The sequence below is a fragment of the Streptomyces sp. NPDC040410 genome (assembly GCF_055595715.1).
In genome coordinates, this window is the sequence record NZ_JBVIVK010000019.1 from 59,740 (window position 1) to 116,311 (window position 56,572).

The window sequence follows — 56,572 nt, forward strand, 5'->3', positions numbered from 1 at the left end:
GGGAAGGAAAGAGAAAAAGCCAGCTGGGGTGCCCCCCCCCCCCTCCCCCCCCCCCCCCCCCCCCCCCCCCCCCCCCCCCCCCCCCCCCCCCCCCCCCCCCACGGCGGGGGAGCGCCGAACGCCTTCGCTGCGGAGCCGGACGTGAGTATGTGGTCATCGTTCTGGTCCTCGTCCGGTCGCGGCTTCGCTGAACTCCCACGCCGCAGGACAGCCTTCGGGGGACAGGCCGGGGAGGTCGTTGTCGCCGCTCGGCTGCCGCCAGGTGTTCGCGCTCATGTCACCCTCTCCTCGCTGTGCTCGGCGCCGATCTGCTTCACCGGTCACTGCCGCCAGTCTCCCCGTGCCCGTCGCCGGTCATCGCGGATCCGCTCCTGCCGGTCTCGGCGGCGGACGAAGTCGCCCGGTTCGAGATCACCTTCCATGAACCGCCCGGCCACGAGGCCGAGGGCGCCCAGCCCCAGCACCAGCAGAAAAGCCCAGAAGTCACCGAAATACGCGGCGAAACCCAGCGCCGTTCCGGCCCGCGGGTGACCACCCCCACCCCGCTCTGGCCTGGGCTACCCGAGTCGATCTGCCACACTGGACGGGTTATGCCTGCACCCGGAGAACTCACTTTCGTCGCCCCCCGCGGAGCCAAGAAGCCGCCGCGGCATCTTGCCGATCTCACGCCTGCCGAGCGCAAGGACGCCGTCGCCGCGGTCGGCGAGAAGGCGTTTCGTGCCAAGCAGCTCTCGCAGCACTACTTCGCGCGGTACGCGCACGACCCGGAGCAGTGGACCGACATCCCGGCCGGCTCCCGGGGCAAGCTGCGGGAGGCGCTGCTTCCGGAGCTGATGACCGTCGTCCGGCATCTGTCGACCGACCAGGAGACCACCCGCAAGACGCTGTGGCGGCTGTTCGACGGGACGCTCGTCGAGTCGGTGCTCATGCGCTATCCGGACCGGGTGACGATGTGCATCAGCTCCCAGGCCGGGTGCGGGATGAACTGCCCGTTCTGCGCGACCGGGCAGGCGGGGCTGGACCGGAACCTGTCCACCGCCGAGATCGTGCACCAGATCGTGGACGGAATGCGGGCGCTCAGGGACGGGGAGATTCCCGGTGGTTCCGCGCGGCTGTCCAACATCGTCTTCATGGGCATGGGCGAGCCCCTCGCCAACTACAACCGGGTGGTCGGCGCGATCCGCCGGCTCACCGACCCCGAGCCCGACGGCCTCGGGCTGTCCCAGCGCGGCATCACGGTGTCGACGGTCGGCCTCGTCCCGGCCATCCACCGCTTCTCCGACGAGGGCTTCAAGTGCCGGCTCGCCATCTCGCTGCACGCTCCGGACGACGAGCTGCGCGACACCCTCGTCCCGGTGAACACGCGGTGGAAGGTGCGCGAGGTGCTGGACGCCGGATGGGAGTACGCCGCCAAGTCGGGGCGCCGGCTGTCCATCGAGTACGCGCTGATCAGGGACATCAACGACCAGGCCTGGCGCGGTGACCGGCTCGGCCGGCTGCTCAAGGGCAAGCCGGTGCACGTCAACCTGATCCCGCTCAACCCGACGCCGGGCTCCAAATGGACCGCTTCCCGGCCCGAGGACGAGAAGGCTTTCGTGGCGGCGATCGCCGCCCACGGCGTGCCGGTGACCATCAGGGACACCCGCGGTCAGGAGATCGACGGGGCGTGTGGTCAGCTCGCCGCGACCGAGAGGTAGTCTGACCGGCGTAGGGACAACTTCATAGTCTCGACATCTTCATCATCCGACAGGGGAGCGCCACAGCGCTGAGAGTGCGGGAAAGACCGCAGACCCTCTGAACCTTGCCCAGGTCATTCTGGGTAGGAAGTTCGGTCACCACTCAAGCTGTTGCGCCCTGCCCGGGAACTGTCAGAGGTCCCGGGCAGGGCCGCGTCTCTTCCTGGTCAGCCAGGAGGAATTCAGTGAGCACCACCAAGAAGTTCGCGGCCGTGGCCGTCGGCCTGGGCCTGGTCACGCTGCCCGCGCTGTCCGCGTGCGGGTCGTCGTCCGACTCGGGCAGCGGCGGCTCCGACTCCAAGAGCGTGACGCTCGTCAGCCACGACTCGTGGGCCGTGTCCAAGAGTGTGCTCGCGGACTTCGAGAAGCAGTCCGGCTACGAGGTCAGGGTCCTGAAGGACGGCGACGCCGGGCAGGCCGTCAACAAGGCCATCCTCACCAAGGACAACCCGCAGGGCGACGTCTTCTTCGGCGTCGACAACACCCTGCTCTCGCGCGCGCTCGACAACGGGCTGTTCCAGTCGTACGAGCCGAAGGGCTCCGGCCTGGTCAAGGCGGAGTACCGCGCCGACGGGGACAAGCACCGGGTCACGCCGATCGACACCGGCGACATCTGCGTCAACTACGACAAGGCGTACTTCAGCGAGCACAAGCTGACCCCGCCGGCCTCCCTCGACGACCTGGTCAAGCCCGAGTACAAGAACCTTCTCGTCACCGAGAACGCCTCCACCTCCTCGCCCGGCCTCGGCTTCCTGCTCGGGACCGCGGCCCGGTACGGCGACGACGGCTGGCAGGACTACTGGACGAAGCTGAAGGCCAACGGCGTGAAGGTCGTCGACGGCTGGGAGCAGGCCTACAACGAGGAGTTCTCCGGCTCCGCGGGCGGCAAGAAGGCCAAGGCCGACCGGCCGCTCGTCGTCTCGTACGCCTCCTCGCCGCCCGCCGAGGTGATCTACGCCGACCCCAAGCCGACCACCGCGCCCACCGGCGTCGCGACCGGTACCTGCTTCCGCCAGGTCGAGTACGCGGGGCTGCTGAGCAACGCCAAGAACGCCAAGGGCGGCAAGGCGCTCCTCGACTTCCTGATCACCAAGGAGTTCCAGGAGGACATGCCGCTCAACATGTTCGTCTACCCGGTGCGCGAGGGCGCCCAGGTGCCGGCGGAGTTCACGAAGTACGGGCCGCAGGCCGAGGATCCCGAGACCATGGACCCGGCGAAGATCGCCGACAACCGTGACCAGTGGGTCAAGTCGTGGACCTCGCTCGTACTGAAGTAGCCCCCAGGAAGGGCGCAGGCGCCAAGCGGAGCGCGGCGGCGCGGCTCGGGCTCATCGCCGTGCCCGTCGCGTTCTTCGCGGTGTTCTTCGCCTACCCCGTCGCCGCGATCGTCGCGCGCGGTCTCAGGGCCGACGGGGTCTGGCAGCTCGGCCGGATCACGGACGTGCTCGGCCAGTCCGGCATCCGGCACGTCCTGTGGTTCACCACCTGGCAGGCGCTCGCCTCCACGGCGCTCACCCTTCTGATCGCGCTGCCCGGCGCCTATGTCTTCGCCCGCCTCGACTTCCCCGGCAAGCAGCTCCTGCGGGCCGTGGTGACCGTCCCCTTCGTGCTGCCGACGGTCGTCGTCGGCACGGCGTTCCTGGCACTCGTGGGGCGTGGCGGGCTGCTCGACGAGCTGTGGGGCGTGCGCCTTGACACCACGGTGTGGGCGATCCTGCTCGCACACGTCTTCTTCAACTACGCGGTCGTCGTACGGACGGTCGGCGGGCTCTGGTCGCAGCTCGACCCCCGTCAGGAGGAGGCCGCGCGGATGCTCGGCGCCTCGCGGTTCGCGGCCTGGCGGAAGGTCACGCTGGCCGCGCTCGGGCCCGCCGTGGCCGCCGCCGCGCTCATGGTGTTCCTGTTCACCTTCACGTCGTTCGGTGTGGTGCAGATCCTGGGCGGGCCGACCTTCTCGACGCTGGAGGTCGAGATCTACCGGCAGACCTCGGAGATCTTCGACCTGTCCACGGCCGCCGTGCTGACGCTGATCCAGTTCGCGGCGGTGGGCGCGGTCCTCGCCCTGCACGCCTGGACCGTACGGCGGCGGGAGACCGCCCTGCGCCTCGTCGACGCGTCCGTGACCGCGCGGCGGCCGCGGGGGGCCGCTCAGTGGGCGCTGCTCGCCGGTGTCCTCGCCTCGATCGTGGTGCTGCTCGTGCTGCCGCCGGCCGTGCTTGTGCAGCGTTCCTTCGACGCGCCGGACTTTGGCTACTACAGGGCCCTGACCAGCGACGACGGCGGTCTCTTCCTTGTCGCGCCGATCGAGGCGATCGGGAACTCGCTGGAGTACGCAGTCGTCGCCACCGTCATCGCCGTGGTGATCGGGGGTCTCGCCGCCGTCGCCCTGACCCGGCGGGACGCGGGTCGGCTGGTGCGGGGCTTCGACGCGCTGCTGATGCTGCCGCTCGGGGTGTCCGCGGTGACCGTCGGGTTCGGCTTCCTGATCGCGCTCGACGAGCCGCCGCTGGACCTGCGCAGCTCCTGGATCCTGGTGCCGCTGGCGCAGGCGCTGGTCGGCGTGCCCTTCGTCGTACGGACCATGCTGCCGGTGCTGCGGGCCGTGGATGCGCGCCTGCGGGAGGCGGCCGCCGTGCTCGGGGCGTCGCCGTGGCGGGTGTGGCGTGAGGTCGATCTGCCGATGGTGCGGCGGGCGCTGCTGATCGCGGCCGGGTTCGCCTTCGCGGTGTCGCTCGGGGAGTTCGGGGCGACGGTGTTCATCGCGCGGCCCGACAACCCGACGCTGCCGGTCGCGGTGGCGCGGCTGCTAGGGCGGGCGGGTGAGCTCAACTACGGCCAGGCGATGGCCCTTTCGACGATTCTCATGGTGGTGTGCGCCGTGGCGCTGCTGGTCCTCGAGCGGCTCCGTACCGACCGGACCGGGGAGTTCTGATGCTGCTGAGTCTGGAAGACGCGACCGTGCGGTTCGCCGGGCGGGCCGTGCTCGACACGGTCCGTCTGGACGTCGCCGAGCACGAGGTCGTGTGCGTGCTCGGACCCAGCGGCAGCGGCAAGTCGACGCTGTTGCGGGCGGTGGCCGGGCTGCAACCGCTGGACGGCGGGCGGGTGCTGCTCGACGGGCGCGACCAGGCGCGGGTGCCCGCGCACCGGCGCGGGGTCGGGCTCATGTTCCAGGACCATCAGCTGTTCCCGCAGCGGGACGTGGGCGGCAACGTCGCCTTCGGGCTGCGTATGCGCGGAGCGTCGAAGGAGCAGCAGGACGCCCGGGTACGCGAGTTGCTGGACCTGGTCGGACTGCCGGGTGCGGCGCGCCGGGCCGTCGCCGAGCTGTCCGGTGGTGAGCAGCAGCGGGTGGCGCTGGCCCGCGCGCTCGCCCCCCGGCCGCGGCTGCTGATGCTGGACGAGCCGCTCGGACAGCTCGACCGCTCGTTGCGTGAGCGGCTGGTGGTCGAACTGCGGGAGCTCTTCGGACGGTTGGGGACGACCGTGCTCGCCGTCACGCACGACCAGGGCGAGGCGTTCGCCCTCGCCGACAGGGTCGTGGTGATGCGGGACGGGCGGATCGCCCAGTCCGGCACGCCCCTGGAGGTCTGGCAGCGGCCGGCGGACGAGTTCGTGGCCCGCTTCCTCGGCTTCGACAACGTGGTCGAGGGGACCGTCGGCGGGGAGGCCGCGGTCACGCCGTGGGGCAAGCTGCCGGTCCCGTCGGGCGCGCCGGACGGCACGCGCACACTGCTCGTCCGGCCTGCCGGAGTTCGGCTCGTGCCGGCCGGCGAGGGCCTGCGCTGCACGGTCGCCGCACGCACGTTCAAGGGCACCCACGTCGCCGTACGTCTGCAGCCCGAGGACGGGCCGCGGCTCGAAGCGGCCTGCGCGCTGCGGGAGGCACCGGAGGTCGGGGACACGGTCGGGGTCGAGTTCGAGGCGGCGGACATCGTGGTGCTCGGGCAGGCGGCCGGCGCGTAGGGTGCGGGACAGGGCGCCGCTCTCGTACGACCGCTACGACAGCCCGGAGCCGGAGGTGCTCGGGGAGCGGGAGCTGCCGGAGTTCCGGCTGGAGCGGGCCACGTTCGGCTGACACGCGAACGGCCCGTCCCGGTGAGGGGACGGGCCGCGGACGCGTTCGGGCGGATCAGCGGGAGTTGTTCGTCCCACGACGGCGCAGGCCGAAGAAGACGGCGCCGCCGCCGACGGCGACGAGGGCGATCGCGATGCCGGCGATGATCCCGGTGTTGGAGCCGGCACCGGTCTCGGCGAGGTTCGAGTCACCGGCCGCGGCCGAGGGCGCGTTGCTCGACGAGATGTCCGCGGGCGCGGTGCTGCCGCTCTCCGAGGCCGATGGGGTCGGGGTCCCGGACTCCTCGTCGGCCGGGGCAGAGGCGGACTCCGAGGGCGACGGCGTGTCCGACGGCTTCCCGGTGTCCTCCTTCTTGCAGGCGACGGACGGGGTGGTCAGGTTCGGCTTGATGTCCTCGTCGACCTCGTCACCGGCCTTGACGTGGATGCGGTAGACGGCGTTCGGCTTCCAGTTCTCGGCGAAGGTGATCGTGACGCCTTCGGGTGAGCCCTTGACCTCCTGCTCGCCCACCTTCTTCACATCGGCGCCGTTGTTCTCGAGGAAGACGGAGACGGTCGCCGGGGTACCGGAGCGGTCCACGTCGGTGACGGTGATGACGCCCTTCTTGCCGTCGCACTTGGCTTCGGCGGAGAACTCGTTGATGTTGCAGGCCAGCGCGTTTCCGGCGGCACCGAGCGCGAGGGCGGCCGACGCGGAGGCGATACCGAGGACGCGCACGGAACGACGTGCGGTGCGGCGGGTTATGGACACGTTTGCCCTTCACGGGTTGTGCAACTGAGGGGGGTCCAGGGGGAGATGACGCGACAGTGAGGTGAGGCTTCACCACCCCCAGCAGTCTCACAGGTTTATAAGCGCTCCATAAGCACTGTCAATGCATATGCCTCTCAAGCACATCGGCTTTGCCCTCTCATTAACCGCCGAGACGTTTCAACGCCTCCGGAGCCTCCTCGATCCGGTCAACCAGGGCGATTCGATCCTCCATCGAACGCTCCCGGGCGAGCGCCCGCAGGAGCGGCCAGGCGGGCAGCCGCTCCGTCCAGTGCGCCCGGTTCACGAGAACCATTGGCGTAGGCTCGCCCCGCGACTCGTAGTAGTTCGGCGTCGCGTTGTCGAAGATCTCCTGTACGGTCCCGGCGGCGCCCGGCAGAAAGACGACACCCGCGTTGGAGCGGGCCAGCAGGCCGTCCTCGCGGGTGGCGTTGGCGAAGTACTTGGCGATGTGCGCGGCGAACGGGTTCGGTGGCTCGTGGCCGTAGAACCAGGTGGGGATGCCGACCGAGGCGCCACCCCCCGGCCAGGTGTCGCGCACCTCGAAGGCGGCGCTCGCCCAGTCGGTGACGGAGGGACTGAACGACGGTGCCTTGGCGAGGAGTTGCAGCGCCTGGGGCAGCATGCCGTCCTCGAACGGGGCCGCGTAGGCGCCGAGGTTCGCCGCCTCCATCGCGCCGGGGCCGCCGCCGGTGGCCACCGTGAAGCCGGATCGGGCCAGTTCACGGCCGAGGCGGGCGGCACCCGCGTACTCCTCCGTGCCGCGCGCCATCGCGTGGCCGCCCATGACACCCACGACCCGGGCGCCGACGAGGAGTTCGTCGAGCGCGTCCGAGATCGCGTCGTCGTGGACCGCGCGAAGCATGGACGAGAAGATGTCACCGTCCGCCTTGGTCCGCTGGAACCAGGCGTACGCCAGCGCGTCCGATGTCGCCTCGTAGCCCTTGTCGAGGGAAGCGAACAACTCGTCGGGAGAGTAGACGAAACCGCGGTACGGGTCGAAGGGGAGACCCGGCACGGGCGGGAAGACCAGGGCCCCGGCGCCCCGGACCTTCGCCTCCGCCTCGGGCGCCATCCGGCAGCCGAGGAACACGGAACCGGAGAAGTCAACGGACAGGAGTACGTCCGTACGGTCCGTCAGATCCACTGCCTGGACGCGGTGGTGGGCCAGTGTGCCGTGCGCGGAGACGAGCTCGTCGAACTCGGCGAGGGACTCGATGTCGCGGTCGTGGGAGCCGTCGTACGGCTGGGCGGGTATCGGGTGCACCCGCCCATGCTTGCACGCCCTTCGTCAGCTCTGGACGGCCGCCGGGTCCATCCACATGACCTCCCAGGTGTGGCCGTCCGGGTCGTCGAAGGCGCGGCCGTACATGAAGCCGTGGTCCTGCGTCTCGCCGCTGGCCGTGCCGCCGGCCGCGATCGCCTTGTCGACCAGCTCGTCGACCTTCTCGCGGCTCTCGGCGCTCAGACACAGCAGGACCTCGCTGGTCCTCGTGGAGTCCGCGATCTCCTTCTTCGTGAAGTCCGCGTAGCGCTGCTTGCTCAGCAGCATCGCGATGATGGTGTCGCTGATCACGACGCAGGCGCAGTCGTCGGTGGTGAACTGCGGATTGATCGTGTAGCCGAGCTGCGTGAAGAACTTCTTCGCGGCGTCGACGTCGTTCACGGCCAGGTTCACGAAGATCATCTGCTGGTACATGCGAGGTCTCCCATCGGTTTCGTGCGGTTCGCCGGGGTAGACCGGCGGCCGGTGCGGAACTCATCGGTGTCCGGGGAAATCGTTCGCGGGAGTCTGCAACGACGCGGGGTCTTCAGCGGGCCAGCGGAAGCGCCGCAAGCTGGGCGACGGCCAGGGTGAGCGGTGCGAACACGGTGAGCAGCGCGCCGGCCCGGAGGGCGGCGACACCGCGCAGCATCGCGGCCGGAGCGCCGAGCCGCAGCAGCGCGGCGGTGGTGTCGGCGCGGGCCTGCTTGGCTTCGAGGGCGGCGGTGAGCAGGGTGGCGACGGTGCAGCCGCTCACCAGGAGTGCGCCGAGTGTGGTCAGCGGACCGAACGTCGGGCCGGCGGCGTCGTACAGCGCGGTCACGGCGTACGCCGCGGACGCCACCGCGCAGACGACTCCGAGGGGGCGGCCGATGCGGGTGGCTTCCGCCATGAGGATGCGGCCGGCCAGCAGGCGCAGCGGGCCGGGGCGGGCGGCCTGGAGGAGGTGGCCGCAGAGGTGGGTGAGGCCGGGGCCGGCCAGGGCGAGGCCGAGGGCGGTGACAAGCCAGCCGACGAGGACGGCGGGGGCGGTGGCGGTGCCGCCGGGGAGGGTGAGGCCGGGGGCGGTTCCGGCTTGGATCGCGTAGGCCTCTACGGCCAGGCCTGCGGCGAGTACGGCGATGCCCCAGGGGAGGCCGTCCGGTGCGGTGCTCGGGGCTGGGGGGTGAGGGAAGCCGGGTGCGGGGGCGGCGCCGGCCGGGGCTGCCGCCGAGGTGTCGGCCGCGCCGCTCGGCGCTGACGGAGTGCCGCTCTTCTGTGGGACGGGGATGGGCGCCGCTCCTGCGGGACGATCGCCCGCAGCCTGACGGCCGGTTCTGTCCATGGCCGGACGGGCGCTGTCCCGCAGACGGGTTCCGAATCTCCCGGTCGCCCCGCGCGGCCGCAGTGTCACCGACACCGCCACCGACGCGATCGCCGGTACCAGGGACAGCAGGGTCAGGGCACCTGGCAGCGGCAGGGGCCTGTCCGCGGCCAGCGACCGCGCGGCCGCGCCGTCGAAGGGCAGGCCCGTCAGGTCGCCGCGCAGGTGGAGGAAGACGAGGAGGGCCACCATCGAGCCGAGGGTGCAGGACAGGGCGGTCGTCGTGGCCGAGAACGCCATCAGGCGGGCGGGGCCCAGGCCGATCGCCGCGAGGCCGGGGCGCGGCCTGGTGCCCGGATCGGTGCGGGCCACCGCGACGGCGAGGTACACCGTGGCGGCCAGCGGGGTCAGGCACCAGGCGAGGCGGAGGAGCGAGGCGGCGGGGTCGTCCGGGTGGCTGAGCGCGTGGCCGAGGGTGCACAGGAACAAAAAGCCCGTGCCCGCCGACGCGGCCGCCACCAGCAGGCGGCGCAGCTGTACGGCGGGGTGGGCGCCGCGGGTCAGACGGAGAGCGAGCACGCGGCCCGGCCTTCCGTCTCGGCGACGGGGGGCAGGTGCACTGTGTTCACGCACCGGCCGTCCAGCAGCGACACCGTGCGGTCGGCGAGGGCCGCGGTCTCCGCGTCGTGGGTGGCCAGCACCACGGTGATGCCGTGCGAGCGGGCCGCCGTGGTGAGGGTGCGCAGGACATGCGCGCGGTCCGCGCGATGAAGGGGCGCTGTCGGCTCGTCGGCGAACAGGATCGAGGGGGCGGGAGCGAGGGCCCGGGCGATGCAGACGCGCTGGCGCTCGGCCTGGTGCAGTTGGTGCGGGCGTTTGCGGGTGCTGTTGCCGATGTCGAGGCGCTCCAGCCACTCCAGCGCGGCCGTCTTGGCCCGGCGCCGGCTCGTGCCGCGCAGCATCAGGGGGAGGGCCGCGTTCTCCCAGACGTTGAGTTCGGGGACGAGCACGGGGGCCGGGTCGATCCAGCCGAAGCGGTCGCGGCGCAGCCGTTCACGGGTGAGCGTGCCCATCGTGTGCACGGGCACGCTGTTGAACCAGACCTCGCCGCGCTGCGCCGGCGTCAGGCCGGACAGGCACTGCAGCAGGGTGGTCTTGCCGCTGCCCCGGGGCCCGCTGACAGCGAGGATCTCGCCCTCCCGGACACCGAGCGAGACGCCGCTGAGCGCGGGGGAGCCGTCGTTGTGCTGGAAGTGCAGGGCTCGTGCCCAGAGCACGTCGTTGTCGGGCGGGGCCACCATGGGCGTCACCTCGGTTCGGATCAGATATGCCGTGCGCGAATTGCGAAATCCCCCGTGCGGGGGAACGAAGGCAGGGCCGATCGGTCACTCGGCACGCTAGGCAGTCCGCGAGGGGACGCCGGACAGCACGCGGCCCCGAGCCGCCCTTTCTCACTCGAATGGGCGGCACCGGGGCCGGAACTGATCACAGCGTCAGCTGATCACAGCTTCGTCCACGCCTCCGTCAGCGTCGCGCGCAGGATCTGCTCGATCTCGTCGAACGTCCCCTGATCGGAGATCAGCGGCGGGGCGAGCTGGACGACCGGGTCGCCGCGGTCGTCGGCACGGCAGTACAGGCCGTTCTCGAAGAGGGCCTTGGAGAGGAAGCCGTACAGGACGCGCTCGGTCTCCTCGTCGTCGAACGACTCCTTCGTCGCCTTGTCCTTGACAAGCTCGATGCCGTAGAAGAAGCCGTTGCCGCGCACGTCGCCGACGATCGGCAGGTCGTGCAGCTTCTCCAGGGTCGAGCGGAAGGCGCCCTCGTTGTCGAGCACGTGCTGGTTGAGGTTCTCGCGCTCGAACAGGTCGAGGTTGGCGAGGCCGACCGCGGCCGACACGGGGTGGCCGCCGAAGGTGTAGCCGTGCAGGAAGGTGTTGTCGCCCTTGTAGAACGGCTCGGCGAGGCGGTCGGAGATGATGCACGCGCCGATGGGGGAGTAGCCCGAGGTCATGCCCTTGGCGCAGGTGATCATGTCCGGGACGTAGTCGAACTTGTCGCAGGCGAACATCGTGCCCAGGCGGCCGAAGGCGCAGATGACCTCGTCCGAGACCAGCAGGACGTCGTACTTGTCGCAGATCTCGCGGACCCGCCGGAAGTAGCCGGGCGGCGGCGGGAAGCAGCCGCCGGCGTTCTGCACCGGCTCCAGGAAGACCGCGGCGACGGTGTCCGGTCCCTCGAAGAGGATCTGCTGCTCGATCTGGTCGGCGGCCCAGCGGCCGAAGGCCTCGGGGTCGTCGCCGAAGATCGGGGCACGGTAGATGTTGGTGTTCGGGACCTTGTGCGCGCCCGGCACCAGCGGCTCGAAGGGGGCCTTCAGGCCCGGCAGGCCGGTGATGGACAGGGCGCCCTGCGGGGTGCCGTGGTAGGCGACCGCGCGGGAGATGACCTTGTACTTGGTGGGCTTGCCGGTCAGCTTGAAGTACTGCTTGGCGAGCTTCCAGGCGGTCTCGACGGCCTCGCCGCCGCCGGTCGTGAAGAAGACCTTGTTCAGGTCGCCCGGCGCGTGGTCCGCGAGACGCTCCGCCAGCTCGACGGCCTTCGGGTGGGCGTAGGACCACACCGGGAAGAACGCCAGCTCCTGCGCCTGCTTGAAGGCGGTCTCGGCGAGCTCCGTGCGGCCGTGACCGGCCTGGACCACGAACAGACCCGCGAGACCGTCGAGGTAGCGCTTGCCCTTGTCGTCGTAGATGTAGGTGCCCTCACCCCGGACGATGGTCGGGACGGGGGAGTTCTCGTACGAGGACATGCGGGTGAAGTGCATCCACAGGTGGTCGTACGCGGTCTTGCTGAGGTCCTTGCTGCTCACGGCTATCGGGTTCCCCACATATAGGTCTGCTTCTTGAGCTTGAGGTAGACGAAGCTCTCGGTGGAGCGCACTCCGGGGATGGCCCGGATGCGTTTGTTGATGACGTCCAGGAGGTGGTCGTCGTCCTCGCAGACGATCTCCACCATCAGGTCGAAGGAGCCTGCGGTCATCACCACGTACTCGCATTCGGACATCGTGGTCAGCGCGTCGGCCACGGACTCCACGTCGCCCTCGACGTGTATGCCGACCATCGCCTGCCGGCGGAAGCCCACGGTGAGCGGGTCCGTGACGGCGACGATCTGCATCACGCCCTGGTCGAGCAGCTTCTGGACGCGCTGACGCACGGCCGCCTCGGACAGGCCGACGGCCTTGCCGATCGCGGCGTACGGCCGGCGGCCGTCCTCCTGGAGCTGCTCGATGATGGCGAGGGAGACGGCATCCAGCTGGGGAGTGCCGTTCCTGGACTCGCGGGAGTCCCTGGGGTCTGCGCTTCGACTGGCCACGGGGTCACTGTGCACGACGTCTTGACCGTTCCGCAAGGCCGCAGCGATGAAATCCGTTGTTTACGTGTCTGAGACCTACGGATTTCGCAGCCGTGTGGCGATCAGGGGTGTTGAAAACGTGGGCGCGGCGATTAGGGTGGGTGTCTCAGTGACTGGACAGTTCGAACCTGACAGGAGGCCGGCAGTGAGCACCGAGCTGCGTCGTCTGCGCAACTACATCGAGGGCGAGTTCCGGGACGCCGCCGACGGACGGACCACCGAGGTGGTCAACCCCGTGACGGGTGAGGCGTACGCGACCGCCCCGCTGTCCGGGCCGGCGGACGTGGACGCCGCCATGGCGGCCGCCGCCGCTGCCTTCCCCGGCTGGCGTGACACCACCCCTGCCGAGCGTCAGAAGGCTCTCCTGAAGATCGCGGACGCCTTCGAGGAGCGCGCCGAGGAACTCATCGCGGCCGAGGTGGAGAACACGGGCAAGCCGATCGGGCTGACCCGCTCCGAGGAGATCCCGCCGATGGTGGACCAGATCCGCTTCTTCGCGGGCGCGGCCCGGATGCTGGAGGGGCGGAGCGCCGGCGAGTACATGGAGGGGCTGACCTCCATCGTCCGCCGCGAGCCGGTCGGTGTCTGCGCGCAGGTCGCGCCCTGGAACTACCCGATGATGATGGCCGTATGGAAGTTCGCCCCGGCGATCGCGGCCGGCAACACGGTGGTGCTGAAGCCCTCGGACACCACGCCGGCCTCCACGGTCCTGATCGCGGAGATCGTCGGCTCGATCCTCCCCAAGGGCGTCTTCAACGTCATCACCGGCGACCGTGACACGGGCCGCCTGATGGTCGAGCACCCGACCCCGGCGATGGCCTCCATCACCGGCTCGGTCCGCGCGGGCATGTCGGTCGCCGAGTCCGCGTCCAAGGATGTCAAGCGCGTCCACCTGGAACTGGGCGGCAAGGCGCCGGTCGTCGTCTTCGACGACACCGACATCGCCAAGGCCGTCGAGGACATCTCGGTGGCGGGCTTCTTCAACGCCGGCCAGGACTGTACGGCCGCCACCCGTGTCCTCGTCCAGGAGGCCATCCACGACGAGTTCGTCGCCGCGCTGGCCAAGGCCGCCGCCGACACGAAGACCGGGCAGCCGGACGACGAGGACGTCCTGTACGGGCCGCTCAACAACCCCAACCAGCTCAAGCAGGTCTCCGGCTTCATCGAGCGCCTGCCGGCCCACGCCAAGGTCGAGGCGGGCGGCCACCAGGTCGGCGACAAGGGCTACTTCTACGCGCCGACCGTCGTCTCCGGCCTCAAGCAGGGCGACGAGATCATCCAGAAGGAGGTCTTCGGCCCGGTCATCACCGTCCAGTCCTTCTCGGACGAGGAGCAGGCCGTGGAGTGGGCCAACGGCGTCGAGTACGCCCTCGCCTCCTCGGTGTGGACAAAGGACCACGGCCGCGCGATGCGGATGTCCAAGAAGCTCGACTTCGGCTGCGTGTGGATCAACACCCATATCCCGCTGGTCGCCGAGATGCCGCACGGCGGCTTCAAGAAGTCCGGCTACGGCAAGGACCTGTCGGCGTACGGCTTCGACGACTACACCCGCATCAAGCATGTGATGACGTCGCTCGACTGATCGGCTCAGGCGCGTGGCCCCGGACGGCGGTTGACCGTCCGGGGCCGTGGTGTTTCTCCGCGTGGTGGTGATCGACGAGGTGTCGAGCCCGTGCGGGCCTGCTCGACGTGACACCGATCGTGCCACTGCCGGCACCGAGCCGTGGCCGGACTCGCTGATGATCCCGAACCGGGCCCGCGACAAGGCGAACGCCGGCGCCTGATCGACCACTACTACTACTACTTACGAGCCTCTCGTCCACGCCGGGCCGTCGCCCCTCATCCGCCCCATGAGCCGTCGCTTGCCTCTCACACTCCCGGGCAAGGGCCGGATAGACCTCGGCGATGGCCGCGCAGATCCGGCGCCGCAGCAGGGCGGCCGCTCCGCCCGGCCCGGATCGCGCTCGTCTCCCGGCAGTTCGTCCAGCAGCCGGTCGTATTCGCCGTCGAGGCGATGACGCAGGTAGCCGACCTTCCAAGGATCGAGTGAGTCGCGTCCGCCCCCGGCGCCGGACGGGGCGGCCGCGGAGCCGGCCGCCTGGGTGAAGAACTCCGTCTGCCTGGTGCCGGCCTCCCAGGACGTCCTCGCGGCCTCCGAGGGCGAGGAGACGGCGGCTCCCCTGGCCGAGAACCCGCCGATCTTCCCGGACGACGGATGCGGCGGCACCTCGCCGTCGCGCGGGACGTCACGTCCAGGGAACGGCCGGAGTTCGCCGAGCGGTGGAACAAGATCGTGGCGCTGCAGCAAGCCCGTTGACGGCTTCGCCATCTCCGCAACCCGGCCCGCCCCCGCGGTGCCGGCAGGGCCGTCGGGGATCGCACGCTGACGAGGCCCCGGGTTTTGAACGTGTTCAATTCCAGGCGTACGCTGCCTTCATGAGCGACAGAGCCGCCCTTCTGAAGGGCATCCGCGCATGGCTGGCCCTCTTCGTCGTCTGTCTGGTGCTCAGCGGCGCCACCGCCTTCCCTCTGGTGCACGAACTGCGCTGGACCGAGGACCTGCTCCGGACCCTGTCCGTCCCGGAGTACCTCCCCGCGCTCATGGACTGGATCGAGCACGTCGGGCGCGGCCTCGACGCCACCGACGCCGCATACCCCTTCGTGCTCTACGGCACCGACTGGCTGGCCTTCGCACACCTCGTCATCGCCGTCGCCTTCTACGGCCCCTACCGCGACCCCGTCCGCAACATCTGGGTCGTCGAGTTCGGGATGATCGCCTGCGCCGGGATCATCCCGCTCGCGCTGATCTGCGGGCCGATCCGCGAGATCCCCTTCTGGTGGAGCGTCATCGACATGTCGTTCGGGGTGTTCGGAGTGATCCCGCTGTACGTCGTCCGCAGGAAGATCAAGCGGCTGGAGGCGCTCACCCCGAACCCCGCGCCCGCTGTGGCTACTTGACGCACAACGGGGGCCGGCCGCCGTCGCGCAGCGCGCACAGGGCGTCGATGCGGTTCGTCGTGATCGAGTCGACGCCCATGCCGAGGAGGCGGCGCATGGAGCGGCGGGTGTCGGGGGTCCAGGCGGAGAGCAGGTAGCCGTCGCGGTGGACGCGGGCTGCGAGGTCGCGGTCCACCAGGCCGAAGCGGTAGTTGAGCCACCGCGGGCGCACCGCGTCCAGCAGCGCGGGCCGCGGCGGCGCCGGCGTCGTCCAGGTCAGCGCGATCTCGGCGCCCGGGGCGGCGGCACGCACGGCGAGCATGGCCGGGGCGCCCGCGCAGTAGTACGCGCGGTCCTCGGCCCCGCACTCTCGCACGACGTCCACCACCCGCCGCACCGCCCGCGCGTCCGGCGTACCCGGAAGGTCGAGCATCACCCGGCTTTCGCCGGTCGCGGCCAGCGCCTCCGCCAGCGTCGGCACCCCGCCCTCCGTCAGCCCGCGCAGCTCGTCCGCGGACAGCGCGAGCAGCGGCCGGTCCAGTTCCCACAGCCGCTTCAGCGTCTCGTCGTGCAGCAGCACCGGCACGCCGTCCCGGGTGAGCCGTACGTCGATCTCGACCGCGTCCGCCCCCTGCCGGAGAGCGGACCGCAGCGAGTCGAGCGTGTTCTCGCGGATGCGGTAGGGGTCGCCGCGGTGGGCCACGGCGGTCACGTTCTGCTCGGGGTACATCGTCATGGCCGTCAGGGGGCGAGCCAGGCCGAGGTGTACGCGTCGATCTCGTCCTTGATTCGGGCCTTGCCGGCCTCGTCGAGGAAGGACGCCTCGACGGCGTTCTTGGCCAGGTCGGCCAGGCCCCGCTCGTCGAGGTCGAGGAGCCGGGCGGCCACCGCGTACTCGTTGTCGAGATCGGTGCCGAACATCGGCGGGTCGTCGGAGTTGACGGTCACCAGGACCCCGGCCCGCACGAACTCCTTGATCGGGTGCTCGGCGAGGGTGCGGACCGCGCGCGTGGCGATGTTGGAGGTCGGGCAGACCTCCAGCGCGATACGGTGCTCGGCGAGGTGCGCAAGCAGTTTGGGGTCCTGTGCGGAACTGGTGCCGTGCCCGATGCGCTCGGCGCGCAGGTCGGTGAGCGCGTCCCACACCGTCTCCGGCCCGGTCGTCTCGCCCGCGTGCGGCACCGACCGCAGTCCGGCGGCGATCGCCCGGTCGAAGTACGGCTTGAACTGCGGCCGCGGTACGCCGATCTCCGGTCCGCCGAGCCCGAACGAGACCAGCCCCTCGGGACGCAGCCGGTCGTCGGTTGCCAGCCGCACGGTCTCCTCGGCCGACTCCAGACCGGCCTCGCCGGGGATGTCGAAGCACCAGCGCAGCACTGTCCCGAACTCGGCCTCGGCCGCCTTGCGGGCGTCCTCGATCGCGTCCATGAAGGCACGCTCGTCGATGCCGCGCCGGGTCGAGGAGAACGGCGTGATGGTCAGCTCGGCGTACCGCACCTGCTGCCGGGCCATGTCCCGGGCCACCTCGTACGTCAGCAGCCGGACGTCCTCCGGCGTGCGGATCAGGTCGACGACGGACAGGTACACCTCGATGAAGTGGGCGAAGTCCGTGAAGGTGAAGTAGTCGACCAGGGCCTCGGGGTCGGTGGGCACCTTGGAGTCGGGGTGGCGGGCGGCCAGTTCGGAGACGATCCGAGGGGAGGCGGAGCCGACATGGTGCACGTGCAGTTCGGCCTTGGGCAGTGACCTGATGAAGGCGTGCAGGTCGCGCGGTACGCGCGCGTCGACGAGGTGGTCGGTCAAGGTTCCTCCCCGGGAACGGCGTCCCGGGCCGGCATGCGGCGGGGCGCGGGTGATCGGCTGATCGGTGACTCGGGGATCATCGTAGGCCGAGGCCGCACCGGAACGGCCCGGGCCGTAGCATGACCGGACGCACAAAAGAGGGGACCTCGCGCATGTCCGACGACGCGCAGACGCCGCCCAAGGTGACGCTGAGCAAGCCGGACCAGCCCGCCGCCGCGGCCGCGCCGGCGCCGAACGCCTGGGCGCCGCCGGTGAACGACGGCTCCGCGGGCCCCGGGGCGACCATCGCCGACACGGCTTCACTGACCCCGCCACCCCCCTCGGTGCACGACCAGCAGACGGTCACCTCACTGCCCGGCCTGGAGGGCCCGCCCCCGGCCGACGCCGCGCCGGCTCCACAGCCCTGGGCCTCCCCGTTCGCCCCGCCGGCTCCGTCGGCACCGGCGAACGGCGCGGGCGGCAATCCCTTCGCGCCGCCGGCCCCCTCCGCACCGGCGCCCGGCTCGGGCGGCAACCCGTTCGCCCCGCCGACCCCCTTCGCACCCTCCGTCGGCCCGCCCTACGCCCATGGCGAGCCGGTTCCCCCGCCGCCGATCGCCCCCGACGGCCCCGGCCAGGTCCCCTACGGCTACCCGGGTGGCTACGGCTACGGCTACCCGCCCCAGCCCGCCTACGGCGGCCACGGCGGGGGAGCCCACAGCCCGCACTCCCATGGCGCCGGGATGTACTACGGCTGGCCCGGTATGACACCCCCGCCGAGCAACGGGCTGGGCACGGCCGGACTCGTGATCGGCATCGTCTCGGCCGCCGTCTTCTGCCTGTGGCCCATCGCCATTCTCCTGGGCGTCCTGGCCCTGGTCTTCGGTGTGATCGGCCGCGGCAAGGCCGCCCGTGGCGAGGCGACGAACCCGGGGCAGGCCCTCGCGGGGATGATCTGTGGTGCGGCGGGCATCGTCCTCGGCCTGGTGATGGTCGCGTTCGTGATAGCGACCTGACGCGGCGGCGCCGCCCCGTCAGGCGGCCCCGCCTCGCAGTCTCGCCCGCGCCTCCATCAGCGCGAACCCGAGCAGATTCGGCCCGCGCCACCGCTCCGGGGCCGTCGCCGCCTCGTCGTCCGCGGCCAGACCGATGCCCCACACCCGGTCCACGGGGCTCGCCTCCACCAGCACCCGCTCACCCGTGGCGAGCAGGAACTCCCGCAGGGCGGGATCGGAGGCGAACTTCCGCACGCTGCCCTCGACCACGATGCCGAACCGCTCGCGCTCCCATATCGCCTCGTCGAAGCCCCGCACGAGCCGCCCGGCCTTCTTCGCCTCGGCGGGATGTCCCGCGGCCAGCACCCGCCGCTCAGCCTCCGCGTCTTCAAAGAGCCGCGCCTTGCCCGCCATCATCCAGTGCTCGGCGGTCGCGTAGGTGACTTCGTCGACCGCGAACGGTGACGGCCACCACTGGCTCAGACAGCTCGCGCCGACACTGCCGTCCGGCCGCGGCCGGTGCCCCCAGAAGAACAGGTATTTGACCCTCGCCCCCGCGCGGACCTCCCTGACCAGGGCATCCAGTGAATCGATCTTCCCCGTGATCCTTTCCATACACGCGAGTCTGGCAGGGACCACTGACAATCCGTCCCCCCTTTTCGCCTTCGACTCGACATCTGGTCGACAGATTCCGTCGCGTAACCAAAAGGCAACAACGGAATCCCTTGTTGGACGGCCTTTACTCTGCCAGGATCGGCACTCAAATCGAGCTGGAGCTACGCCATCCGCCTCCGGTAACGCGGGGCGACGGCGGAGGAGAGCGACATGCAGAACCCGGACCGATTTCCGGCCCAGGACCGATTCGCGGACGGCGCGCAGTACATCGCGGGGCGCTTGACCAAAGGCACCTCCGGCCGCACCCACACGGTCGTCGACCCGGCGACCGGCGAGGACGTCCTCACCTACGAGCTGGCCGGTCCCGACGACGTGGACGCGGCCGTCGCCGCAGCGCGCGAGGCCTTCCCCGGCTGGGCCGCCACCACCCCCGGCGAGCGCTCCGACGCCCTCCACCGCTTCGCCGCCGTGCTCGCCGACCGCGCCGAGGACTTCGCCCGCGCCGAGTCCCTCCAGTGCGGCAAGCCGCTTAAGCTGACCCGCGAGTTCGACGTGCCCGGCACCGTCGACAACACCGCCTTCTTCGCCGGTGCCGCCCGGCACCTGCAGGGACAGTCGGCGGGTGAGTACTCCGGCGACCACACCTCGTACGTCCGCCGCGAGCCGATCGGCGTCGTCGGTTCCATCGCGCCCTGGAACTACCCGCTCCAGATGGCCGCCTGGAAGATCCTCCCGGCGATCGCCGCGGGCAACACCGTCGTGCTCAAGCCGGCCGAGCTCACCCCGCTGACCTCGCTGCTGTTCGCCCAGGCCGCGACGGACGCCGGTATCCCGGACGGTGTGATCAACATCGTCACCGGCACCGGCAGGGAGGCCGGTGAGCACCTCGTCGGGCACCCCGACGTGGTCATGACCTCGTTCACCGGCTCGACCGCCGTCGGCAAGCGCGTTGCCGAGATCGCCACCGCCACCGTCAAACGGCTCCACCTGGAGCTGGGCGGCAAGGCGCCCTTCGTGGTCTTCGACGACGCCGACCTCGAGGCCGCCGTCAACGGCGCGGTCGCGGGCGCGCTCATCAACACCGGCCAGGACTGCACGGCCGCCACGCGCGCGTACGTGCAAAGGCCCCTCTACGAGGCGTTCGTCGAGAAGACGGCCGCCCTCATGGGAACCGTCCGGCTCGGCGACCCGTTCGCTTCCGGCACCGACCTCGGTCCGCTGATCTCCCACGTCCAGCGTGACCGCGTGGCCGGTTTCGTCGACCGGGCGCGTGCCTACGCGCGCGTGGTCACGGGTGGTGAGACGCCTCAGGGAGATCTCAAGAACGGCGCCTACTACCGGCCCACCCTGATCGCGGACGCCGCCCAGGACAGCGAGATCGTTCAGTCGGAGATCTTCGGACCGGTACTGGTCGTGCTGCCGTTCGACGGTGATGATGAAGGTATCCGTCTGGCCAACGACACCCCTTACGGGCTCGCCGCATCCGCCTGGAGCCGTGACGTCTACCGGGCGAACCGGGCCACCCGCGAGATCAAGGCGGGCTGCGTGTGGGTCAACGACCACATTCCGATCATCAGCGAAATGCCCCATGGCGGGTACAAGGCGTCCGGCTTCGGCAAGGACATGTCCGCGTACTCGTTCGAGGAATACACCCAGATCAAACACGTGATGTTGGACAACACCGCGGTGGCCGAGAAGGACTGGCACCGCACCGTCTTCGGGGACCGGCCGTAGTCGTTGCCCGGCGGCAGCCGGATATCCAATGCAGCCGGCTACGGCGGGTGGCACACGCCGCCTGACCCGCGGCCAACTCATCCCTCCCGAAAGGGCACCAAGCGCATGGAGCAGTACGAGCCCGACCGCCTGTCCCCGGCCCAGGTGGCCGCCATGCGGCGCAGCTTCCGCAACGGCAGGGCTTCCCTCACCCGTCGTTCGCTGCTGCGCGCCTCCGCGGGCGGTGCGCTCGCGGTCGGCGGACTCGGGGCGCTGAGCGCCTGCGGCATCCCCGCGGCGGGCAACACCGAGGGCGGCGTCTCCGCAGACGACCGCTCGGCGCAGGAGAAGACAGTCAACTTCTCCAACTGGACCGAGTACATGGACGTGGACGAGAGCGAGAAGCACCACCCCACGCTCGACGCCTTCACCAAGCGGACCGGAATCAAGGTCAAGTACACCGAGGACATCAACGACAACGTCGAGTTCTTCGGCAAGATCAAGCCGCAGCTCGCGGCGGGCCAGGACACCGGCCGCGACATCATCGTCCTCACCGACTGGCTCGCGGCCCGCCTGATCCGGCTGGGCTGGGTGCAGAAGCTGGACGCGTCCAACCTGCCGAACGCCTACGCCAACCTGTCCTCGCAGTTCCGCGACCCCGACTGGGACCCGGGCCGCGCCTACTCGTACGTCTGGCAGGGCATCTCGACGGTCATCGCCTACAACAAGAAGGCGCTCGACGGCGTCGAGGTGAGGTCGGTGTCCGACCTCCTCGACAACCCCAGGCTCAAGGGGCGCGTCGGCTTCCTGTCGGAGATGCGGGACAGCATCGGCATGACGCTGCTCGACATGGGCAAGGACCCGGCGAACTTCACCGCCGACGACTACGACGCGGCGATCGCCCGTCTGCAGAAGGCCGTCGACGGGGGCCAGATCCGCCGCTTCACGGGCAACGACTACACCTCCGACCTGACCAGCGGCGACTTCGCCGCCTGCATAGCCTGGGCCGGTGACGTCGTACAGCTCAAGGCGGACAGCCCGGACATCGACTTCCTGATCCCGGACAGCGGGTACATGACGTCGACCGACAACATGCTGATCCCCAACAAGGCCCGTCACAAGACGAACGCCGAACGGCTCATCGACTACTACTACGAGCCGCAGCCGGCCGCCGAGCTCGCCGCCTACATCAACTACGTGTGTCCGGTCGACGGTGTGAAGCCCGAGCTGGAGAAGATCGACAAGGATGCGGCGAACAACCCGCTGATCATCCCCGACAAGGCCATGGCCGAGAAGTCCCACGCCTTCCGCTCACTGAGCTCGAAGGACGAGACGGCCTTTGAATTGAAGTTCGCGAAGCTGACTGGGGCGTGATCACCGTGACGAACAAGACCGACCACAGCGGCGACGTCCGCCTCTCGGGCATCAGCAAGACGTACGGCTCCTTCACCGCCGTACACCCGCTGCACCTGACCGTGCCGCAGGGCTCCTTCTTCGCGCTGCTCGGCGCCTCGGGCTGCGGCAAGACCACCACCCTGCGCATGATCGCGGGCCTGGAGGAACCTTCCTCCGGCACCGTCTTCCTCGGCGACCAGGAGGTGACGAACCTGCCGCCCTACAAGCGGCCGGTGAACACCGTCTTCCAGTCGTACGCCCTCTTCCCGCACCTCGACATCTTCGAGAACGTCGCCTTCGGCCTGCGCCGGCGCGGCATCAAGTCGGTGAAGAAGCAGGTCGAGGAGATGCTCGACCTGGTGCAGCTCGGCGAGCAGACCCGCAAGAAACCCCACCAGCTCTCCGGCGGCCAGCAACAGCGTGTGGCGGTGGCCCGCGCCCTGATCAACCACCCCAAGGTGCTCCTCCTCGACGAGCCCCTCGGCGCCCTCGACCTCAAACTGCGCCGCCAGATGCAGCTGGAGCTCAAGCGCATCCAGACCGAGGTCGGCATCACCTTCGTCCACGTCACGCACGACCAGGAGGAGGCCATGACGATGGCCGACACGGTCGCCGTGATGAACGCGGGACGCGTCGAACAGCTCGGCTCCCCGGCCGACCTCTACGAGAACCCGCAGACCACGTTCGTCGCCAACTTCCTCGGCACCTCGAACCTGATCGAGGCCGAGGTCGACTCCAAGAGCAACGGCGACATCGTCCTCAAGGCGGGCGGCGGCAAGCTCGTGCTGCCCGAGGCGCGCTGTTCCGCGCCGACGACTCCCGGCGGCAAGGTGCTGGTCGGCGTCCGCCCGGAGAAGATCTCCCTCACCCACGCCGACGAGGCGGGCGAGATCCCCGAGGGCCGCAACCGGATCACCGGCAAGATCGCCGACTCCAGCTTCATCGGCGTCTCCACGCAGTACGTCATCGACAGCCCGGTCTGCCCCGAGTTCGAGGTCTATGCCCAGAACATCGACCGCGACGGCCGGCTCGTACCCGGTGCCGAGGTCGTCCTGCACTGGAACCCGGCCCACACCTTCGGTCTCGACGCGGCGCAGTCCCTGCTTGCCGGGACGACGGGCTCCGCCGGCATCGATGAAGGGGCGGCGGTCTGATGGCGACCCTCACCGAGGCGCCGCCGCCTCTCTCCCCGACGGCCCCCGAGAAGAAGCCGCCGCGCAGACGAGGCCGCCTCGTCCCGTACTGGCTGCTGCTGCCCGGCATCCTGTGGCTGCTGGTCTTCTTCGCGCTGCCGATGATCTACCAGGCCTCCACGTCCGTGCAGACGGGCTCCCTGGAGGAGGGCTACAAGGTCACCTGGCACCTCGCCACCTACTGGGACGCCCTGGCCGAGTACTGGCCGCAGTTCCTGCGCTCGGTGCTCTACGCGGGCTCGGCGACGGTCCTGTGCCTGATACTCGGCTACCCGCTGGCGTACCTGATCGCGTTCCGCGCGGGCCGCTGGCGCAACCTGATCATGATCCTGGTGATCGCGCCGTTCTTCACCAGCTTCCTGATCCGCACGCTCGCCTGGAAGACGATCCTCGCGGACGGCGGCCCGGTCGTCGGCGCCCTCAACACGCTGCACGTCCTGGACGTCACCAGCTGGCTCGGCATGACCTCCGGCGACCGCGTCCTGGCCACGCCGCTGGCCGTGATCTGCGGTCTGACGTACAACTTCCTGCCGTTCATGGTCCTGCCGCTCTACACCTCGCTGGAGCGCATCGACGGACGGCTCCACGAGGCGGCGGGCGACCTGTACGCCAAGCCGGTCACGACGTTCCGCAAGGTCACCTTCCCGCTCTCGATGCCGGGCGTTGTCTCCGGCACGCTGCTGACCTTCATCCCGGCGGCCGGTGACTACGTCAACGCGGACCTGCTCGGCTCCACCGACACGCGCATGGTCGGCAACGTCATCCAGTCGCAGTTCCTGCGGATTCTGGACTACCCGACGGCCGCGGCCCTCTCCTTCATCCTGATGGCCGCGATCCTCGTCATGGTCACGGTCTACATCCGCAAGTCCGGCACGGAGGATCTGGTTTAAATGGCCTTCGTCAACTGGCTCAAGCGCAATCTCGTCGTCATCGCGGGACTGCTGACGCTCGGATTTCTCATCCTGCCGAACGTCGTCGTGACGGTGTTCTCCTTCAACAAACCGAAGGGGCGCTTCAACTACGAATGGCAGCAGTTCTCCACGGACGCCTGGAAGGACCCGTGCGGCGTCGCCGACATGTGCGGCTCGCTGTCGGTCAGCCTGCAGATCGCCCTCTGGGCGACGGTCGGCGCCACCGTCCTCGGCACGATGATCGCCTTCGCGCTGGTCCGCTACCGCTTCCGCGCACGCGGCGCCGTGAACTCGCTGATCTTCATGCCTATGGCGATGCCCGAGGTCGTGATGGCGGCCTCGCTGCTCACCCTGTTCCTCAACCTGGGTGCTCAGCTCGGCTTCTGGACGATCCTCATCGCCCACATCATGTTCTGCCTCAGCTTCGTCGTGACCGCCGTCAAGGCGCGCGTCATGTCGATGGACCCGAGGCTGGAGCAGGCCGCCCAGGACCTGTACGCCGGCCCCTTCCAGACCTTCGTCCGCGTCACCCTGCCGATCGCGGCACCGGGAATCGCCGCGGGCGCGCTGCTCGCCTTCGCGCTCTCCTTCGACGATTTCATCATCACCAACTTCAACGCGGGTTCGACGGTCACCTTCCCCATGTTCGTCTGGGGATCGGCACAGCGCGGGACGCCCGTTCAGATCAACGTCATCGGTACGGCCATGTTCCTCGTCGCCGTGCTGCTCGTCCTGGCCTCGATGGTCGTCGGCAATCGCCGTAACCGGCAAAAGGCATAACCGCAAGAATCCTGTGGGGAGTTGACATCATGGCCCCAAGCGCCATGAACCGTTGGACGAAATCTCTTTCCGAAGCCCAGCCGGTCCCGTACTGGCTGGATGACCCGGGCAAGCCCCGTCCCGAGCCCGCCCTCACCGGCGCCGAGACCTGCGACCTGCTGGTCGTAGGCGGCGGCTACAGCGGACTGTGGACCGCGCTGAACGCCAAGGAGCGCGACCCGCAGCGGGATGTGGTTCTGCTCGAAGGCCGCGAGGCGGGCTGGGCCGCCTCGGGCCGCAACGGCGGCTTCTGCGCCGCCTCCCTCACCCACGGCCTGCCCAACGGCCTCACCCGCTGGCCCGACGAGATCCACAGGCTTGAGGAGCTGGGCGCCCGCAACCTCGACGAGATCGAGAAGGCGGTCGCCCGGCACTCCCTGGACTGCGACTTCGAGCGCACCGGCGAGATCGACGTAGCGACCGAACCCCATCAGGCCGAGGAACTGCGCGACTGGTACGCCGAGATGGAGCGCCACGGCCTCGCCGACGGCACCGAGTTCCTCGACGCCGACGCGGTCCGGGAGCAGGTCGACTCGCCGACCTTCCTGGCCGGCCTCCACGACCGCCGGGGCGTGGCCATGCTCAACCCCGCCAAACTCGCCTGGGGCCTCAAGCGCGCCTGCCTCAGCCTCGGCGTCCGGATCTACGAGCACACCCCCGCCCTCACCCTGAAGCCGTACGGTGCCGGTATGGCCGTGGGCACCCCGTACGGCCAGGTCCGCGCCCGCAGGGTGGCGCTCGGCACGAACATCTTCCCGAACCTGGTCCGGCGGGTCCGCGCCTACACGGTCCCGGTCTACGACTACGCGCTGATGACGGAGCCGCTGACCGCCGACCAGCTGGCGTCGGTCGGCTGGAAGAACCGCCAGGGCCTCGGGGACTCGGCGAACCAGTTCCACTACTTCCGGCTCTCCGCCGACAACCGCGTCCTCTGGGGCGGCTACGACGCCATCTACCCGTACGGCGGCCGGGTGCGCGCCGAGTACGACAACCGGCCGGAGACGTACGCCAAGCTCGCCGGGCACTTCTTCACCTGCTTCCCGCAGCTGGAGGGCATCCGCTTCACCCACGCATGGGGCGGCGCGATCGACACCTGCTCGCGCTTCTCGGCGTTCTTCGGCACCGCGCACCACGGCAGGGTGGCGTACGCGGCCGGCTACACGGGCCTGGGCGTGGGCGCCACCCGGTTCGGCGCCGACGTGATGCTGGACCTGCTGGCGGGGGAGCGAACGGAGCGCACCGAGCTGGAGATGGTCCGCAGGAAGCCCCTGCCCTTCCCGCCGGAGCCCTTCGCCTGGACCGGCATCGCCCTCACCAAGTGGTCGCTGGCCCGTGCCGACGCGCACGGCGGCCGGCGCAACCTGTGGCTGCGGACGATGGACAGACTGGGGCTCGGCTTCGACAGCTGAGCGTGTGCCGGTTCACTCCAACGGGTTGCCGGAACCCGCGTAATGCCCGGCAGGAGACCTCCCTCTCTCGTGACGCGACACGCGTCCACGACGGAACACGGGGGGTCTCATGATGGCTGGGGCGAAAACGGCGGTCGAGTGGCTGGTGTCCGTCGCGCCGGACCCCGAGGCCTGCCGCCGGGAGTGGGAGCGCGACCCCCGGGGAATCGCGCTGCTGCCCGCCGGCAGGGCCTGGGACGTGCTGATCCTGCCCGGCGAGCTCGGCCGTGCCACGCTCGACGTCCTCACCCGCATCCTCGGCCGACCGGGCCCGGTGCTGGTCGACCTGGGCGACGCGCGGACGGGATTCCTCGTGCCGCCGGGCACCGCGGCGCACTGGGTCGGCACCGGCATCCGTACGGCCGGGCGCGGCACCCGGATCGCCGTGCCGCACCCGGGACGCTCGTCCGGCGGGGTCCGCTGGCTGGTCCCGCCGGACGGCTCCGGCACCCTCACCGATCCGGCACTGCTCGAACTCGCCATGCACGAGGCCGCGGCGGATCTGGCGACGGATGACGGCAGGTAGCGGTCGGAGGTATTGGCGACCGGAGTACTGCGGGACCGGCAAGTGGGGCGGCCAGGACCCGCGCGCGGGAGTGTATGCAGATGGCGGTCGCCATGCCGGCCTCCACGAACGCGGGCAACGGCTACGTCGCCCCGTCCGAGGTCACCAAGACCCCGGACCGTCTGACGAAGACGACGAACTGCGGCTCGTACGCCACTCACGGCACCTGGCCCGCCCTGCGCCGCTGATGACGTGGTCGGTCAGCTGGGACCGTTACGGGGAGCCGGGAGCTCCGGCGGAGGTTCGGCGGCTGCTTCGGCTGAGGAACATCGCCAGCCCGGTCAGCAGCACCGCACACAGGCACCAACTCGCCACGACGTCGAGGGGCCAGTGGTAGCCGCGCCGGATCAGGCCGAAGCCGACGCCCGCGTTCACGGCGACGCAGGCGGCGAGGAGCGCGAGGCGGGCGGACGCGGCACGCAGCCAGGGCAGGAGGAGCAGGGTCGCGGCTCCGTAGGCCACGGCGGCGGTCGCAGTGTGACCGGAGGGGTAGAAGCGGGTGCTGCCGGGAGGGTTGACCGGGGGTCCCGGGCGGTCGGTCAGTTCCTTGAGGGGGATGACCCAGGCAGGGACGAGGGCCATGAGAACGGCCGCCGCCAGGGCCGGCAACCACCAGCGGTTCGTCCCACTGCGAAGGGCCCGCCAGGTCACGTACGCCAGCACGACCGCGAGGACCGGCACCGCGACATGGACACTGCCGAGATCGGCGAGGAGTCCGGAGGGGCGGTCCGGGTGGACCAGCGCGCGGCTGAGGCGCTCGTCCGCGCGCATGAGGGGGCCGTCGGCGACGACCTGCCAGGTGATCAGCGCGAAGAGGAGGGCCGGAAGGCCGAGAAGGAGGAAGGAGGTCGGCCGCCCCGGAACAGGGGGGGTGATTCCGGGGCGGCCGTCCTGATCGGATGGCCGGCCGCCCCGGGGGGTTTGGGGCGGGCGACTGTCCGATCGGTGAGGAGATCCGGAGCCAGAGGCTCCGTCTGTGTGCGCGAGGGCACGACCAGACCGGAGCTGGGGAGGCCCCGACCTGTTGTCGCCCGCAGTCCCCTGCGGGCGGGGTGTATCTCTCATCTGGTAAGAACCTACGGCAGGGGGTGGGGGTAAGACAGGCCGAATCGCGTCCCGCCATGCACCTCGCACACGTTCTTCACACCCTCCGACGCCAGACCCGTTCAGACGCGCGGGCCACCGGCTCAGATGCGCGTGAACGCCTGCTCGATGATGTCGAGGCCCTCGTTCAGCAGGTCCTCGCCGATCACCAGCGGCGGCAGGAAGCGCAGCACGTTGCCATAGGTGCCACAGGTCAGGACCAGCAGGCCCTCCTGGTGGCAGGCCTTCGCCAGCGCGGCGGTCGCCTCCGGGTTCGGTTCCTTGGTGGCGCGGTCCTTGACAAGCTCGATGGCGATCATCGCGCCCCGGCCCCGGACGTCGCCGATGATGTCGAACTTCTCGGCCATGGCCCCGAGGCGGGCCTTCATGATCGCCTCGATGTTCCTGGCCCTGGCGTTGAGGTCGAGTTCCTTCATGGTCTCGATCGAGCCGAGCGCGCCGGCACAGGCGACCGGGTTGCCTCCGTAGGTGCCGCCCAGGCCGCCCGCGTGCGCGGCGTCCATGATCTCGGCGCGGCCGGTGACGGCGGCGAGCGGGAGACCGCCCGCGATGCCCTTCGCGGTCGTGATCAGGTCGGGGACGATGCCCTCGTCCTCGCAGGCGAACCACTGGCCGGTACGGCAGAAGCCGGACTGGATCTCGTCCGCGACGAAGACGATGCCGTTGTCGGCGGCGAACTTGCGGATCGCCGGCAGGAAGCCCTTGGCCGGCTCGATGAAGCCGCCCTCGCCGAGCACCGGCTCGATGATGATCGCGGCCACGTTGTCCGGGCCGACCTGCTTGGTGATCTGGTCGATGGCCTGCGCGGCGGCCTCGGGGCCCGCGTTCTCCGGGCCGGTCGGCCAGCGGTAGCCGTAGGCCACCGGCACCCGGTAGACCTCGGGTGCGAACGGGCCGAAGCCGTGCTTGTACGGCATGTTCTTCGCGGTCAGCGCCATCGTGAGGTTCGTACGGCCGTGGTAGCCGTGGTCGAAGACGACGACCGCCTGGCGCTTGGTGTAGGAGCGGGCGATCTTGACCGCGTTCTCGACGGCCTCGGCGCCGGAGTTGAACAGGGCGCTCTTCTTGGCGTGGTCGCCCGGCGTCAGCTCGGCGAGCGCCTCGGCGACCTCGACGTACCCCTCGTACGGCGTGACCATGAAACAGGTGTGGGTGAAGTCGGCGAGCTGCGCCGAAGCCCGGCGTACGACGGCCTCGGCGGAGGCGCCCACGGAGGTCACCGCGATGCCGGAGCCGAAGTCGATGAGGCGGTTGCCGTCGACGTCCTCGACGATGCCGCCGCCCGCGCGCGCGGTGAACACGGGCAGCACGGAACCCACGCCCTGCGCGACCGCGGCGACGCGGCGGGCCTGCAGCTCCTGCGACTTCGGGCCGGGAATGGCGGTGACGACGCGGCGCTCCTGCGGAAGTGCGGTCATGAGGGGCTCCTGGGGGTCTTACGGACTCTTGTCTTCTTTTCTCGCAGGCTAGGACGGCAAGGGAGGGGTGGGCATGCTCCATGTGGGCGTTTTCGGCGCGCCCGGTTGTCCGCCATGGACATAGAGGAGTACGGGCCGGTCACCTCGGGCCCGGCCGCGTAAGCGGTGAACTCCCCCCGGGAGCGCGTTAGATTGACTCGCTGATGGTGGACGGAACTGCTGCTCAGGGGGCAAGGGCGATGGACAGCGACGGGTCGCGGGACACACGGGGTACGCATGCGAATCCTGTACCGCGTCCGGCGGGGCCTCCGGAGGTGCCGGCGATGCCCCCGCGGCCTGCCGCGGCACCGGCCGTGCCGCCGCCGGACGGGTCGGCGTTCCTGACCTGGCTCCGCACCCCCCGGCCGGACGCGGCGCCGGGCGTGTGGCGGCTCGGGCACACGCCCCGGCCGGCGGAGGAGCCCGAACTGATCCCGGCACGGCAGCTGCTCAGCGGGGCCGTCATCGCCTTCCTCGTGGGCTGGCTGATCTGGTCACTGCTGTGGAACGGCTACCTCGGCGGCTGGTGGATCCTGCCCCTCGAACTCTTCACGCCGGACTCCTGGCGCCACAACAACGACCGCGTCGGCAACGCCATCCTCTGGTACGGCTACTACACCCTGATCGCCCTCGGCATCATGCTCGCCGTCGGCCGCCTCGGCCGCTGGGGCGAGGTCTGGCGCCGCTACGGCCCGCCCGCCTGGCGTCAGGCCGTACCCACCGCCGAGCGGCCCCTCACCCCCGAACAGGACCCCGCCGAGTGGCCCGAGCTGCGCGCCGCCGGCGCCGCCGACGCCGCCGAGCGGCTCGCCGCCGAGGCCCGCGCAGGGCTGATGCGGGACGTCGACCACGCGCGGATCGCCCGCGCCTGGCAGGGCGTGCGCAGCGGCCGGCACAGCTTCGCCGCCTTCACCGGCGCGGTCCTCAAGGAGGGATCCGCCGCCTGTCTGCACCCCTCCCGGGAGCGCGACCTGCCGGCCCGCCTCGCCCGGCACGACCTGGTGACCGGCCAGGTGCGCCTCGGCACCACGGCCGACGACGCCCGCAACCCGTACGCCTACCGCGGCGCCGGCCTCGGCCTCGGACCCGACCTGCTCGGCACCTCCCTGCTCGCCGTCGGACCGGCCGGCTCCGGCAAGACCGGCACCGTGGTGCGGCCGCTCGCCGAGTCGCTGTGCCTGCACGCGCTCGCCGGGCGGGCCGCCGTGGTCGTGGTGGGCGCGGCGGGCGCGGGGCTCGGCCCGGCCGACGCCTACGACGTCGTCGTACGGATCGGGAACCAGGACTCCGTGTACGACCTCGACCTGTACGGCGGGACCACCGACCCGGACGAGGCGGCGGCCGTGCTCGCCGAAGCCCTCGTCGGGGACCTCGCCGAACCCCACCAGGGCGGCGACACCCGCCGGTCCACCACGGTCCTCGCCCAGCTGCTCGGGCCGTTCCGGGCGGTTCACGGGCGCTTCCCCTCCGTACCGGAGCTGCGGCAGCTGCTCGACGGCGCGCCCGGGGCGCTCGGCACTCTGCGGCAGGCGCTGGAGGGCTCCGGGCAGGAGTCGCTGCTGCGGGAACTGGACGCCCGGGAACGGCAGACGGGACAGCCGGGGGATGTGGGAGGCGTGCTCGCGGATCGTGTCGCGCTGCTCGACCGGCCGGCCTTCGCCGGGTTCTTCGACACCTCCGGACAGTCACGGCCCTTCTCGCTCAAAGCCCTCGACCATCCGGTGCGGGTGCGCGTCGACCTGCCCGAGCGCGGGCACGCCGACGCCTCGCGGATGCTGGCGCGGCTGGTGCTCGCGCAGTTCACGGCGAGCGTCGCGGTGCGGGAGGACCGGTCGTTGTTCGCCTGCCTGGTCCTCGACGACGCGACGGGCGTCGTGACGCCCGAGGCCGTACGGGGGATCCAGCGGCTGCGGTCCGGCAACGCCGGGGTCGTCCTGACCCTGCGCACCCTGGACGACGTACCGCGTCCGCTGCGCGGGCCGCTGCTCGGGGCCACCGGATGCCGGATGGCACTGTCCGGGCTCACGCCCTGGGACGGGCAGGACTTCGCCGAGGTGTGGGGCAAGGAGTGGATCGAGGCCAGGGACGTCACCGACCGGCAGATCATCGCCGAGACCCCGGCCGGCAAGGCCGTGCACATGCTGCGGCGGGTGATCACCGGAAAGGCGCCGACCGCGCGGGCGGTGACCGTGCGGCAGGTCGAGCGGGAGCGGTGGTCCGCGTCCGAGCTGGCGCACGGGGTGCCGCCGGGGCACGCGGTGCTGTCGCTGACCAACGTGAAGGGCGAGCACGCGCCGCCGCTGCTGGTGGATCTGCGCGGCTGAGCAGGATCTATGGGCATGAGGTCACCCGGTGACCGTACGGTGAGGCAGAATCGGCACAGGCCGCTCATACAACGCGGCCAAAAGATCACAAAGATCGCACAGACCTGAAGCAGACCTGAAGGCCTCATGCCCCCCACGCTCGCGTCGCTCGTCCACCACTCCGCGCTGAAGCTGACCGTGCGGGCGGGCGAGGACCGCCTGGACGCGCCTGTCCGCTGGGCGCACGCCAGCGAGCTCGCCGACCCCGTGCCGTACATGGAGGGCGGGGAACTGCTGCTGATCACCGCGCTGAAGCTGGACGCGGAGGACCCGGACGCCATGCGCCGCTATGTGAAGCGGCTGGCCGGGGCCGGGGTCGTCGGGCTGGGCTTCGCCGTCGGGGTCAATTACGACGAGATCCCGAAGGCGCTCGTCGACGCGGCGCAGCAGGAAGGGCTGCCGCTCCTCGAGGTGCCGCGCCGCACGCCCTTCCTCGCCATCAGCAAGGCGGTGTCCGCGGAGATCGCGGCCGACCAGTACCGGGCGGTCACCGCCGGGTTCGCCGCCCAGCGCGAACTGACCAGGCAGGCGCTGACGGACGGCCCCGAAGGGCTGCTCGCCGCGCTCGCCTCGCAGGTCGACGGATGGGCGGCCCTCTACGACGCGTCCGGCGCCGTGGTCGCCACGGCACCCGAGTGGGCGGGGCGGCGTGCCGCCCGGCTCACCGCAGACGTGGAGCGCCTGCGGGAGCGGCCCGCGCCCGCCTCGTCGGTGGTGGGCGGACCCGACGACCCCGACAACGCGGACCGTGTCGAGCTGCACTCCCTCGGCACGGGCAGACGGCCGAAGGCGGCGCTCGCGGTGGGTACGGCCGCGGCCCTCGGCACCGCCGAGCGGTATGCCGTCCACTCGGCCATCGCCCTGTTGACGCTGACCACGGAACGGTCCCGGTCCCTGCACGCGGCCGAGCAGCGGATCGGCGCGGCGGTGCTCCGCATGCTGCTCGCCGGGGAGCCGGACCACGCGCGTGCCGTGGCCGGGGACCTGTACGGGGGTCTGCTGGACGCACCCTTCCGGATGATCGTCGCCGAGTACGCCTCGGCGTCCGCCGCCCGGGTCCAGGCCGACGCCCACGCGGGCCTGCCGCCCGCCAAGCCCTCCGCCGCCGTGCTGGCACTGACCGAGGCCGAGGCCGGTGACGATCCGCTCGGCGCCCTCGCCGAGGTCGTGGAGTCCGCCGCCGCCCGGGCCGGGGAGGCACTGCTGGTGGTGCCCGAGGGAGAGGGAGAACGGCTCGTGGTGCTGGCCGCGGACGGTGGCGCCGCCGTCGCCGCGTGCGGGGAGTACGCGGCGGCGCTGGAGGCGGCGCGGACCTGCGGCACGGTACGCGAGCCGGCGACCCCGGGAAGCGAGGACGAACTGGTCGTGGGCCTGTCCGCGCCGGTCGGCCCGGTCGCGGCCGCCGCCGCGTACAAGCAGGCCGACCAGGCGCTGTCGGTGGCGCGGCGACGAGGGCGGGTGTTCGTCGAGCACGAGCGGCTCGCGGCCGGATCGGTGCTGCCGCTGCTCGCGGACGACGCGGTGAAGGCGTTCGCGGACGGGCTGCTGCGGGCGCTGCACGAACACGACGCGACCGGGCGCGGCGACCTGGTGGCCTCCCTGCGGGCCTGGCTGTCCCGCCACGGACAGTGGGACGCGGCCGCCGCCGACCTGGGCGTCCACCGGCACACGCTGCGCTACCGGATGCGGCGGGTGGAGGAGATCCTCGGGCGGTCACTGGACGATCCGGACGTACGGATGGAGCTGTGGCTGGCACTGAAGGCGACGACGGCGGAGTAGGTCCGAGGCGCCGGCAGGCACCGTGCGCTGGTGCGGGCCTCGCTGGGGGCTCCGCCGGCGTTTTCAGCCCGTCCGGCGTTCGAGGACGAGGCCGTTCAGGCCGAAGCGGGGCTCTGGGGGCGGAGCCCCCGGTGATGGGACAAAGGGGCGGGCGGGGGCGGCGGTGGCGAAATCCTGGGGCGCGCACCCCCACCACCCGGCCAATTCGGCGCACCCCCGCCTCCTATCACTACGACTCGGACAATCACCCCTCCGCCACCCCACCCCTACCGTGGACCCCGAAACCCGAGAACACCCCAACGCGGAAGGGCCGGATTCCCTCATGACTTCCACCCACGCCTTCTGGCTCGCTGGCCGCCAGGCCATCGGCGAGGCCACCTTCGACGTCACCTCCCCGTGGGACGGCCGCCTCGTCGGCAGGGCCGCCGTGCCGACGGACGCTCAGATCGAGGAGGCGGTCGCCGCCGCGTACGCCGTCCGCGAGGACTTCGCCGCCACCCCGGCCCACGTCCGTGCCGCCGCTCTCGACCACGTCAGCAAGCGCCTGGCCGAGCGCACCGAGGAGATCGCGCAGCTCATCTCCGCCGAGAACGGCAAGCCGGTCAAGTGGGCCCGCGGTGAGGTCGGCCGGGCCGTCTCCGTCTTCCGGTTCGCCGCCGAGGAGGCCCGCCGGTTCAACGGCGGTGAGGCCCAGCGCCTCGACACCGACCTCGGCGGTCAGGGGCGGCTCGCGCTCACCCGCCGGTTCCCGAAGGGTGTCGTCCTCGGTATCGCGCCCTTCAACTTCCCGCTCAACCTGTGCGCCCACAAGGTCGCCCCGGCGATCGCCGCCGGCGCGCCGATCATCCTGAAGCCGGCGCCCGCCACCCCGCTCTCCGGCCTGATCATCGGCGACCTGCTCGCCGAGACCGACCTGCCGGCCGGCTCCTGGAGCATCCTCCCGGTCCCCAACGACAGCATGGCCGCCCTCGTTCGGGACGAGCGCCTGCCGGTCATCTCCTTCACCGGTTCCGAGAAGGTCGGTTACGCGATCATGGACTCGGTGCCGCGCAAGCACTGCACCCTGGAGCTGGGCGGCAACGGCGCGGCCGTCGTGCTCGGCGACTACGCGAGCGACGAGGACCTCGACTGGGCCGCCACCCGCATCGCCACCTTCTCCAACTACCTGGGCGGCCAGTCCTGCATCTCCGTGCAGCGCGTGATCGCCGACGCCTCCGTGTACGACCGTCTGCTGCCGCGCGTCGTCGCCGCCGTCGAAGCCCAGGTCACCGGTGACCCCTCGGACGACACCACAGACGTCGGCCCGCTGGTCAGCGAGGACGCCGCCAAGCGCGTCGAGGCGTGGGTCGAGGAAGCAGTCGAGGCCGGGGCCCGTCTTCTCACCGGCGGCAAGCGGGACGGCGCCTCGTACGCGCCGACCGTCCTCACCGACGTACCGGCGACCGCCACGATCTCCTGCGAGGAGGTCTTCGGGCCGGTCCTCACCGTGCAGAAGGTGGACGGCGAGGCCGAGGCCTTCGCGGCCGTCAACGACTCCAAGTACGGCCTTCAGGCGGGCGTGTTCACGCACGACGTCCAGGTCGCCTTCCGCGCCCACCGCGCCCTCGAGGTCGGCGGCGTCGTCATCGGCGACGTGCCCTCCTACCGCGCCGACCAGATGCCCTACGGCGGCGTCAAGCAGTCCGGTGTGGGCCGCGAGGGCGTGAAGTTCGCGATGGACGACTACACCTATGAGCGCGTCCTCGTCCTCACCGGACTCGCCCTCTAGGTCCTGTCGTCACATTCCCGTCGTCCGGTCTGGACGTTCTTGTGTGCGCCGCGGCGGATCATCTGGTCAGGGAGGAAGCCGAACCACCGCTCGACCTGGTTGATCCAGGAGGAGCTGGTGGGGGTGAAGTTCAACCACTGGCGCAGGACACTAGGGGACCGGTCGGCCCTCCAGGACATGGGTGCCAGGGGCGCAGCTGTCTCGCAGCTCGGCGAGTTCGGCGGCGGGCAGGCTCCGGGCGGAGCCTCGTCGGCTGTGGTCGAGCAGGCCGGACGCGGCGTGCAGCCACCCTGGCAGGGGGTCCACGCCGATGAACTCCGCCAGGCGGGTCAGCTCTTCGGCAGGGTGGTCCAGGAGGTTCTCGTAAGCGAGTGTGGTGCGCCGGCCGGCGGGGAGCCGGGTGAGGAACTCCGTTCCCTCGATGACGAGTTCGGACCACAGGGTGCCGAAGGTCCGCAGGGGGATGTGACGGTCGCGTACGAGGGCGGGGTCGAAGCGTTCGTCCAGCAGGGGTGCCAGGTCCGGGGGCAGCGCGCGGACGTGGTCGGGGGTCAGGTCGGCGAAGCTGTCGATGCCGGAGCGGGTCTTGATCTCGCGGAGCAGGGAAATCGTGCGGTATCCGGGATGGCGGCTCATGGACAAGGCGCAGTCCGGGCCGTCGCGGAACATGTGCACGAACTTCGCGTCCGGGAAGGCGTCCCGAAGTCCCGGTGCCCAGCCGGTCGAGTAGCCGGAGCGCTCCACGACGGCGGTACGTCCGAACCGGGCGCAGAGCAGGCCGAACAGGGCCCGGTGGTGCTCGGCGGCGGTGCGCTCCGGCCACCGGACCACCGCCGCGCCGAGTTCGTCGAGGAGTCCGTCCGGGTCGTCGGTGAGGTGGGGCAGCACCATCAGGGAGAGAGCGGGAATGCCGGTGGTCCGCACCGAGTACCTGCCGGGGTGGCGGGTGTAGAGGAACTCCGGCAGTGGCAGCCCGCTGCGGATCATCCGCTCGAAATGCGGCGCGGGCCGGAAGAGCGTCTGCCGGAACTCCTCGCCGTCCACCTTTCCTTCCGGGAAGGCCGCGTCGCCCACCGAGGCCATGAACTCGTTCAGGCTCAGCACGTCCGGTTGGGCGTTGAGGATATGTGACAGCGCCGTCGAGCCGCTGCGCCCCGTACCGAAGACGAAGGTCAGAGAAGGCATGATCCCCTTTCGCATGGTGGACTCGTGCGACCGGTGCCGTCCTTGGAGGCGCTCACGGTGCGTGCTCTCCGGGGCGCCCGGGCCGCCGATCGGCGAGGGTCGCCCGGACGAGGTCCTCGTCACAGGAGCCGACCATGGCCCGGAAGCGGGCCTCCTCGACAATGAACGCCGATATGTGCTGTTCGGCCACTGTCTCTCCACCTCGTGATCGTGCTCTCGACGGTCACTTACCCGTCGAGGTGGTCGGTACGGGGTGCCTGAAGAGCGGTTCGCCGGCGTGCAGCCGGGTGCGGACCTGCTCATAGCCCGGGCGGCGCAACTCCGGTTGCTCCTCTTCGCAAGCCCAGTCCTCGTCGTCGTACACCTCGGGGACGAGGATCTTGTGGGCCGTCCGGAGCTGCTCGGGCGCGGGCTCGTAGGGAGCGATCTCCGCCTCGATGCTGCCTCTGCGGTAGTCGCTGAACTTGTCCTCAAGAATCAGGGCCCGGGCATGCACCGCGCCGCGCACCTCAAAGGTGAAGTCGTTGTAGTAGCCGTAGACCAGGCCCTGCGCGCGCAGGTCGCCCTGTACATAGAGCGCACCCCAGGACACGAGATCCCGCACCACCAGGTCACCGAGGACGACGAGCATGCCGAGGTGGGACATGTGGTCGTCGAGGAAGCCGTGCACCACCAGGTCGCCGTCGACGACCAGGGCGATGTCCAGATCGGTGTCCTCCGGCAGGATCAGGTCGCCGTCGTGGCGGTACCAGCCGTGGTCGTGTTCGAGGAAGTCGGCGATCTGGCCGCCGGTCCGCCGGGCGATGTCGGACGTGTCGTGCAGCCGGTCGAAGCGGGTCCGCCAGGTGGACAGGGTCAGCATGTGGTCCCTCCCTGCGCGCTGCCCCGGCCCGGCTCGGGGCACGGTCCGGCGTACACCCGCGCGAATTCGAAGGGGTACTCCACGCAGTCCTCCCTCTCTATGACGATGAGGTCTATGACGATGAGGGGAAGGCTAGTACTACAGCCGTTGGTTTCACGGTCAGTGAGCACGTGCGGCCCGGGCACGGTAGTGGCTTAGTCCGGCCCGGACTTGGTGGCGGGTGCGCCAGCGGTGCCAGTGCATCGCCAGCGAGGTCCGTGCGGTGCGGACGGGGGCGAGGGGTCCGGCCCGCGGTCTGGCCCGCGCCGCCGCCACCACCGAAAACGGCCACTGGGACGGTGTCCTGCCCGAGGTGACGCTGCCGGTCGAACGGCCCGAGGACGCCCGAGAACCCACCGGCTACCGGCTCACCAGCCCCCCGCCGGCCGAACTGGTCCGCCTGGCCAAGATCCGCTGGCGCGTCGGGCACGACTACCGGGAACTCAAGCACGGCCTCCCACGATGCCACCCTCGACCTCGACGACTTCACGCAGGCACTCGTACGGCGCAAGCTGTTCAGTAATGACAAGTACGTCTCCGGCATCGAGTCCGGCACCGGGGTTTTCAGGGGTTCGGGCCGTCCGGACACCAGGGCGCACCCGGTGGACATCGGCTGAACGGCGACGCGAGGGGTGGTGACCACGCCCGGGATCGGGTACATACGATCGGGTAGCACCCGTCGGTAACCAATACGGTCCAAGATCCCTATTCGCGGCGAGGTGAGCCTCATGTCCGCTCCACCCACCCCCTCTTCCCGACCCACCGTCACCGAACGTGAGGCCCGCCAGGTGGCGGAGGCAGCCCGCGAACAGGACTGGCGCAAGCCCAGCTTCGCCAAGGAACTGTTCCTCGGCCGCTTCCGGCTCGACCTGGTCCACCCGCACCCCACCCCCGCCACCGAGGCCGTACAGCGCGGGGAGGAGTTCCTGGCCAAACTCCGCGACTTCTGCGAGACGAAGGTGGACGCGGCCCTCATCGAGCGCGAGGCCAGGATCCCCGACGAGGTCATCAACGGGCTCAAGGAGCTCGGCGCCCTCGGCATGAAGATCGACACCAGGTACGGCGGTCTCGGCCTCACCCAGGTGTACTACAACAAGGCGCTCGCTTTGGCTGGCTCTGCCTGCCCGGCGATCGGCGTCCTGCTGTCGGCTCACCAGTCGATCGGCGTACCGCAGCCGCTCAAGCTGTTCGGCACGCCCGAGCAGAAGGAGGCGTTCCTGCCCCGGTGCGCCCGCACCGACATCAGCGCCTTCCTCCTCACCGAGCCCGACGTCGGTTCGGACCCGGCACGCCTCGCCACCTCGGCCGTGCCCGACGGGGACGACTACGTCCTCGACGGGGTGAAGCTGTGGACGACCAACGGCGTGGTCGCCGACCTGCTGGTCGTGATGGCCCGGGTGCCGAAGAGCGAGGGCCACAAGGGCGGTATCACGGCCTTCGTCGTGGAGACCAACTCGCCCGGCGTGACGGTCGAGAACCGCAACGCCTTCATGGGCCTGCGCGGCATCGAGAACGGCGTCACCCGCTTCCACCAGGTCCGGGTTCCGGCCGCCAACCGCATCGGCCCCGAGGGGGCCGGCCTCAAGATCGCGCTGACCACCCTCAACACGGGGCGGCTCTCCCTCCCGGCGTCCTGTGTGGCCGCCGGCAAGTGGTGCCTGAAGATCGCCCGCGAGTGGTCGGCGGCCCGCGAGCAGTGGGGCAAGCCGATCGCCCAGCACGAGGCGGTGGGGGCGAAGATCTCCTTCATCGCGGCCACCACCTTCGCCCTGGAGGCGGTACTCGACCTGTCCTCGCAGATGGCCGACGAGGACCGCAACGACATCCGCATCGAGGGCGCGCTGGCCAAGCTCTTCGCCTCCGAGATGGGCTGGCGCATCGCCGACGAGCTGGTCCAGATCCGGGGCGGCCGCGGCTTCGAGACGGCGGCGTCCCTGGCCGCCCGCGGCGAACGCGCGGTCCCCGCCGAACAGGTTTTGCGCGACCTGCGGATCAACCGCATCTTCGAGGGATCAACCGAGATCATGCATCTGCTGATCGCGCGCGAGGCGGTCGATGCCCATCTGTCGGTGGCGGGTGACCTGATCGACCCCGACAAGTCGCTGTCGGACAAGGCGAAGGCGGGTGCGAACGCAGGCGTCTTCTACGCCAAGTGGCTGCCGAAGCTGGTCGCGGGACCGGGACAACTTCCGCGCTCCTACGGCGAGTTCAGGCATGGAGTGGACCTCTCCGGACACCTGCGCTACGTCGAGCGCACGGCCCGCAAGCTCGCCCGCTCCACCTTCTACGCCATGTCCCGCTGGCAGGGCCGGATGGAGACCAAGCAGGGCTTCCTGGGCCGGATCGTCGACATCGGTGCCGAGCTGTTCGCGATGAGCGCGGCCTGCGTACGCGCCGAACTCCTGCGCAGCCAGGGCGACCACGGCCGTGAGGCCTACCAGCTGGCCGACGCGTTCTGCCGCCAGTCCCGCATCCGCGTCGAGGAACTCTTCGGCCGCCTGTGGAACAACACCGACGACGTCGACCGCAAGGTCGTCAAGGGCGTCATGTCGGGCACCTTCGAATGGCTGGAGCAGGGCATCGTCGACCCGTCGGGCGAGGGCCCGTGGATCGCCGACGCCACCCCGGGCCCCTCCCAGCGGGAGAACGCCCACCGCCCCATCAGGTGAGTCACCCGCGGGGCGGCGGAGCGCACGTACCTCAGCAGTACTTGTAGCCGCTGCCCCGCGAGGACCACGAGCACGAGTCGACCCTGGTGCCGCTCGCCTTGTAGAGCTTCGCGGTGTCACCGGCGTTGTTCCAGACGTACCAGGAGCGGCCCCAGTACTTGTGGGCGCCGGTGTTCGTGCCCTCGCCGGTGTGCACCGTCTTGGAGGCGCCGGCGCCGATCCGCACATCGCCGAAGGTGTACGTGTAGCCCGTCTCGTCCTTGATCTTCCAGCCCTTGAGGGAGACCGTCGAGGAGGTCGAGTTCTTGATCCTGACCCACTCGCCGTTGAGGCTCGTGTTGGAACCGCTGTCCGGGGAGCCCGGGCTGTCGTAGTACACCTCGTGGATGTGAACGGATCCGGCGGCCTGGGCCGGAGAGCCGAGCACGGTGCCGGTGAGCAGAGCGGCGCCCGCGAGCGCGGGCAGGGCGGCGCGTATACGCATGGAGATATCCCCCCGGATGTCGTCCTGTGGCCGGTCGTCCGCCGACCAGGACTGAAGTGTTATCACATGATCTTCACCTTGGCTTCACAAGGCGGATTCTGTTTCATTCGGTGGCGAGAGCAGACAAGACACCCGCCCGAGGGACGTGCTGTCCTCCGGGAGGCCCGTTGCGGCAACAATGGAGGGATGAGCGACAGTCCAGCCCCCTCAGGGCGCGGGTCGGAAGCCCTCGCCCTCGCCGACCCGCACCTCGTCTACGACCCCGTGGCGGGCGACGGCCCGAAGGACGTGGTGATCCTCGGCTCCACCGGCTCGATCGGCACCCAGGCCATCGACCTCGTGCTGCGCAACCCCGGCCGCTTCCGGGTCACCGCGCTCTCCGCCAACGGCGGACGGGTCGCCCTCCTCGCCGAGCAGGCGCACCGGCTGCGAGTGCGGACCGTGGGCGTCGCCCGCGAGGACGCCGTACCGGCCCTGCGCGAGGCGCTCGCCGCGCAGTACGGCGCGGGGGAGCCGCTCCCCGAGATCCTCGCCGGACCGGAGGCCGCCACCCGGCTCGCCGCATCCGACTGCCACACCGTCCTCAACGGCATCACCGGATCCATCGGCCTCGCCCCGACGCTCGCCGCCCTGGAGGCGGGACGCACCCTCGCGCTGGCCAACAAGGAGTCGCTCATCGTGGGCGGCCCGCTGGTCAGGGCCCTCGCCAAGCCCGGGCAGATCATCCCGGTCGACTCCGAGCACGCCGCCCTCTTCCAGGCACTGGCGGCCGGCACCAGGGCGGACGTACGCAAACTCGTCGTCACGGCGTCCGGCGGCCCTTTCCGCGGCCGCACGAAGGAGCAGTTGGCGCACGTCACCGTCGAGGACGCCCTCGCCCACCCGACCTGGGCCATGGGACCGGTCATCACGATCAACTCCGCGACCCTCGTCAACAAGGGCCTGGAGGTCATCGAGGCACACCTGCTGTACGACATTCCCTTCGATCGCATTGAGGTCGTCGTGCACCCGCAGTCGTATGTCCACTCGATGGTTGAGTTCACGGACGGATCGACACTGGCCCAGGCGACGCCTCCCGACATGCGCGGGCCAATCGCCATCGGTCTCGGCTGGCCCGAGCGCGTCCCCGACGCGGCCCCGGCCTTCGACTGGAGCACGGCGTCGACGTGGGAGTTCTTCCCGCTCGACAACGACGCGTTCCCGTCGGTCGACCTCGCCCGGCACGTGGGACAGCTCGCGGGCACCGCACCGGCGGTGTTCAATGCGGCCAACGAGGAGTGCGTGGAGGCCTTCCGGGCCGGCGCGCTGCCGTTCAACGGGATCATCGATACGGTGACACGCGTGGTGGAGGAGCACGGCACCCCGCGCGCGGGAACCTCGCTCACCGTCGCGGACGTCCTCGAAGCGGAGACCTGGGCCCGCACCCGGGCCCGGGAACTGACGGCACAGACGGCGGAGGCCCGTGCATGACGACCCTGATGATGATCCTCGGCATAGTCGTCTTCGCGTTCGGCCTGCTGGTCTCGATCGCTTGGCACGAGCTGGGGCATCTGTCCACGGCCAAGCTCTTCGGCATCCGCGTGCCGCAGTACATGGTCGGCTTCGGCCCCACCATCTGGTCGCGCAACAAGGGCGAGACCGAGTACGGGATCAAGGCCATCCCGTTCGGCGGCTACATCCGCATGATCGGCATGTTCCCGCCGGGACCCGACGGCCGCATGGAGGCACGCTCCACCTCCCCCTGGCGCGGCATGATCGAGGACGCCCGCTCGGCCGCCTTCGAGGAACTCAAGCCGGGTGACGAGACCCGCCTCTTCTACACGCGCGCGCCCTGGAAGCGCGTCATCGTCATGTTCGCGGGCCCGTTCATGAACCTCATCCTGGCCGTGGCCCTGTTCTTCGCCGTCCTCATGGGCTTCGGCGTCGCCCAGCAGACCACCACGGTCAGCTCGGTCTCCAAGTGCGTCATCGCACAGAGCGAGAACCGCGACACGTGCAAGAAGTCCGACCCCGCAGCGCCGGCCGCCGCCGCGGGCCTCAAGCCGGGCGACAAGATCGTCTCCTTCAACGGCGTGCGGACCGACGACTGGAACAAGCTCTCCGACCTCATCCGCGCCAACCCCGGCAAGGACGTGCCGATCGTCGTCGAACGCAAGGGTCAGGACGTCACCCTGCACGCGAAGATCGCCACCAACCAGGTCGCGAAGAAGGACGCCGGCGGACAGATCGTCCAGGGGCAGTACGTCAACGCCGGCTTCCTCGGCTTCAGCGCGGCCACCGGCATCGTGAAGCAGGACTTCGGCGACTCCGTGACCTGGATGGGCGACCGGGTCGGCGACGCCGTCGACTCCATCGCCGACCTCCCCGCCAAGATCCCGGGCCTGTGGGACGCGGCCTTCGGCGACGGCAAGCGCGCCGACGACTCGCCGATGGGCGTCGTCGGCGCGGCCCGCGTCGGCGGCGAGATCTTCACCCTCGACATCCCGGCCACCCAGCAGCTCGCCATGTTCGTGATGCTGGTCGCGGGCTTCAACCTCTCGCTGTTCCTCTTCAACATGCTCCCGCTGCTGCCGCTGGACGGCGGTCACATCGCGGGCGCGCTGTGGGAGTCGCTGCGCCGCAACACGGCGAAGGTGCTGCGCCGCCCGGACCCGGGCCCGTTCGACGTGGCGAAGCTGATGCCGGTCGCCTACGTGGTGGCCGGGATCTTCGTCTGCTTCACCATCCTGGTTCTGATCGCCGACGTGGTTAACCCGGTGCGCATCTCGTAGCCACGCGGAGTTCGAGGCGGCCCGGAATGCTCGTTTCCGGGCCGCCTCCCAATGGGTGGGATCGCGGGCGGGATGTGCTCCGGCCACGGGACGTGCCGTAATCTCGAAGCCTGGAGCCCGCTGCTGACGGGACCGGACCTTGATCCACGACTTGGGGTTGCACAGCAGATGACTGCGATTTCTCTCGGCATGCCGTCCGTTCCGACCAAGCTCGCCGAGCGCCGCAAGAGCCGGCAGATCCAGGTCGGATCCGTGGCGGTGGGCGGCGACGCGCCCGTGTCGGTGCAGTCCATGACAACGACCCGCACGTCCGACATCGGCGCCACGCTCCAGCAGATCGCCGAACTGACCGCGTCCGGCTGCCAGATCGTCCGTGTGGCCTGCCCCACCCAGGACGACGCCGACGCCCTGGCGACCATCGCGCGCAAGTCCCAGATCCCCGTCATCGCGGACATCCATTTCCAGCCGAAGTACGTCTTCGCGGCCATCGAGGCCGGCTGCGCCGCGGTACGCGTCAACCCCGGCAACATCAAGCAGTTCGACGACAAGGTCAGGGAGATCGCCAAGGCGGCGAACGAGCACGGCACCCCGATCCGCATCGGCGTGAACGCGGGCTCGCTGGACCGGCGCCTGCTCCAGAAGTACGGCAAGGCGACCCCCGAGGCGCTCGTCGAGTCCGCCCTCTGGGAGGCGTCCCTCTTCGAGGAGCACGACTTCCGGGACATCAAGATCTCCGTCAAGCACAACGACCCGGTCGTGATGATCGAGGCGTACCGCCAGCTGGCCGCCCAGTGCGACTACCCGCTGCACCTGGGGGTCACGGAGGCGGGCCCGGCCTTCCAGGGCACGATCAAGTCTGCGGTGGCCTTCGGGGCGCTGCTGTCGCAGGGCATCGGCGACACCATCCGCGTCTCCCTCTCCGCGCCGCCCGCCGAGGAGGTCAAGGTCGGCCTGCAGATCCTGGAGTCGCTGAACCTCAAGCAGCGCGGCCTGGAGATCGTCTCCTGCCCGTCCTGCGGCCGTGCCCAGGTCGACGTCTACAAGCTGGCCGAAGAGGTGACAGCCGGCCTGACCGGCATGGAGGTCCCGCTCCGTGTCGCCGTCATGGGCTGCGTCGTCAACGGCCCCGGCGAGGCCCGCGAGGCCGACCTCGGCGTCGCCTCCGGCAACGGCAAGGGCCAGATCTTCGTCAAGGGCGAGGTCATCAAGACCGTCCCCGAGTCCAAGATCGTGGAGACCCTCATCGAGGAGGCCATGAAGCTGGCCGAGCAGATGGAGGCGGACGGGGTGGCCTCCGGCGAACCGGAGATCTCGGTCGCGGGCTGACCTCGCGGGCAGGAGCGGCGGCGTGCCGCCTGCGTCCCGGCCGCCCCTTCGATCGCCGGCGCGTCCGCCCGCCGCCGGCACACAGTCCTCGGCCGCCGGCATGAGGTCCAGCTCGGGGGGACCACTCCCGGCCTCCGCACTCCTTCACCACCCGGTCGGCCGCGACGAACTCCGGGAAGCTCTCGCCGCACAGCTCCGCCAGGCCCTGTCGCCGGATTCCCGCCCGCCCCGCGACGCCGTGCACGCTCCCCCACTGCCTGAAGGGCGTGGGAGGTGCCCCCACTCGCCGCAGGGCCCGCCCTCCGGGCGGACGACGGGAATCTGACGACAGGACCCAGGTGTTCAGCGGGCCATGTGCGAGCGTCGGTTCGCTGCGTCCCGATGACCATGGACCGCCGTATCACGCGGACGCGGGGGGCGGCGCGGCACATTTTCGGCAGGTACAGTGCGGAAATCAGCAGACCTTAGGTGAGGCGCCGTACGTGTTGACCCAGACCACCTCCCGGGTTCTCGAACCGAGCGACCTGGACGCCGCGCTCGCCGTCCTCGACCGCGAGCCGGTCACGAACGCCTTCGTGACATCCCGGGTGCAGGTCGCGGGCCTGGACCCATGGCGGCTCGGCGGCGAGATGTGGGGCTGGTACGAGGACGGAATGCTGACGTCCCTGTGCTACGCGGGCGCCAACCTCGTTCCGATCTGCGCCACCCCGCGCGCCGTACGCGCCTTCGCCGACCGCGCCCGCCGGGCCGGCCGCCGCTGCTCCTCCATCGTCGGCCCCGCCGACACCACCGCCGCGCTGTGGCGCCTGCTCGAACCCAGCTGGGGCCCGGCCCGCGAGGTCCGAGGCCGCCAGCCGCTCATGATCACCGACCGCATGCCCGCCCACATCGCCCCGGATCCGTACGTCCGCCGCATCCGCAAGGACGAGATGGAGACGATCATGCCGGCGTGCGTGGCCATGTTCACCGAAGAGGTCGGCGTCTCCCCGCTCGCGGGAGACGGCGGGCTGCTGTACCAGGCCCGGGTCGCCGAACTCGTCGGCTCCGGCCGCTCCTTCGCCCGCCTGGACACCGACGGCAAGGTCGTCTTCAAGGCCGAGATCGGCGCCGCGACCGCCCGTGCCTGCCAGATCCAGGGCGTGTGGGTGGCCCCCGAGTACCGGGGGAGGGGAGTGGCGGCGCCGGGCATGGCGGCGGTGCTCCGCTACGCGCTGGCGGACGTGGCCCCCGTGGTGAGCCTGTACGTCAACGACTTCAACACCCCTGCGAGGAGGACGTACCGGCGAGTGGGCTTCCAGGAGGTCGGCGCGTTCATGAGTGTCCTGTTCTGAGCGGGCCCGGAGGCGCGGAGATCTGCGCCATCAGCCCCGCAGCCGGCACCCGAACGACAACCGCCGTCCCCTGTACTCTCCCCACATGCGATTTCCCGGTCACGGCCACCCCCACCCCGAAGACATCGTGATCGGCCCTCTCGACCTCTCCGCCCGCGTCGACGAGGCCCTCGCAGTCCAGGCGGTGGCCTTCGGCCTCGGCTCCGACGAGATCGCCGTACGCCGCCAGATCGTCCTGCGCCACATGACCTACCCGGGAGCCCGCGCCCTCGGTGCCACCACCGCCGGACGGCTGGTGGGCTTCGTCTACGGCATGCCCAACGACCGCACCCACTGGTGGTCCACCGTGGTGGAGCCCTACCTGCGTGCCCGGGGCCACGACGACTGGCTCGACAACTCCTTCGTGATCACCGAACTGCACGTCCACCCGAGCCACCAGAACCGGGGTGTGGGCAGAGGCCTGATCACCGCGATCACGGACACCGCCGCCGAACCCCGCTCGATCCTCTCCGCGATCGACACGGACAGCCCCGCCCGCGGCCTCTACCACTCCCTCGGCTACCAGGACCTGGCCCGCCAGGTCCTCTTCCCCAGTGCCCCGAAGCCCTACGCCGTGATGGGCGCCCCCTTGCCCCTCCGGCGCCGCTAGGCCCTGTCGTCGGATTCCCGCCTGCCCCGCGAGGCCATGCACGCTCCCCACTGCCTCAAGGGCGTGGGAGGTGCCCCCACTCGCCGCACCGTGCCCTGGCCCGCGTACAGCCAAGCCAGTACGAGGGCCAGGGCCCCCGGGACGCCGGGAGCACGCACACGAGGGCCAGGGCCCCCGGGACGCCGGGAGCACGCACACGAGGGCCAGGGCCCCCGGGACGCCGGGAGCACGCACACGAGGGCCAGGGCCCGGCACGCCGGGAGCACGCACCTGGCGCCGCGGAGCCCGCCCTCCGGGCGTACGACGGGCAGGTGACGGCGGGACCTGGGGCCTCCCGGCGGATCCATCAGCCGCCGCTGCTTCCCCCGGCGTGATCCGCCGGGCAGGCCCTAACCGATTTCCACCGTCCCGTGCCGCCCCGCTAACCTCCTGGCATCACCCTCACGCAGCAGGAGTACGAGAACCATGGCGAACGCACCGGTCCAGCGCATGTCCCAGTTGATGGCGAAGACGCTGCGCGACGACCCGGCGGACGCCGAGGTCCTCAGCCACAAGCTGCTCGTCCGCGCCGGCTACGTCCGCCGTACCGCCGCCGGCATCTGGAGTTGGCTGCCGCTCGGCAAGAAGGTGCTCGCCAACGTGGAGCGGATCGTCCGTGAGGAGATGGACGCGATCGGCGCCCAGGAGGTGCTGCTCCCCGCCCTGCTGCCGCGGGAGCCGTACGAGGCGACCGGCCGCTGGAACGAGTACGGCGCCGAGCTGTTCCGCCTCAACGACCGCAAGGGCGGCGACTACCTCCTCGGCCCCACCCACGAGGAGATCTTCACCCTGCTGGTGAAGGACCAGGCGTCCTCGTACAAGGACCTGCCGGTGATCCTCTACCAGATCCAGCACAAGTACCGGGACGAGGCCCGCCCCCGCGCCGGCATCCTGCGCGGCCGGGAGTTCCTCATGAAGGACTCCTACTCCTTCGACCTGGACGACGAGGGCCTCGCCCGGTCCTACGCCCTGCACCGTCAGGCGTACCAGAAGGTCTTCGAGCGCCTCGGCCTCGACCACCGCATCTGCGCCGCCACCGCGGGCGCGATGGGAGGCTCCAAGTCGGAGGAGTTCCTCGCCCCGGCCGGAGCCGGCGAGGACACCTTCGCGGACTGCCCGAACTGCGACTTCGCGGCCAACACCGAGGCGATCACGTACGAGCTGAAGCCGGTGGACGCCGCCGGCGTGCCCGTGGCCGAGGAGATCCCGACGCCGGACACCCCGACCATCGAGACCCTCGCCGCCCACCTCGGCGTCCCGGCCTCCGCCACCCTGAAGAACCTCCTCGTCAAGGTCGACGGCGAGATCGTCGCCGTGGGCGTCCCGGGTGACCGCGAGGTCGACATGGGCAAGGTCGAGGCACACTTCGCCCCGGCCGCTGTCGAACTGGTCACCGCCGACGACTTCGTGGGCCGCCCGGACCTGGTCCGCGGCTACGTCGGCCCGCAGGGCCGGGACAAGCTCAGGTACATCGCCGACCCCCGCGTGGCGCCGGGCACGGTGTGGATCACGGGCGCCAACAAGGAGCACACCCACGCGAAGAACGTGGTCGCGGGCCGTGACTTCGAGGTCGACGAGTACGTCGACGTCGTGGTGGTGCAGGAGGGCGATCCGTGCCCCAACTGCGGCACCGGGCTCAAGCTCGACCGGGCCATCGAGATCGGCCACATCTTCCAGCTGGGCCGCAAGTACGCCGACGCCCTCAAGCTCGATGTCCTCGGCCAGAACGGCAAGCCGGTCCGCGTCACCATGGGCTCGTACGGCATCGGTGTCTCCCGCGCGGTCGCGGCACTCGCCGAACAGACCGCCGACGACAAGGGCCTGTGCTGGCCGAAGGAGGTCGCCCCGGCCGACGTGCACGTCGTCGCCGCGGGCAAGGCCCTGCAGACCGAACTGGCGCTCGACGTCTCCGAGAAGCTGCGGGCGGCCGGGCTCCGCGTCCTGGTCGACGACCGGGCCGGGGTGTCCCCGGGCGTGAAGTTCACGGACTCCGAGCTGATCGGCGTACCGCAGATCCTGGTGGCCGGGCGGCGCGCCGCCGAGGGCGTGCTGGAGCTGAAGGACCGCAGGACCGGCGAGCGCGAGGAGCTGACGGTCGAGGAGGCCGTCGCACGCCTGTCGGCATGATGTGAACGCGTCTCTCAGAGACTTCTGCCGAGGCGTATGGGCGCCGCAGAAGACTTCTCGCAGGCCGTTTTTCAACCGTAGGGCGTGACACAGGGGCACTACGGTCGGGGAACGGTCATGCCGGCGAGGGAACGAGGCGCCGCGGCAGCGGTCCGCAGAAGGGTTCCGCAGAAGGGCTCCGAAGGGCACAGAGCCGATCCGGCCGGGAATGTGACACGGGCTCTCAGAGCCAGCCCGCGAACTCCAGCAGCAGCTCCGCGTCCTGCGGCCGTCCCACCCGCAGGGCCCGCACCCCCGACTCCACGGCCCGGAACAAGGCCCAGCCCCGCAGCCGCTCCTGGTCCACCTCCAGCGACTCCGCGAGCCGCTTCACCCGCCGGCGGGTGGTCGTGGCGCCCGACGGCGAGGCGATCAGGTCCTCCACCCGGTCGCGCACCAGCCGCGCCAGATCGAAGGCACACTCGCCGACCACGGGATCGGGACCCACGGCCAGCCACGGCATCCGCTCGGCGGCGAGCACCTTGCTCTGCCGGAAGGTCCCGTGCAGCAGCCGGCGCTCGGGCGGCGCGGCCAGCAGTTCCTCGCGTGCCGCGAGCGCCGCGGCGACCAGGGGTGCCACCTCGGCATCGGCGTCGGCGCTCGCCCGCATCGCCTCGGCCTGCCGACCGGTCCGCTCGGCCACGCTCTCGAAGGCACGGGCGTCCTCGTCGCCCGGTGGCTCGACCCACAGCCGCCGCAGCGTCCCGGCCGCCTCCAGCAGTGCCTTCGCCTCCGGCAACGACCGCACCGACACATCCGGGTGCAGCCGCTCCAACAGCAGTACACCGGGGGCCGCGAACGGTTCCAGGAGTTGTACGGCACCCATGCCGGCCCAGTGCGCGAGCGCGGCCCGCTCGCTCTCCGGCCGGGCCCGGCGCGGGGCGAGCTTCAGCACCGCGGGCGTCCCGTCCGGCCGCCGCACCAGCACGACCAGACTGCTGCGCCCGCCCGGCTCCTGCACCCGCTCCACGGTCAACTCGCCCAGCGCGACGGCCTGTCGCATCGCCTCGGGCAGCTTGTCCAACCAGTCGTCACCGTCCGGGGCGCTCTCACCGAGCGCCCTCACCAGACGCTGCGGCGGTTCGAAAGCCATGCGCGAGTTGTTCCCTTCCCGTACGTGCCGAGCGGTGCCGTTACGCCGTCGGCGTCGCCGATGCCGTGACCGTGCCGGCCCGCTCGGCGAGACCAGGGAAGGCTACGCTCTCGCCGCGCCAGCGCACCGCCCGCACCGCCGCCTCCCGCAGCGCCTCGGCGGCCGTGCGCCGCGTCTCGCCCTCGGCTGCCCGCACCAGGTCGGAGTACACCCCGGCCACCCGGTCCTCCAGCTCGACGGCGAGCCTGACCGCCGCGGCCGAGTCGGGGACGGGGAAGGGCAGCGCGTACGCCGCGGCCGCGGCCACCGGCTTGCCGCCGAGGTCCCGTACCGCTCGCGACAGTGCGTCGCGTCGCGCCCGGTGGGCGTCGTACGCGGCCCGGGCCTCGGTCCGCCGGCCCTCGCGGATGCGCCCGCCGACCACCCCGTAGCCGTACACCGCCGCGTGCTCGGCGGCCAGCGCGGCCTGCAGCGCCTCCAGCTCCGCTTCCTTCGCCGCGCTCACCCGGCCCCCTCCGTCAGCAGATACGCGTGCGCCGCTCCGGCCGCCGCGACCGAGGCCAGCAGCCGGGCCAGCTCGCCCGGCACGTCGAGCAGCGCCTTGGCACGCCGGTCGGCGAGCGCGCGCTCCGCGGCGGCGAGCTGGGCGACGGCGTCCTTCTCGTTCGCCGGCACGGCAGCCGGTCCGTTCTGCGGCGCGGCGGGCGACGGATCGGCCGACGGGTCGGTGGAGGTCGGGGCCGCGGACACCGTCTGGGACGCCTCCCGGTTCTTCCCGGACGCTCCGGTCCCCCCGAACGCCTTCACATGCCGCGTCACTTCCGCCCGCAGCGGCCCCAGCCGCTCCGCCAGCGCCGGATGCACGGCGAGCACCGCGTCGTACGACTCCACCAGCCCCCCGCTGTCGCGCGCCGCACGCGCGCGTGCCCGCTGGGCGGCCGACGGGCTGCCGCTCGTGCCGGCGGAGTCCTCGGACGCGTCGGAGCAACCGACCAGGAGGGCGGCGCCCGCGGCCGAGGCGAGCAGGGTTCTTCGGCGCGGCCCGGAGCGGGGCCGCGAGGGCGGGGGGAGCGGCACGGCAGACGTCCTCGGGGGAGCTCGTAGGAAGAAAACACCACAGCAGGGCGGCACGCCCGTGATCACGGTACCCGTGCACCCGCCCGCCATCACTCAGCGGCACCGCCCGCGCCCCGCAGCACGCCGGACGCGGGCCCGGCGCGGGCCCGGCGGAGTCCCGACCGCAGGCCCGACGAAGGCTTGGCGGACGCCCGGTGGACGGCAACACTCCCCGGGACCGGATACCCTTTGACCAGACACGCGACCTTCCCACAACAGCACACGCGGCCGAGGAGTCACCCGGATGAGCACCACCCAGAGCGAGAGGCTGCGAGAGCTCCTGGAACCGCTCGTCAGCTCCCAGGGCCTGGATCTCGAAGAGATCGCGGTGGACTCGGTCGGCCGTAAGCGTGTGCTGCGTGTCGTCGTCGACTCCGACACGGGCGCCGATCTGGACCAGATCGCCGATGTGAGCCGCGCGCTCTCGGCAAAGCTCGACGAGACCGACGCGATGGGCCAGGGCGAGTACACCCTCGAGGTCGGCACCCCGGGCGCGGAGCGCGCTCTCACCGAGCACCGCCACTACGTGCGCGCCACCGACCGGCTGGTCAAGTTCCAGCTCCACGAGGGGGGCGAACTCGTCGCCCGCATCCTCCAGGCGGACGAAGAAGGTCTCGACGTCGAGGTTCCCGGTGTGAAGGGCCGCAAGGCAACCACCCGCAGACTCGCGTTCCCGGACATCGTCAAGGCGCGCGTCCAGGTCGAGTTCAGCCGCAAGGACAAGAAGGACATGAAGGAAGAGGAGGAGGCGTAGCCGTGGACATCGACATGAGTGCCCTGCGGGGCTTGGTGCGGGAGAAGGAGATCTCCTTCGACCTGCTGGTCGAGGCGATCGAGTCGGCCCTCCTCATCGCCTACCACCGCACCGAGGGAAGCCGCCGTCACGCGCGCGTGGAGCTCAACCGGGAGACCGGGCATGTGACCGTGTGGGCGAAGGAGGATCCCGAGGACCTCGAAGAGGGCCAGGAGCCCCGCGAGTTCGACGACACCCCGTCCGGCTTCGGCCGTATCGCCGCCACCACCGCCAAGCAGGTCATCCTGCAGCGGCTGCGCGACGCCGAGGACGACGCGACGCTCGGCGAGTACGCCGGCCGCGAGGGCGACATCGTCACCGGTGTGGTCCAGCAGGGGCGTGACCCCAAGAACGTGCTCGTCGACATCGGCAAGCTGGAGGCCATCCTCCCGGTGCAGGAGCAGGTGCCGGGCGAGACGTACCCGCACGGCATGCGTCTTCGCTCGTACGTCGTCCGGGTGGCGAAGGGTGTCCGCGGCCCGTCCGTGACGCTGTCCCGTACGCACCCCAATCTGGTGAAGAAGCTCTTCGCCCTGGAGGTGCCGGAGATCGCCGACGGCTCCGTCGAGATCGCCGCCATCGCACGCGAGGCCGGTCACCGCACGAAGATCGCGGTACGGTCCACCCGTTCGGGTCTGAACGCCAAGGGCGCCTGTATCGGCCCCATGGGCGGCCGGGTGCGCAGCGTCATGGGCGAGCTGAACGGCGAGAAGATCGACATCGTCGACTGGTCGGACGACCCGGCCGAGATGGTGGCGAACGCGCTGTCCCCGGCCCGCGTCTCCAAGGTGGAGGTCGTGGACATGGCGGCCCGGTCCGCCCGGGTGACCGTGCCGGACTACCAGCTGTCGCTGGCGATCGGCAAGGAAGGGCAGAATGCCCGGCTCGCGGCACGGCTGACCGGCTGGCGGATCGACATCCGTCCGGACACCGAACAGCCGGGGGAATAGATCTCGGCCTGTAGTGGGTCGGATCACGTCAGTTATATGCGCGGCAAGTGTTCGATTCCTGCCCCAAAGGGGTGAGGTCGCCGCGGGGAGGTAGACTTAACAGTGTCTGGCCGGACGCACGCCCGAGTATGCCCTGAACGCACCTGTGTGGGGTGCCGGGAGCGAGCGGCCAAGACCGATCTGCTGCGCATCGTGGCGATCAAGGACGCATGCGTCCCCGATCCTCGCGGTACGCTGCCCGGCCGGGGTGCGTATGTACACCCCGCCCTGGTCTGTCTCGACCAGGCGGTACGCCGCCGGGCGTTCACGCGGGCGCTGCGCGCCCCGGGAGCGCTCGACACAAAGGCGTTGCGCCAGTACGTCGAGCAGACAGACAGTTGCTGAGCAGGCAACACCGTAAGACGCGTCGCGCGGAACCCCGTGCGGCCCTGGTACCCCGCGAGTTGGAAGTAGGTCGAGATTGCGATGAGCACTCGATGAGCACGCGATGAGTACGCCCATGAAGTAGCGACGGTCCGGACCCAACCCGGACCTAAAAGGAGCGAAGTGGCTAAGGTCCGGGTATACGAACTCGCCAAGGAGTTCGGTGTGGAGAGCAAGGTCGTCATGGCCAAGCTCCAGGAACTCGGTGAATTCGTCCGTTCGGCGTCTTCGACCATCGAAGCGCCTGTTGTCCGCAAACTGACGGACGCCCTCCAGCAGGGCAACGGAGGCGGCAAGGCCGCCCCCGCTCGCAAGGCTGCCCCGGCGAAGCCGGCAGCCCCCTCTCCGGCGCAGGCTGCCCGTCCGGCCGCCCCGCGCCCGCCGGCCCCCAAGCCGGCCGCAGCCGAGAGGCCCGCGGCTCCGGCCGCCCCGGCCACTCCCGGCTCGCGGCCCACCCCGGGCCCGAAGCCCGCGCCGCGGCCCGCCCCGGCGTCTCCGGCGCCCACCACCCCCGAGTTCACGGCACCCCCGTCGGCTCCCGCGGCTCCGGCCGCCTCCTCCGGCTCCGGCCCCCGTCCGGGCGCCCCGCGTCCGGCCGGCCAGGCTCCGCGTCCGGGCGCCCGCCCGGCCGGTCCCGGCCAGGGCCGTGGCGACCGTGGCGACCGTGGCGACCGTCCGGGCGCCCCGCGTCAGGGTGGCCAGGCTCCGCGTCCCGGTGCCCGTCCGGCCGGTCCCCGTCCGGGCAACAACCCGTTCACCTCCGGCGGCTCCACCGGCATGGCGCGTCCGCAGGCGCCCCGTCCCGGCGGCGCCCCGCGTCCCGGCGGCCCCGGTGCCCCCGGCGGCGCTCCGCGTCCCCAGGGCGCGGGTCAGGGCGGTCCCCGTCCCCAGGGCGCGGCGGGCGGTCCCCGCCCGCAGGCTCCGGGCGGCGCGCGTCCCACCCCGGGCGGTATGCCCCGTCCGCAGGGCGGCGGCCCGCGTCCCGGCGGCGGCCCCGGCGGTCCGCGTCCCAATCCCGGCATGATGCCGCAGCGTCCGGCTGCCGGCCCGCGTCCCGGTGGCGGTGGCCCCGGCGGCCGCGGTCCCGGCGGCGGTGGCGGTCGACCCGGTGGCGGCGGCGGTCGTCCGGGCGGCGGCGGCTTCGCCGGCCGTCCCGGTGGCGGCGGTGGTGGCGGCGGCTTCGCCGGCCGTCCCGGCGGTCCCGGTGGCGGCGGTGGCGGCGGCTTCGCCGGCCGTCCCGGCGGTCCCGCGGGTGGCGGCGGTGGCCGTCCCGGCTTCGGCGGTCGTCCCGGTGGGCCGGGCGGTCGCGGTGGCACGCAGGGCGCCTTCGGCCGTCCCGGCGGTCCCGCGCGTCGCGGTCGCAAGTCGAAGCGGCAGAGGCGCCAGGAGTACGAGGCCATGCAGGCCCCGTCGGTCGGCGGCGTGATGCTGCCTCGCGGCAACGGCGAGACCATTCGCCTGTCGCGCGGTGCCTCCCTCACCGACTTCGCGGAGAAGATCAACGCCAACCCGGCGTCGCTCGTCGCGGTCATGATGAACCTGGGCGAGATGGTCACGGCCACGCAGTCCGTCTCCGACGAGACGCTGCAGCTCCTCGCGGGCGAGATGAACTACGCGGTTCAGATCGTCAGCCCCGAGGAGGAGGACCGCGAGCTGCTCGAGTCCTTCGACATCGAGTTCGGCGAGGACGAGGGCGGCGAGGAGGACCTGGTCGTCCGCCCGCCGGTCGTCACCGTCATGGGTCACGTCGACCACGGCAAGACCCGACTGCTCGACGCCATCCGCAAGACGAACGTCATCGCGGGCGAGGCCGGCGGCATCACCCAGCACATCGGTGCCTACCAGGTCGCGACCGAGGTCAACGACGAAGAGCGCAAGATCACCTTCATCGACACCCCGGGTCACGAGGCGTTCACCGCCATGCGTGCCCGTGGTGCGAAGTCGACCGACATCGCGATCCTGGTCGTCGCGGCCAACGACGGCGTCATGCCGCAGACGGTCGAGGCGCTCAACCACGCCAAGGCGGCCGACGTCCCCATCGTCGTCGCGGTCAACAAGATCGACGTCGAGGGCGCCGACCCGACCAAGGTGCGCGGTCAGCTGACCGAGTACGGCCTGGTGGCCGAGGAGTACGGCGGCGACACGATGTTCGTCGACATCTCCGCGAAGCAGGGTCTGCACATCGACTCCCTGCTGGAGGCCGTGGTCCTCACCGCCGACGCCTCGCTCGACCTGCGCGCCAACCCGAACCAGGACGCGCAGGGCATCTCGATCGAGTCCCGCCTCGACCGCGGTCGCGGTGCCGTGTCGACGGTCCTCGTCCAGCGAGGCACGCTGCGGGTCGGCGACACGATGGTGGTCGGCGACGCGTACGGCCGAGTCCGGGCGATGCTCGACGACAACGGCAACAACGTCGCCGAGGCCGGCCCGTCGACGCCGGTCCAGGTCCTGGGCCTGACCAACGTCCCGGGTGCGGGCGACAACTTCCTGGTGGTAGACGAGGACCGTACGGCCCGTCAGATCGCCGAGAAGCGCGCCGCCCGTGAGCGCAACGCCGCGTTCGCCAAGCGCACGCGCCGCGTCTCCCTCGAGGACCTGGACAAGGTGCTCAAGGCCGGCGAGGTCCAGCAGCTCAACCTCATCATCAAGGGTGACGCTTCTGGTTCCGTCGAGGCGCTCGAGTCGTCCCTGCTCCAGCTGGACGTCGGCGAAGAGGTCGACATCCGCGTCCTGCACCGCGGCGTCGGTGCGGTCACGGAGTCGGACATCGACCTGGCGATGGGCTCGGACGCCATCGTGATCGGCTTCAACGTGCGCGCCGCCGGGCGTGCCGCGCAGATGGCCGAGCGCGAGGGCGTGGACGTCCGCTACTACTCGGTCATCTACCAGGCGATCGAGGAGATCGAGGCGGCCCTCAAGGGCATGCTCAAGCCGGAGTTCGAGGAGGTCGAGCTCGGCACGGCGGAGATCCGCGAGGTCTTCAAGTCGTCCAAGCTGGGCAACATCGCGGGTGTGCTCATCCGCTCCGGCGAGGTCCGCCGCAACACCAAGGCGCGCCTCATCCGCGACGGCAAGGTGGTCGCGGAGAACCTCAACATCGAGGGTCTGCGTCGCTTCAAGGACGACGTCACCGAGATCCGCGAAGGCTTCGAGGGCGGTATCAACCTCGGAAACTTCAACGACATCAAGGTCGACGACGTCATCGCGACGTACGAGATGCGCGAGAAGCCGCGCGCGTAAGCGCTCGGGCTTCCGAGACGGTCCGGTCCGGGGCC

General features: G+C 70.9%; 52 protein-coding genes and 2 pseudogenes. 32 read left to right on the plus strand and 22 right to left on the minus strand.

Annotation, left to right across the window (positions count from 1 at the left end):
- Positions 1-153: 153 nt before the first annotated feature.
- A complete protein-coding gene (locus ACZ562_RS30290; protein ID WP_471185517.1) occupies positions 154-276 on the minus strand; it encodes a hypothetical protein in 123 nt (40 codons plus the stop codon).
- A gap of 44 nt (positions 277-320) precedes the next feature.
- Positions 321-509 (minus strand): hypothetical protein, encoded by a 189-nt coding sequence (locus tag ACZ562_RS30295; protein WP_471185679.1) that lies wholly within the window; start codon positions 507-509, stop codon positions 321-323.
- 81 nt (positions 510-590) lie between these two features.
- Between ACZ562_RS30295 and rlmN the strand changes: the two genes are divergently transcribed.
- The 4 genes from rlmN (at position 591) to ACZ562_RS30315 (ending at position 5,702) form a co-directional block, all read left to right on the plus strand.
- Positions 591-1,697, plus strand: a complete 1,107-nt coding sequence (rlmN, locus tag ACZ562_RS30300; protein WP_471185519.1) for a dual-specificity RNA methyltransferase RlmN — start codon at positions 591-593, stop codon at positions 1,695-1,697.
- Positions 1,698-1,921: 224 nt separating this feature from the next.
- Positions 1,922-3,013, plus strand: coding sequence for a thiamine ABC transporter substrate-binding protein (locus ACZ562_RS30305; protein ID WP_471185520.1), 1,092 nt, complete (start codon positions 1,922-1,924; stop codon positions 3,011-3,013).
- Positions 2,989-4,668: an ABC transporter permease gene (locus ACZ562_RS30310; protein ID WP_471185522.1), complete on the plus strand. Its 1,680-nt coding sequence runs from the start codon at positions 2,989-2,991 to the stop codon at positions 4,666-4,668. The genes ACZ562_RS30305 and ACZ562_RS30310 overlap by 25 nt, the downstream gene beginning before the upstream one ends.
- The gene (locus ACZ562_RS30315; protein WP_471185524.1) at positions 4,668-5,702 is read left to right on the plus strand and encodes an ABC transporter ATP-binding protein; all 1,035 of its coding nucleotides are present in this window, start codon (positions 4,668-4,670) and stop codon (positions 5,700-5,702) included. The genes ACZ562_RS30310 and ACZ562_RS30315 overlap by 1 nt, the downstream gene beginning before the upstream one ends.
- A gap of 166 nt (positions 5,703-5,868) precedes the next feature.
- On the opposite strand, the gene ACZ562_RS30320 is transcribed toward ACZ562_RS30315, so the two are convergent.
- The 7 genes from ACZ562_RS30320 to ACZ562_RS30350 all read right to left on the minus strand — a co-directional run bounded on the left by ACZ562_RS30320 (position 5,869) and on the right by ACZ562_RS30350 (position 12,533).
- Positions 5,869-6,564 (minus strand): LAETG motif-containing sortase-dependent surface protein, encoded by a 696-nt coding sequence (locus tag ACZ562_RS30320; RefSeq protein WP_471185526.1) that lies wholly within the window; start codon positions 6,562-6,564, stop codon positions 5,869-5,871.
- 160 nt (positions 6,565-6,724) lie between these two features.
- Positions 6,725-7,849 carry an LOG family protein gene (locus ACZ562_RS30325; protein WP_471185529.1) on the minus strand — a complete coding sequence of 375 codons (1,125 nt, stop codon included), beginning with the start codon at positions 7,847-7,849 and terminating at the stop codon, positions 6,725-6,727.
- Positions 7,850-7,873: 24 nt separating this feature from the next.
- Entirely contained in the window at positions 7,874-8,281 is a 408-nt protein-coding gene (locus ACZ562_RS30330) for a VOC family protein (RefSeq protein ID WP_471185531.1), read from the minus strand.
- A gap of 112 nt (positions 8,282-8,393) precedes the next feature.
- Positions 8,394-9,728, minus strand: coding sequence for a hypothetical protein (locus tag ACZ562_RS30335; protein WP_471185533.1), 1,335 nt, complete (start codon positions 9,726-9,728; stop codon positions 8,394-8,396).
- On the minus strand, positions 9,710-10,450 hold the full coding sequence (locus ACZ562_RS30340) for an ABC transporter ATP-binding protein (protein WP_471185536.1): 741 nt from the start codon (positions 10,448-10,450) through the stop codon (positions 9,710-9,712). The genes ACZ562_RS30335 and ACZ562_RS30340 overlap by 19 nt, the downstream gene beginning before the upstream one ends.
- Positions 10,451-10,650: 200 nt before the next feature.
- Positions 10,651-12,015, minus strand: coding sequence for an aspartate aminotransferase family protein (locus tag ACZ562_RS30345; protein WP_471185538.1), 1,365 nt, complete (start codon positions 12,013-12,015; stop codon positions 10,651-10,653).
- A 2-nt stretch (positions 12,016-12,017) separates the two neighbouring features.
- Positions 12,018-12,533: an Lrp/AsnC family transcriptional regulator gene (locus ACZ562_RS30350; RefSeq protein WP_471185540.1), complete on the minus strand. Its 516-nt coding sequence runs from the start codon at positions 12,531-12,533 to the stop codon at positions 12,018-12,020.
- A gap of 169 nt (positions 12,534-12,702) precedes the next feature.
- Between ACZ562_RS30350 and ACZ562_RS30355 the strand changes: the two genes are divergently transcribed.
- The 4 genes and pseudogenes from ACZ562_RS30355 (at position 12,703) to ACZ562_RS30370 (ending at position 15,515) form a co-directional block, all read left to right on the plus strand.
- Complete coding sequence (locus ACZ562_RS30355; RefSeq protein WP_471185543.1) at positions 12,703-14,139, plus strand: gamma-aminobutyraldehyde dehydrogenase; 1,437 nt, start codon at positions 12,703-12,705, stop codon at positions 14,137-14,139.
- Positions 14,140-14,200: 61 nt separating this feature from the next.
- Positions 14,201-14,341, plus strand: coding sequence for a hypothetical protein (locus ACZ562_RS30360; RefSeq protein ID WP_471185545.1), 141 nt, complete (start codon positions 14,201-14,203; stop codon positions 14,339-14,341).
- Positions 14,342-14,638: 297 nt separating this feature from the next.
- A pseudogene (locus tag ACZ562_RS30365) lies at positions 14,639-14,874 on the plus strand (spermidine/putrescine ABC transporter substrate-binding protein); the annotation flags it as partial.
- Between the two features lie 119 nt (positions 14,875-14,993).
- Complete coding sequence (locus ACZ562_RS30370) at positions 14,994-15,515, plus strand: hypothetical protein (protein ID WP_471185547.1); 522 nt, start codon at positions 14,994-14,996, stop codon at positions 15,513-15,515.
- Here ACZ562_RS30370 and ACZ562_RS30375 read toward each other — a convergent pair.
- Together ACZ562_RS30375 and ACZ562_RS30380 are read right to left on the minus strand one after the other, a co-directional pair.
- Positions 15,508-16,230: a glycerophosphodiester phosphodiesterase gene (locus tag ACZ562_RS30375; protein WP_471185549.1), complete on the minus strand. Its 723-nt coding sequence runs from the start codon at positions 16,228-16,230 to the stop codon at positions 15,508-15,510. The two genes, ACZ562_RS30370 and ACZ562_RS30375, sit on opposite strands and share 8 nt — an antisense overlap.
- Before the next feature lie 5 nt (positions 16,231-16,235).
- Positions 16,236-17,351 (minus strand): adenosine deaminase, encoded by a 1,116-nt coding sequence (locus ACZ562_RS30380; RefSeq protein WP_471185681.1) that lies wholly within the window; start codon positions 17,349-17,351, stop codon positions 16,236-16,238.
- Between the two features lie 98 nt (positions 17,352-17,449).
- Between ACZ562_RS30380 and ACZ562_RS30385 the strand changes: the two genes are divergently transcribed.
- Positions 17,450-18,292, plus strand: coding sequence for a DUF4190 domain-containing protein (locus ACZ562_RS30385; RefSeq protein WP_471185551.1), 843 nt, complete (start codon positions 17,450-17,452; stop codon positions 18,290-18,292).
- A gap of 18 nt (positions 18,293-18,310) precedes the next feature.
- Here ACZ562_RS30385 and ACZ562_RS30390 read toward each other — a convergent pair whose 3' ends face one another.
- The gene (locus tag ACZ562_RS30390; RefSeq protein WP_471185554.1) at positions 18,311-18,886 is read right to left on the minus strand and encodes an NADAR family protein; all 576 of its coding nucleotides are present in this window, start codon (positions 18,884-18,886) and stop codon (positions 18,311-18,313) included.
- Between the two features lie 210 nt (positions 18,887-19,096).
- Between ACZ562_RS30390 and ACZ562_RS30395 the strand changes: the two genes are divergently transcribed.
- The 8 genes from ACZ562_RS30395 to ACZ562_RS30430 all read left to right on the plus strand — a co-directional run bounded on the left by ACZ562_RS30395 (position 19,097) and on the right by ACZ562_RS30430 (position 27,118).
- Positions 19,097-20,620, plus strand: a complete 1,524-nt coding sequence (locus tag ACZ562_RS30395; protein ID WP_471185556.1) for a gamma-aminobutyraldehyde dehydrogenase — start codon at positions 19,097-19,099, stop codon at positions 20,618-20,620.
- A gap of 105 nt (positions 20,621-20,725) precedes the next feature.
- On the plus strand, positions 20,726-21,973 hold the full coding sequence (locus ACZ562_RS30400) for a polyamine ABC transporter substrate-binding protein (RefSeq protein ID WP_471185558.1): 1,248 nt from the start codon (positions 20,726-20,728) through the stop codon (positions 21,971-21,973).
- Entirely contained in the window at positions 21,970-23,148 is a 1,179-nt protein-coding gene (locus ACZ562_RS30405) for an ABC transporter ATP-binding protein (protein ID WP_471185561.1), read from the plus strand. Before ACZ562_RS30400 ends, ACZ562_RS30405 begins: the two co-directional genes overlap by 4 nt.
- Entirely contained in the window at positions 23,148-24,077 is a 930-nt protein-coding gene (locus tag ACZ562_RS30410) for an ABC transporter permease (protein ID WP_471185563.1), read from the plus strand. Before ACZ562_RS30405 ends, ACZ562_RS30410 begins: the two co-directional genes overlap by 1 nt.
- The gene (locus ACZ562_RS30415) at positions 24,078-24,878 is read left to right on the plus strand and encodes an ABC transporter permease (RefSeq protein WP_471185565.1); all 801 of its coding nucleotides are present in this window, start codon (positions 24,078-24,080) and stop codon (positions 24,876-24,878) included.
- 29 nt (positions 24,879-24,907) lie between these two features.
- The gene (locus ACZ562_RS30420) at positions 24,908-26,326 is read left to right on the plus strand and encodes an NAD(P)/FAD-dependent oxidoreductase (protein ID WP_471185568.1); all 1,419 of its coding nucleotides are present in this window, start codon (positions 24,908-24,910) and stop codon (positions 26,324-26,326) included.
- A gap of 112 nt (positions 26,327-26,438) precedes the next feature.
- Positions 26,439-26,891, plus strand: a complete 453-nt coding sequence (locus tag ACZ562_RS30425; RefSeq protein WP_471185684.1) for a bifunctional DNA primase/polymerase — start codon at positions 26,439-26,441, stop codon at positions 26,889-26,891.
- Positions 26,892-26,971: 80 nt separating this feature from the next.
- A complete protein-coding gene (locus tag ACZ562_RS30430) occupies positions 26,972-27,118 on the plus strand; it encodes a hypothetical protein (RefSeq protein ID WP_471185570.1) in 147 nt (48 codons plus the stop codon).
- Between the two features lie 25 nt (positions 27,119-27,143).
- Here ACZ562_RS30430 and ACZ562_RS30435 read toward each other — a convergent pair whose 3' ends face one another.
- Both ACZ562_RS30435 and gabT read right to left on the minus strand, forming a co-directional pair.
- On the minus strand, positions 27,144-27,995 hold the full coding sequence (locus ACZ562_RS30435; RefSeq protein ID WP_471185572.1) for a phosphatase PAP2 family protein: 852 nt from the start codon (positions 27,993-27,995) through the stop codon (positions 27,144-27,146).
- Positions 27,996-28,117: 122 nt separating this feature from the next.
- Complete coding sequence (gabT, locus tag ACZ562_RS30440) at positions 28,118-29,452, minus strand: 4-aminobutyrate--2-oxoglutarate transaminase (protein WP_471185574.1); 1,335 nt, start codon at positions 29,450-29,452, stop codon at positions 28,118-28,120.
- 239 nt (positions 29,453-29,691) lie between these two features.
- Here gabT and ACZ562_RS30445 point away from each other — a divergent pair, with 239 nt between their 5' ends.
- From ACZ562_RS30445 to ACZ562_RS30455, 3 genes are all read left to right on the plus strand, one after another.
- On the plus strand, positions 29,692-31,815 hold the full coding sequence (locus ACZ562_RS30445; protein ID WP_471185577.1) for an ATP-binding protein: 2,124 nt from the start codon (positions 29,692-29,694) through the stop codon (positions 31,813-31,815).
- A 126-nt stretch (positions 31,816-31,941) separates the two neighbouring features.
- Entirely contained in the window at positions 31,942-33,633 is a 1,692-nt protein-coding gene (locus tag ACZ562_RS30450) for a PucR family transcriptional regulator (RefSeq protein ID WP_471185579.1), read from the plus strand.
- Positions 33,634-33,955: 322 nt separating this feature from the next.
- Positions 33,956-35,401, plus strand: coding sequence for an aldehyde dehydrogenase family protein (locus ACZ562_RS30455; protein ID WP_471185581.1), 1,446 nt, complete (start codon positions 33,956-33,958; stop codon positions 35,399-35,401).
- On the opposite strand, the gene ACZ562_RS30460 is transcribed toward ACZ562_RS30455, so the two are convergent.
- Genes ACZ562_RS30460 through ACZ562_RS30475 form a run of 4 tightly spaced genes read right to left on the minus strand, consistent with a single transcriptional unit; the run spans position 35,398 to position 37,448 of the window.
- Positions 35,398-35,535, minus strand: coding sequence for a hypothetical protein (locus tag ACZ562_RS30460; RefSeq protein ID WP_471185583.1), 138 nt, complete (start codon positions 35,533-35,535; stop codon positions 35,398-35,400). The genes ACZ562_RS30455 and ACZ562_RS30460 overlap by 4 nt on opposite strands.
- A gap of 16 nt (positions 35,536-35,551) precedes the next feature.
- Positions 35,552-36,586: a sulfotransferase gene (locus tag ACZ562_RS30465; RefSeq protein ID WP_471185586.1), complete on the minus strand. Its 1,035-nt coding sequence runs from the start codon at positions 36,584-36,586 to the stop codon at positions 35,552-35,554.
- Positions 36,587-36,638: 52 nt separating this feature from the next.
- Positions 36,639-36,776 (minus strand): hypothetical protein, encoded by a 138-nt coding sequence (locus ACZ562_RS30470; protein ID WP_471185588.1) that lies wholly within the window; start codon positions 36,774-36,776, stop codon positions 36,639-36,641.
- 33 nt (positions 36,777-36,809) lie between these two features.
- Positions 36,810-37,448, minus strand: coding sequence for a hypothetical protein (locus ACZ562_RS30475; RefSeq protein WP_471185590.1), 639 nt, complete (start codon positions 37,446-37,448; stop codon positions 36,810-36,812).
- A gap of 265 nt (positions 37,449-37,713) precedes the next feature.
- Here ACZ562_RS30475 and ACZ562_RS30480 point away from each other — a divergent pair.
- Together ACZ562_RS30480 and ACZ562_RS30485 are read left to right on the plus strand one after the other, a co-directional pair.
- Positions 37,714-37,956, plus strand: a pseudogene (locus ACZ562_RS30480) (IS701 family transposase); the annotation flags it as partial.
- Positions 37,957-38,215: 259 nt separating this feature from the next.
- Entirely contained in the window at positions 38,216-40,156 is a 1,941-nt protein-coding gene (locus ACZ562_RS30485; RefSeq protein WP_471185593.1) for an acyl-CoA dehydrogenase family protein, read from the plus strand.
- A 31-nt stretch (positions 40,157-40,187) separates the two neighbouring features.
- Here the strand turns inward: ACZ562_RS30485 and ACZ562_RS30490 are convergent, their stop codons facing one another.
- Positions 40,188-40,640: a lamin tail domain-containing protein gene (locus ACZ562_RS30490; protein WP_471185595.1), complete on the minus strand. Its 453-nt coding sequence runs from the start codon at positions 40,638-40,640 to the stop codon at positions 40,188-40,190.
- A 186-nt stretch (positions 40,641-40,826) separates the two neighbouring features.
- On the opposite strand from ACZ562_RS30490, the gene dxr reads away from it, so the two are divergent.
- The 6 genes from dxr (at position 40,827) to ACZ562_RS30520 (ending at position 48,883) form a co-directional block, all read left to right on the plus strand.
- Positions 40,827-42,110 (plus strand): 1-deoxy-D-xylulose-5-phosphate reductoisomerase, encoded by a 1,284-nt coding sequence (gene dxr / locus ACZ562_RS30495; protein WP_471185598.1) that lies wholly within the window; start codon positions 40,827-40,829, stop codon positions 42,108-42,110.
- 8 nt (positions 42,111-42,118) lie between these two features.
- Positions 42,119-43,411, plus strand: coding sequence for a M50 family metallopeptidase (locus ACZ562_RS30500; RefSeq protein WP_471185686.1), 1,293 nt, complete (start codon positions 42,119-42,121; stop codon positions 43,409-43,411).
- Between the two features lie 168 nt (positions 43,412-43,579).
- On the plus strand, positions 43,580-44,737 hold the full coding sequence (gene ispG / locus ACZ562_RS30505; RefSeq protein ID WP_471185600.1) for a flavodoxin-dependent (E)-4-hydroxy-3-methylbut-2-enyl-diphosphate synthase: 1,158 nt from the start codon (positions 43,580-43,582) through the stop codon (positions 44,735-44,737).
- 482 nt (positions 44,738-45,219) lie between these two features.
- Positions 45,220-46,068 carry a GNAT family N-acetyltransferase gene (locus ACZ562_RS30510; RefSeq protein WP_471185602.1) on the plus strand — a complete coding sequence of 283 codons (849 nt, stop codon included), beginning with the start codon at positions 45,220-45,222 and terminating at the stop codon, positions 46,066-46,068.
- Between the two features lie 85 nt (positions 46,069-46,153).
- On the plus strand, positions 46,154-46,717 hold the full coding sequence (locus tag ACZ562_RS30515) for a GNAT family N-acetyltransferase (protein WP_471185606.1): 564 nt from the start codon (positions 46,154-46,156) through the stop codon (positions 46,715-46,717).
- 465 nt (positions 46,718-47,182) lie between these two features.
- Entirely contained in the window at positions 47,183-48,883 is a 1,701-nt protein-coding gene (locus ACZ562_RS30520; RefSeq protein WP_471185608.1) for a proline--tRNA ligase, read from the plus strand.
- A gap of 223 nt (positions 48,884-49,106) precedes the next feature.
- Here ACZ562_RS30520 and ACZ562_RS30525 read toward each other — a convergent pair whose 3' ends face one another.
- From ACZ562_RS30525 to ACZ562_RS30535, 3 genes are read right to left on the minus strand one after another with little or no spacing between them, the layout of a single operon-like run.
- Positions 49,107-50,015: an aminoglycoside phosphotransferase family protein gene (locus ACZ562_RS30525; RefSeq protein ID WP_471185610.1), complete on the minus strand. Its 909-nt coding sequence runs from the start codon at positions 50,013-50,015 to the stop codon at positions 49,107-49,109.
- 40 nt (positions 50,016-50,055) lie between these two features.
- A complete protein-coding gene (locus ACZ562_RS30530; RefSeq protein ID WP_471185613.1) occupies positions 50,056-50,520 on the minus strand; it encodes a ferritin-like domain-containing protein in 465 nt (154 codons plus the stop codon).
- Positions 50,517-51,092, minus strand: coding sequence for a hypothetical protein (locus ACZ562_RS30535; protein ID WP_471185616.1), 576 nt, complete (start codon positions 51,090-51,092; stop codon positions 50,517-50,519). Before ACZ562_RS30535 ends, ACZ562_RS30530 begins: the two co-directional genes overlap by 4 nt.
- Before the next feature lie 283 nt (positions 51,093-51,375).
- Here ACZ562_RS30535 and rimP point away from each other — a divergent pair, with 283 nt between their 5' ends.
- From rimP to infB, 4 genes are all read left to right on the plus strand, one after another.
- Entirely contained in the window at positions 51,376-51,885 is a 510-nt protein-coding gene (gene rimP / locus ACZ562_RS30540) for a ribosome maturation factor RimP (protein WP_471185619.1), read from the plus strand.
- A 2-nt stretch (positions 51,886-51,887) separates the two neighbouring features.
- A complete protein-coding gene (gene nusA, locus ACZ562_RS30545) occupies positions 51,888-52,874 on the plus strand; it encodes a transcription termination factor NusA (RefSeq protein ID WP_471185621.1) in 987 nt (328 codons plus the stop codon).
- Positions 52,875-52,976: 102 nt separating this feature from the next.
- A complete protein-coding gene (locus ACZ562_RS30550) occupies positions 52,977-53,258 on the plus strand; it encodes a YlxR family protein (protein WP_471185624.1) in 282 nt (93 codons plus the stop codon).
- Between the two features lie 162 nt (positions 53,259-53,420).
- Positions 53,421-56,537, plus strand: a complete 3,117-nt coding sequence (gene infB, locus ACZ562_RS30555) for a translation initiation factor IF-2 (RefSeq protein WP_471185627.1) — start codon at positions 53,421-53,423, stop codon at positions 56,535-56,537.
- Positions 56,538-56,572: the final 35 nt, after the last annotated feature.

Bases quoted from the DNA above. Each gene is read 5' to 3' on its own strand.
- ACZ562_RS30515 (WP_471185606.1), top strand. From the start codon at position 46,154: ATGCGATTTCCCGGTCACGGCCACCCCCACCCCGAAGACATCGTGATC.
- ACZ562_RS30415 (WP_471185565.1), top strand. From the start codon at position 24,078: ATGGCCTTCGTCAACTGGCTCAAGCGCAATCTCGTCGTCATCGCGGGA.
- ACZ562_RS30290 (WP_471185517.1), bottom strand. From the start codon at position 276: ATGAGCGCGAACACCTGGCGGCAGCCGAGCGGCGACAACGACCTCCCC.
- ACZ562_RS30420 (WP_471185568.1), top strand. From the start codon at position 24,908: ATGGCCCCAAGCGCCATGAACCGTTGGACGAAATCTCTTTCCGAAGCC.
- ACZ562_RS30315 (WP_471185524.1), top strand. From the start codon at position 4,668: ATGCTGCTGAGTCTGGAAGACGCGACCGTGCGGTTCGCCGGGCGGGCC.
- ACZ562_RS30450 (WP_471185579.1), top strand. From the start codon at position 31,942: ATGCCCCCCACGCTCGCGTCGCTCGTCCACCACTCCGCGCTGAAGCTG.
- rlmN (WP_471185519.1), top strand. From the start codon at position 591: ATGCCTGCACCCGGAGAACTCACTTTCGTCGCCCCCCGCGGAGCCAAG.
- ACZ562_RS30425 (WP_471185684.1), top strand. From the start codon at position 26,439: ATGGCTGGGGCGAAAACGGCGGTCGAGTGGCTGGTGTCCGTCGCGCCG.
- ACZ562_RS30525 (WP_471185610.1), bottom strand. From the start codon at position 50,015: ATGGCTTTCGAACCGCCGCAGCGTCTGGTGAGGGCGCTCGGTGAGAGC.
- ACZ562_RS30500 (WP_471185686.1), top strand. From the start codon at position 42,119: ATGATGATCCTCGGCATAGTCGTCTTCGCGTTCGGCCTGCTGGTCTCG.
- ACZ562_RS30465 (WP_471185586.1), bottom strand. From the start codon at position 36,586: ATGCCTTCTCTGACCTTCGTCTTCGGTACGGGGCGCAGCGGCTCGACG.
- ACZ562_RS30445 (WP_471185577.1), top strand. From the start codon at position 29,692: ATGGACAGCGACGGGTCGCGGGACACACGGGGTACGCATGCGAATCCT.
- ispG (WP_471185600.1), top strand. From the start codon at position 43,580: ATGACTGCGATTTCTCTCGGCATGCCGTCCGTTCCGACCAAGCTCGCC.
- ACZ562_RS30475 (WP_471185590.1), bottom strand. From the start codon at position 37,448: ATGCTGACCCTGTCCACCTGGCGGACCCGCTTCGACCGGCTGCACGAC.
- ACZ562_RS30370 (WP_471185547.1), top strand. From the start codon at position 14,994: ATGAGCGACAGAGCCGCCCTTCTGAAGGGCATCCGCGCATGGCTGGCC.
- dxr (WP_471185598.1), top strand. From the start codon at position 40,827: ATGAGCGACAGTCCAGCCCCCTCAGGGCGCGGGTCGGAAGCCCTCGCC.
- ACZ562_RS30395 (WP_471185556.1), top strand. From the start codon at position 19,097: ATGCAGAACCCGGACCGATTTCCGGCCCAGGACCGATTCGCGGACGGC.
- ACZ562_RS30485 (WP_471185593.1), top strand. From the start codon at position 38,216: ATGTCCGCTCCACCCACCCCCTCTTCCCGACCCACCGTCACCGAACGT.
- ACZ562_RS30410 (WP_471185563.1), top strand. From the start codon at position 23,148: ATGGCGACCCTCACCGAGGCGCCGCCGCCTCTCTCCCCGACGGCCCCC.
- ACZ562_RS30400 (WP_471185558.1), top strand. From the start codon at position 20,726: ATGGAGCAGTACGAGCCCGACCGCCTGTCCCCGGCCCAGGTGGCCGCC.
- ACZ562_RS30520 (WP_471185608.1), top strand. From the start codon at position 47,183: ATGGCGAACGCACCGGTCCAGCGCATGTCCCAGTTGATGGCGAAGACG.
- ACZ562_RS30375 (WP_471185549.1), bottom strand. From the start codon at position 16,230: ATGACGATGTACCCCGAGCAGAACGTGACCGCCGTGGCCCACCGCGGC.
- ACZ562_RS30455 (WP_471185581.1), top strand. From the start codon at position 33,956: ATGACTTCCACCCACGCCTTCTGGCTCGCTGGCCGCCAGGCCATCGGC.
- ACZ562_RS30490 (WP_471185595.1), bottom strand. From the start codon at position 40,640: ATGCGTATACGCGCCGCCCTGCCCGCGCTCGCGGGCGCCGCTCTGCTC.
- ACZ562_RS30330 (WP_471185531.1), bottom strand. From the start codon at position 8,281: ATGTACCAGCAGATGATCTTCGTGAACCTGGCCGTGAACGACGTCGAC.
- ACZ562_RS30430 (WP_471185570.1), top strand. From the start codon at position 26,972: ATGGCGGTCGCCATGCCGGCCTCCACGAACGCGGGCAACGGCTACGTC.
- ACZ562_RS30385 (WP_471185551.1), top strand. From the start codon at position 17,450: ATGTCCGACGACGCGCAGACGCCGCCCAAGGTGACGCTGAGCAAGCCG.
- ACZ562_RS30390 (WP_471185554.1), bottom strand. From the start codon at position 18,886: ATGGAAAGGATCACGGGGAAGATCGATTCACTGGATGCCCTGGTCAGG.
- rimP (WP_471185619.1), top strand. From the start codon at position 51,376: ATGAGCACCACCCAGAGCGAGAGGCTGCGAGAGCTCCTGGAACCGCTC.
- ACZ562_RS30340 (WP_471185536.1), bottom strand. From the start codon at position 10,450: ATGGTGGCCCCGCCCGACAACGACGTGCTCTGGGCACGAGCCCTGCAC.
- gabT (WP_471185574.1), bottom strand. From the start codon at position 29,452: ATGACCGCACTTCCGCAGGAGCGCCGCGTCGTCACCGCCATTCCCGGC.
- ACZ562_RS30435 (WP_471185572.1), bottom strand. From the start codon at position 27,995: ATGAGAGATACACCCCGCCCGCAGGGGACTGCGGGCGACAACAGGTCG.